Raw genomic sequence first — 57397 nt, 5'->3', positions numbered from 1 at the left:
CTCCTGGACCGACTGCTTGCCGAGCTCCCGCTCGCCCATGATCGGCCGGGCGGCGCCGTGGGGCATCAGGTGGCGCAGCATCCACAGCACGTCGGAGCACTGCCGCAGCTCCGGCTGGGCGGTCATGTCCAGCAGGGCCCGCCGCACACCGCGCTGCTGCAGCTTGAGCTGCAGCGGGGCGAGGCGGTCGTGCACGTCCCGGGCCAGGGGTGGCAGCGCGTCGTAGCCGACCTGACCGATCCGGTCGCCGCCCATCAGGATCTCGACGAGGCGGCGGACATCGCGCCTGCCCGGCACGGTCTCCTTCTCGATGCAGGTGACCGCCGCGTCCTGGAAGTCGTACGGGGTGGGCCTGGCCCGGTCCCGCATACCGGCCAGCAGGATCGACGTCTCGAACACCGCGATCGCGTCCGCGGTGGAGGCGAGGTAGCCGTTGCTGCGGGCGGAGCGCACGATCTCCACCGACCAGCCGAGGAGCTCGGCCTCGTCCAGCCGGTCCAGGGCGGGCGGGCTCTGCAGGAAGCCCGAGAGCTTGTCCGTGGGCGCCTCCGGAGCCACGGGGACGGCTGCCGCGGCGGTCTTCCTCGGCTTCGCCGCCTTCCTGGCACCCGCCTGGCCGGTGAGCCGGAACGGCTGCACCCGGGTGCGCTTGAGGTTCTTCGCCCACTGGGTGGCGGCGATCGACACGGACCCGGCGGCGAGGCCGAACTGTGCCTCGATCGCCGCGTGGCTGGACGGGATCAGGCCGTGCTGCCAGGTGCTGTCGCTCGGCGGAGTGATCTCGAAGGTGCCGCTGCCGTGGACACCGAACTCCTCGACCCGGCTGGACGCGTGGAACGCACCGCAGACGTAGAGACAGTCCTCGGGATCGGTACCGGACGCGGCGAGGTGCTCGCGCATCCGGGTCCACATGTAGCGCTCGCGGTCCTCATCCACCCGGACCCGGTCCTGGTCCCCGGGGGCCAGACGGCGGAACAGGCTGCCGATGAGGAGCATGACCTGGCGGTAGGTGTCGTGGTCGCTGTCTCCGAGCGGCAGTTCGACGTACTGGTGCCACCACTCCGACCAGTGCCGCACACGGCCGTGGTGGAGCAGGTGCTCCTCCAGCTCGGCGAAGCGGGGCCGCAGGTCACCGATCTCCACCCCCACGGCGTCGCCGTGCAGCGCCGCCTCCTCGTCGGCGGGCGGCGCGTCGGAGCCGGTGGGCTCCGTCGCGCCGGCCTGCCACTGGAAGACGTGGTCCGAGGAGCGGTCGACGAGGACCAGCTCGACGCCCGGGGTGTCCAGTGCGTAGGCGATGGCCTGGTACTCGGCCGACGCCTCGGTGATCGGAGCGACGACCGACAGCGGCGCCCACTCGGCGGGGAAGCCCTTGACCTCACTGGCGAAGGCCTGGACGGCCACCGGCAGCCGGCAGTTGCGCAGCTCCGGCAGGAGGGGGGCCATGTCCTCGCACAACTCCAGATAGACCACCTTCGGCTGCTTCTCCCGCAGCCTCCGTGCCATCGCGACCGCTGACGCGGGCGAGTGGTGGCAGACGGGGAAGATCTCCAGCGGCTCGCGCACGGCGCGGTCCACGTCGTCGACGATGCCGAGGAGGATTCCCTGCAGCGCATCCGGCCCGTCGGCGAACTCCGTGGCGGCATCCTGCAGTTGTCCCCGCAGCGCCGCGAACCGCGTCTCCTCGCTCGGCATACTCATGACAGGGTGGCGATCGCGTCGCGGCCGCCCTCCAGGAACTCCGGCCAGGAGCCGCCCTCCTCCTTGCTGCGCGGCTCGACGACACCGTGCAGGTACTTGTTGAGGATGGCCAGGTCCTCCGGCTCGCGCCGCGCCAGCGACCCGACGAGCGAGGAGGCGAGTGTGCGGGCGGTCAGCGCGCGCTCGCCGAAGAAGTTGCTGTGCAGGATCGCGTCCTCCAGCACACCGATCTGCTCGGCGCTCGACAGCGCGGACTCCAGCTTCTCGTCGTCACTGCCGGCAGCGGCGGCGGAGGCCCTCAGGTCGGCGAAGCTCTGCAGCAGCACGTCGAGCAGGGTCGGCGGAACGTCCAGTTCGATCTGATGGCGGCGCAGCAGTTCCTCGGTGCGGAAGCGGACGATCTCCGCCTCGCTCTTCTTGTTCGTCACCACCGGGATGCGGACGAAGTTGAAGCGGCGCTTGAGCGCGGAGGACAGGTCGTTGACGCCGCGGTCGCGGCTGTTGGCCGTGGCGATGACGGAGAAGCCCGGCTTGGCGAAGACGATGTTGTCGCTGTCCATCTCCGGGACCGAGATGTACTTCTCCGACAGGATCGAGATCAGCGCGTCCTGGACGTCGCTGGTGGAGCGGGTGAGCTCCTCGAAACGGCCGATCGCCCCCGTCTCCATCGCGGTCATGATCGGTGAGGGGATCATCGACTCCCGCGACTGGCCCTTGGAGATCACCATGGACACGTTCCAGGAGTACTTGATGTGGTCCTCGGTGGTGCCGGCCGTGCCCTGCACCACGAGGGTGGAGTTGCGGGAGATCGCGGCGGACAGCAGCTCGGCCAGCCAGCTCTTGCCCGTGCCCGGGTCGCCGATGAGCAGCAGTCCCCGGTCGGAGGCGAGCGTGACGATCGAGCGCTCGACGAAGCTGCGGTCGCCGTACCACTTCTGGGAGATCTCGCGGTCGAGGCCGTCGGAGCGCTCGGAGCCCAGGATGAACAGGCGGACCATCTTCGGCGACAGTCGCCAGGAGAACGGCTTGGGGCCGTCGTCGACCGACTCCAGCCAGTCGAGCTCTTCGGCGTACTTGATCTCGGCAGGGGCGCGCAACAGGTCGGACATGTCTGTGAGCCTTTCTGGAATTTCGGGTTCGACTGCACCGGGCCGTCGGGCCTCAGGGCCCTCGGGCCTCAGGTGAGGAAGGTCTTGAGCTCGTGGACGAGCTTGCGGATGTGGCCGGAGAGCACGGGCGTCCCCTGGTCCTTGAAGCGCTCCCGGAACCACGGGTTGACGCTGGCACGGCCGGAACTGGTCACGGAGCCGACCGGGATGAACTTGGCACCGGAGCGGTGGATGGCGGCCATGCTTTCGAACAGCGGCTCCGTCTGCCATTCGTAGAAGTCCGAGATCCACACCACGACCGTGTTGCGGGGCTCGGCGATCTTCGGCTGGGCGAGTGCCATGGCGACCGTACCGTCGGTGCCTCCCCCGAGGTTGGTGCGCAGCAGGGTCTCGAAGGGGTCGTGCACCCACGGGGTGAGGTCGAGCGCCTGGGTGTCGTACGCGATGAGGTGGACGTCCACCTTGGGCAGACCGGCGAAGATCGAGGCCAGGATGGTGCAGTTGACCATCGAGTCCACCATCGAGCCCGACTGGTCGACGACGACGATCAGCCGCTGGGGCGTCGTCTTGCGCGCGGTGTGGCGGTAGAAGAGGCGGTCGACGTAGAGCCGCTCCTCCTCGGGGCTCCAGTTGGTGAGGTTCTTCCAGATCGTGCGGTCGAGGTCCAGGTTGCGGAAGACCCGCTTGGGCGGGACCGAACGGTCCAGGGCGCCGACGGTGGACTTCTCCACCTGTGTGCGCAACACCTCGGCGACCTCGTCGACGAAGCGGCGGATGAGGGCCTTGGCGTTGGCCAGAGCCACACCGGACAGATTGTCCTTGTCGCGCAGCAGCTGCTCGATCAGCGACATGCTCGGCGTCAGCTGCCCGGCGAGATGGGGGTCGGCGAGCACTTCGCGCAGTCGCATCCGCTTGACGAGCCCGGCCTCGATGGAGCCCAGCTCCGGGCCGATCTCCGGGATCAGCCGACCGAGGTCGGGGGTCCTGCCACCGCCACCCGTGCCGGCCGGACCGGCGCCCGTCCCTCCGGCACGACCGCCGCGCAGCTCGCCGGGCCCGCAGCCGAGCGCGCGCTCGAGCCAGCCCGCGTCGGACTGCCACCGGGAGAGCTGACCTGCGGTGACGGTGCCGGGCGGGGAGTGGAAGACGTTCAGCAGGACCTTCGACACGAGCGCGGCACGCCGCACCTCGGCGGCCCGGTCGCGGGCGTCGTCAGCTGCTCCTTCTCCCCCTCCGGCATCGGCTTCGGCTTCGGCTTCGGCTTCGGCTTCGGTGTCAGCCTCCGCCTCCTGCACCATCAGGCCCTCGAACTCGGCGGCCAGCCCGGGATGGCGCTGCACCACGGAGTCGACCGACGTCTGCGGGTCCAGCAGCGTTGCCGGAAGTCCGATGTCCTCCACCACGGCGAGGCTCGCCGATTCCAGGGCCGCCTGCTCCTCGTGGTCGAAGAGCCGGGCGAGGAGGCGCCAGTACATGACCTGTCGGCGGTTGTCGTGCGAGGTCTCCCCGGTCACCTCGGGACTCTGCTGTCCGGTCACTTTCGCAGCAGCCTTCCCGCGCGCTCGCTCAGCACCTTCGCGGCGTCGGTGGCGGCCTTCTCCGCCCTGACCCCCGCCTTGTCCGCCGTCCCTCCGGCCCACGCCCCCGCGTGCACCGAGGCCACCTTCTTCCGCACCGTGGTCTCGACGGCGAGCGGCTGCACCCCGAACGTCCCGGCGTCCCAGCGGATCAGGGCGATGCACGCACCGGACCTGGCCACGGCTTCTGGAGTGAGCGGCCCGGCCGCCGGGATGCGGTCCGTGTCGACGACGAGGTCGAACCCCGCGACGGTGAAGGTCAGTACACCGTCGTCGTCCGTGCGAGCGGTGTAGCCCTCCAGGAAGACGGGTACGGCGATGCGCGCCGGATGCCGGTCCAGGGGTGCGGTCACCGGGGCTGCCGCGGTGGGCAGTGCCACACGGGCGGTGGTGAACGCCTCGGCGGGTGTACCGGGGCGGGCGTGCTCGTCGCTCCAGATCAGGTCGCCCTCGGCGGTGACCGGCATACCGGTGAGGTCCATCGAGCGGCCCTCGCCGGCAGCCGCGAGCAGCGACATGTGCGGGCGCAGCAGCTGCCAGATGCCGGCTCCTACGACCGTGTCCGGCTTCGGCACCGACACGCTGGCGCGCACGAGGCGGGGCGCCGACCCGTCCGCGGGCTCGAACACCGCGTGCACCTGCGCCTGTGCGGCGGTCGCGTGCTCCTGTACGTCGATACCGAGGGGCAGCAGGCGTCCGTCGGCGGTCCCGGTGACGGGCGTACCCGCCGCGCCGGGCACCGTCAGCAGCATCCCGCGTGACCAGAGGTCGGCCCAGCGGCGTACCGGGAAGCGCTCCATCGACGCGCCGGGGCAGGACGCGGCGAGTTCGGCGGCGAATCCGTCGAGGAGGGTCGCGAGGCGGCGCAGGGACGGGTCGGGAAGCATGACGGAGACGACCTCCGCCGCTCCGGACACCACCTCGTGGTCGAGGCCCTGCCATCCGCCGCGCGCCAGGTCGGAGAGCCAGGCGCGGGCGGCCGTCAGCAGGTTCGCCGCCGGCTGCCCACCGGCCGGCGGTGCGGGCTCCGCACCGCGCGAACGGCCCGTCGCCTCCTCGACGCGGTTCAGCAGCGCGTCGTGGACGGAGCCGAGCAAAGCGGTCCGCGCGGCGGCCAGGGCCACGAAGTGGTCCTCGTCCGCCGCTCCGGCCGCCGCCTTGGCGGCGGCCTCGGCGACCCTCGCGGCCAGCGGCGTCCCCGCCACGGCGTCGGCGAGCGGCGTCGGGCCGGTGTCCTCGGCGGGCTGGGGGCGGAGCAGGCCGGCGACGAGGGCCCGGTCGAAGGCGTCGACGGCCGCCAGGGCTTCGTCCAGTCCCTCTACGGGTTCGGCGAGGAGGCCGGCGCGCATCAGGCCACCGCCCTGGTCGGCGGGAAGAACTGCATCTCGGGCAACGGTGCGGTGACCGGGGCGTGTTCGAGGTAGGCCAGGTGACGCAGGAACCGGCTGAAGACGGAGGCGGCGGCCTTGGTCTCGTCCATCGGCGGGCGGGTGCTCCTCATCGCGGACGCCAGCCCGGCCCCGTCCACATCGCCCTCCGGGACCTCGGCCTTCAGGTACCGGACGACGCGCTCGGCGCCGTACTGCAGGACCGCCTCGTTGATCAGGGCGCCGATGTGGTTGCAGAAGTATCCGCGTGCGCCCCCGCACGGCCGGTTGTTGTTGGTGCTGCAGGCGAACGCGTAGGTCCCCGTGGCGACTGACGACACATAGACCCTGCCGATGTCCGAGCCGCTGGACACCACGCCCTGCAGACGTCCGTCGGCCAGCTCGACGAACGGAACCTTGGCGAGCTTGCGCGGCCTCGCGGGCGGTATCACCCGCGCCGTGCTCGACCTCTCCCAATCCGACAACGCGCCATCTCCAATGCACAGCTAAGGGGTCGTCTCCGCCGGACCGGCGGAACACGACTGAACCTACTGGCGCCCACTGACAACGGAGCCGGGAGAGGCCTCAGGTGAGCCCGGTGACCCGCATGGTGATGTTCAGCCGTCCCGAACTCAGGCCGGTGGCCGGGTCGCCGGTGCCCTCGTAGACCTTGGGAACGCCGTGGAAGGCGAAGCGCGAGGGGCCGCCGAGGACGAACAGGTCGCCCGAGGAGAGTTCGATGTCGGTGTACGGCTTGGAGCGGGTCTCGGTGTTGCCCACGCGGAAGACGCAGGTGTCGCCGATGGAAAGCGAGACGACGGGGGCGGAGGACCGTTCGTCCTTGTCCTGGTGCATGCCCATCCTGGCCTGCCCGTCGTAGAAGTTGATGAGCGCGGTGTCCGGGGTGTGGTCCCGTGCGGCGTGCTCGTCGCCGTACGCCTCCAGGTGGGCGCGCCGGCCCAGCCGGACCATCCAGTCCGGGAATTCGGCGACCCGGCGGCCGTTGACGTCATCCGCGGTGCGGGTGTACCTGTACGGCTGCCAGTGCCAGCCGACGCACACGGTCTGTACCGACATGACACCGCCGCGCGGCAGTCGGGTGTGCCGGATGGGCACGGGGCCGGTCGCCCAGGCACGGCACGCGGTCACCAGCTCGCGCTGCTGCGCGAGGGTGAGCCAGCCGGGGACGTGCCAGGCGCCCGGGGCGACCTCCATGGCGGGGCGCGGGATCAGGGCGCTCATGACGCCCCCCGCCCCGACGGGCAGGAGGAGGCGCGCCGGCGGTGGCGGGCCTCCCGGGTGCCACCGTCCGCCGAGGCGCCCCGCAGGCCGTGCACGGTGCGCGCGGCGCCGCGCAGGCCGTGCACGGTCCCGGCGCCGTCGGCGAGACGGTCCCTCACGGGTGCGGCCAGGTGAAGGGTGTGATCGTTCATCGGTGCGCCTCCCTCGCATTCCCCGAGGACACTCGCATTCCCCGAGGACACTCGCGTGCGTCGAGGACGGGGCCGTCAGGCCGCCCGGTGGGGGTTCTCCAGCTCCAGGAGCCGCCGCTTGCGATCGAGGCCGCCCGAGTAGCCGGTCAGGGCGCCGCTCGCGCCGATCACGCGGTGGCAGGGGCGTACGACCAGCAGGGGGTTGGCGCCGATCGCCGTGCCGACCGAGCGCACGGCCGCGCGCGGCGCGCCGATCCGGGCGGCGATCTCGCCGTAGCTGAGCGTGGTGCCGTACGGGATGGCCTCCAGTGCCTCCCACACCCGCCTCTGGAAGTCGGTGCCACGGCTGACGGCGTACTCGATGCCGAAGCCGGTCCGGCTGCCGTCGAAGTAGGCGCGCAGTTCGGCGACGATCACGGCGAAGGCCTCCGGCTTCTCCGTCCAGCCTTCCTGGACCGTCTCGCCACCCTTCTGACCGGGCACGGAGAGCGAGGCGAGGGCGGTGCCGCCCTGTGCGGTGGCCGACTCCTCACCCACCAGCAGCAGCTCGCCGAGCGGGCTGTCGATCGTGGTGTAGAGCGTCATGGTCGGGGTCCTTCCGGGTTCATCGGTCGTACGGGTCAACTGTGCGGGGTCCGGTGCGGCCGGCGGAATCCGGACGTCACGCTGCCGGGAGCCGGCGCCGGTCGGCGGCCGCGTTCCAGAAGTGGTGCATCGCGTAGGTGCGCCAGGGGCGCCAGGCCTCGGAGTCCACCGCCTCGGCTCCCACGCGCCGCATCCCGGCCCGCGCGGCCACGTCGCCGGTCAGCAGCACGTCCGGATCGCCGAGGGCCCGCATGCGGATGCGGCCGGCGGTCCGGGGCCCGACTCCTCGCAGACCCAGGAGTTCCTTCTCGGCCCGGTCCCGGTCGGCGCCGGGGCCGAGCCCGATCCGCCCGTCCGCCAGGGCGGCGGCGACGGCCCGCAGGGTGGCGCGCCGTGAGGCGGGCATGCCCAGCTCCTCCAGGCCGGCTCCGGCGAGGTCCCCGGCGTCGGGGAAGGTACGGGTGAGGGAGCCACTGGGCACCTGGAGCGGCGCGCCGTAGGCCCTCACCAGCGCGTTACCGAGTCGGCGTCCGGCGGCTGGGGAGACCTGCCGGCCGAGGACCGCCCGGATGGCCACTTCGTGGCCGTCGGCGGCACCGGGAGCCCGCAGCCCCGGTGTACGGGCGACGAGCGGAGCCAGCGCGGGGACGGCGCCGAGGCGTTCGGCGACCGCGTGGGGGTCGGCGTCGAGGTCGAAGAGGCGGCGCATCCGCTGGGTGGCGGTCGTCAGGTCGCGCAGGTCACCGAGGTGCAGCCGGCAGTCCAGCCAGCCGTCGCCCGTCCTCTCGCGGACCTCGGCGATGCCGGTCCCGTGCGGCAGGCGCAGGGTGCGCCGGTAGGTCCGGTCACCCGGCTCGCCGGCCATCTCCTCGATGCCGGAGAGGGCGCGGACCGCGAGGTGGTCGAAGATCCCGGCGGCGGCGTACGGTCCCCGGTGGGCGAGCCGCAGCGGCACTCCCCCGGCTCCGTCGGCGGTGCCGACGGAGCCGAAGCGCGAGGAGCGGCCGGGCCGGGCGGTGCGCAGCTCGCCGGGGGTGAGCGCGTAGATCTCACGGATCGTGTCGTTGAACTGCCGCACGCTGGCGAAGCCGGAGGCGAACGCGATCTCGGCGGCCCGCAGGGTGGTGGTCTGCAGCAGGACCCTAGCGGTGTGGGCCCGCTGGGCGCGGGCGAGCGCGATGGGACCCGCTCCCACCTCGGCGTTCAGCTGGCGCTGCACCTGGCGGGCGCTGTAGCCGAGGCGTGCGGCCAGACCGGCCACGCCCTCACGGTCGACGATCCCGTCGCCGATCAGCCGCATCGCCCGGCCCACCAGGTCGGCGCGCGCGTTCCAGTCCGCGGAGCCGGGCACGGCGTCCGGGCGGCAGCGACGGCAGGCGCGGAAGCCACCGATCTGGGCGGCGGCGGCGGTGGGGAAGAACGTGACGTTGGGGCGCTTGGGCGTGGTGGCCGGACAGCTCGGGCGGCAGTAGATCCCGGTCGTGGACACGGCGAAGAAGAACTCGCCGTCGAAGCGGGCGTCCCGGCTGGTCACCGCCTCGTACCTGCTGTCGTCACTGGTCATGCTCCAAGGGTGCGGCATCACGCACCTCGGTGCTGGCGGAAATCGGACGTCGCGTCCGTGGGGCGCCGCGGGGCCGCTCCCCGGGCCACGGGGCCACGCGGGGTCAGAGCCGGATTCGTTCTTTTATTGGAATCATTCCAGAAAAGTGGTTCACTGCGTAGGTGATCGAAACCGAGGCCAGGACCCTCCTGCGCGGAGCGTCATTGCGAGTGACCCGCCCCAGGGTCGCCGTGCTCTCGGCGGTCCACGAGGCCCCGCACTCCGATGTCAGTACCCTCCTCACCCTGGTACGCACACGCATCGGCGCGGTCTCGACCCAAGCCGTCTACGACGTGCTCAAGACGCTCGTCGACGCCGGACTGGCGCGGCGGATCGACCTGCCGAACTCTCCGGCACGGTACGAGGGACAGTCCTGGGACAACCATCAGCACGTGGTCTGCCGTTCGTGCGGCACGATCGCCGACGTCGATGTCCCGCACGGCTCTCCGCGCCTCGAGGCGCCCCTGGATCACGGGTTCACCATCGACCACGTAGAGGTCACGTACTGGGGCGTGTGCCCTGGTTGCCGGGCCGGGCTCGGTCGACGGGAACCGGAGTCGGTGCTTGCAAGTTTCCACACGGAGGAGCAGGAAAATTTCTGACAACACGAAGCCGCTGACCACTGCCGCCGGCGCGCCGGTCGCGAACAACGAGAACGCCGTCACCGCGGGTCCGCGCGGCCCGATGCTGCTCCAGGACGTCTGGTTCCTGGAGAAACTGGCGCACTTCAGCCGTGAGGTCATCCCGGAGCGCCGCATGCACGCCAAGGGATCGGGCGCCTTCGGCACCTTCACGGTGACGCAGGACATCACCCGGTTCTCCAGGGCGGCGCTCTTCTCCGAGGTCGGCAAGCAGACGGAGCTCTTCGCCCGGTTCTCGACCGTCGCCGGTGAGCGCGGCGCGGCGGACGCGGAGCGCGACATCCGCGGTTTCGCCCTCCGCTTCTACACCGAGGAGGGCAACTGGGACGTCGTCGGCAACAACACGCCGGTCTTCTTCCACCGCGACCCCCACCACTTCCCGGACCTCAACCGCGCCGTGAAGCGCGACCCGCGCACCAACCTTCGCTCGCCGGAGAACAACTGGGACTTCTGGACCAACCTTCCCGAGGCCCTGCACCAGGTCACCATCGTGATGTCGGACCGCGGCATCCCCGACGGCTACCGCCACATGCACGGCTTCGGTTCCCACACCTACTCGTTCATCAACGAGAGCAACGAGCGCTTCTGGGTGAAGTTCCACTTCCGTACGCAGCAGGGCATCAAGAACCTGACCGACGCGGAGGCCGCCGCGATCGTCGCCGACGACCGCGAGTCCTCGCAGGCGGATCTGTTCGACGCCATCGAGCGCGGCGACCACCCGAAGTGGACCTTCTACATCCAGGTCATGCCGGAGGCGGACGCCGCGACGTACCGCTACCACCCGTTCGACCTCACCAAGGTCTGGTCCAAGAAGGACTACCCGCTCATCGAGGTCGGCGAGCTCGAGCTCAACCGCAACCCGGAGAACTACTTCGCCGACGTGGAGCAGGCCGCCTTCACCCCGGCCAACCTCGTGCCCGGCGTGGGCGCCTCGCCCGACCGCATGCTGCAGGGCCGGCTGTTCTCGTACGGTGACGCCGCCCGTTACCGCGTCGGCGTCAACCACCACCAGATACCGGTGAACCAGCCCCGCGGCGCGAAGAACGTCAACACCTACCACCGCGACGGCCAGCTGCGCGTGGACGGCAACCAGGGCGCCGTGCCCGGCTACACCCCGAACAGCTACGGCCGCTGGGCGGAGCAGCCGCAGTTCGCCGAGCCGGGTCTGGCGCTCGACGGCGCCGCGGCCGACCGGTTCGACTACCGCGAGGACGACGACAACTACTTCGAGCAGCCGGGGAACCTGTTCCGGCAGATGACCCCGGACGAGCAGGACGCCCTGTTCGGCAACACCGCCCGGGCCATCGACGGTGCCTCGCAGGCCACCGTCGAGCGTCACATCCACCACTGCACGCAGGCCGACCCGGCCTACGGCGAGGGTGTCCGCAAGGCCATCGAGGCGCTGCAGGCCGCCAAGTAGCGCGACTCGGCCACCGAACGCGAGGGCCTCGGGCGACACGGTCGCCCGAGGCCCTTCGTGCGGCTCCGGCCAGTGGTGCTTCGTCAGGTTCTGCGTCTGGTTCGGTTGCGGGGCAGGGATCGGTTGCAGGTGGTGCAGGTGCCGGTCCAGCCCTTCAGCAGGTCCTGGAGGAGGTCCAACACCTGATAGAGGGTCAGGCCGGCGTGTGGGCCACTCGACCAGGTCGGTAGAAGGGGGCAGGACACCGTCCCACTGGTTGCGTCCGCCGCCTGCCGCTCGGGCGGCGGCCAGTGACTGCTTGCCCGCCGTCCGAACCGTCAGGACCGCGAACCGTGAGGTCATCGCCCTTTGCTGCCCTGCCGCCAAGCCACCTCGGTGAAGTGGCCGGCGGCAGCGGCCTCGGCCGCATGGAGGGAGAGAGCTCGCGGCGCCGTCCGGTAGCGCGCCAGCGTCGGCGGGCCCAGTCCTCCGTAATCCGGCTGGTAGGGCTCGATGCTCAGCTCGTGTGCGACTTCCTTCCCGGTCAGTGCCAGCACATACGACAGGCCCCGCGCCTCCAGACCGTGGCGGAAGGGCGTGCTGACGCCGTAACCCGCATCGGCGACCACGACCGGGGCTCTCAGCCCTCGTTCGCTCACGTTGTCCAGCAGTCCGAGCGCGAGGCGCCATTTCTCCTGATGGACGGTGCCGTCCGGGATGCCGGCCCGGCGGCAGCGGCCCGGCTCGTCTCACCCCGGAGCCGCTCGACATCCCCCCAGCTTCACACCCCAAAGACGCCCACCACCAGGCAAGATCACTCAAGGTAACGAAGCACTACTAGGTGACTGGCAGCGCCACCACGATCTCCTCGTCCTCGAAGTCCCCAGTCGGCTGGAAGCCGAACGAGGTGTAGAGGTGGCCGGCGGGAGCATTGTCCGGGTGGTACGAGAGCCGGATCTCCCGGCACTCCGGCAGCGCCGACAGGCGCTCGATCACGGTGCCCAGAGTGGCGTGGCCCACTCCCTTGCCCTGCTCGCCCGCGCTCACTACCATGCCGCCGATCCAGTGGGTGCCGTCCTCGTCGTCGTACGCCCACATGACGTGGCCCACGATGTCGTCACCGGCGCGGACACCGAGGGACGTCCATACCTCGCCACGCTGGGAGAGCAGGAGATAGCGCGCCGCGAGGGCGGCCACGTACCGGCGCTGCTCGTCGGCGGGCGCCACGTCGGCGACATCACGCCAGTTGTCCTCCGTGATCTCCTCGAGCACCACGGCCCGGCCCTGGCGGTCGGTGAACTGCTGCGTCATGCGCTCCCCATATCAGTGCTCGTCAGAGGAAGGTGAGAGTAGTCAGTCACGCACGGGCCCGGGTAGCGGTTTCCCGGTGTCTCCTGGGCCGCCCGAATGTCGAGGGCCAATAGCCGGACCGGCTGGGCGGGTTCGGCTCGGATTGGCTTGTCGGGCGAGGGGGTCCGGGGCTCAGGTGGCCGTACCGTGATCGTCCGGACAGCTCCTAGCCGAGCAGAGCGGTCTTCCCGAACATCTCCGCGGCGGCCCGCGCGCTCGGGGTCCCCGCGTCGAGGTCGGCGCCCGCGGCGATCAGCGCTCCCACGATCGCGTCCTCACCCTTGAACAGGGCTCCCGCGACCGGTGACTGGTCCCGGCCGTTGCGCAGGTCGACGTCGGCGCCGCGCCCGATGAGCGCGCGCACCGTCCCCGTGTGTCCGTGGTACGCGGCGAGCATGAGGGGCGTGTTGCCCCCGGCGTCCTGGACGTCGACCGGCAGCCCGTGGTCGAAGAACTCCACGAGCTCTTCCGTGCGCCCCTGCCTGGCCAGGTCCGTCACCATCGCGACGAGCTGATCGGTCTGTTCCCCGGAAAGCGGTTCCATACCTCTACTTTAGGCGGGCCCCCTCGAGGCCGCCCGGACAGGGCGACGCGGATCACAACGTCCGGCCTGTCTGAACTTCACGAGAACTCCAGCGAAATGGCACGTGTGTGGATATCGTGCACCGAGCGAGGGCGCATCCGTCAGTCCATGAGATCGACGGATGCGCCCCGTTTGTGGGGATGCAACTGTGGCTGGGGGGTTCATGGGGCATGTCGAAATACCTGAATCGGATATATCCGGGCCTGTCGGGCTGGCGGGGGCACCACGACCGCGTACCGCCGCTTCCCGGAACCGCATGGCTCCGGAGCAATTGTGGAGAGCCCCGACGACTGTCGAGCGCGACCACGCGGAGAGACCGCGGGCGAGGAAGAGGCCCGATCCGCGTGTGCCCTTCCTCGTCCTGACCGACCTGCTCGGCCTGGGGGCACCGGCCTGGTTCGTGCTGCGGGCCGGCGAACAGCCGGGAGCGCTGACCGCCGCGGTGCCGGCCGCGCTCCTGTGGACGGGAGTACGCGCGGTCCGCGGCCGGTATGCGCGGCGGCTGCCGGGGGAGAGCGCCGGAGGGCCGTACGGTCCCCTGGGCGACTGGCTGGCGCTCATCGGCGTACTGGCCGTACTGCTGGCCGTGACGGGCGGGGGCCCCGACCCGGCCACCGCCGTCGCGGCGCTGGTGCCCGGCCTGGCGCTGGCGGTCCTCGCCGGGGTCGCGGGCCGGCTGCGGCGGGAGACGCGCCGGGTCCTGGTGGTCGGCGAGGCGGCGGGCCTGGACCGGGCGGTGAATCTGCTCAACTCCCGCAAGGGGCACCCGTACACGGCGGTGGCCGTGGTCCCGGTGGGGCCGGACGCGCCGGACTGCGGGACGCCGGTGCCGGGGCGGCTGGCGCCCGAACCCGCCGACGACGACGTGTCCACGGTGCTGGGCGGCGCCTTCGCCCATGACGCGGACCTGGTGCTCGTCGCGCCCGGTCCCCAACTCGAGGACGACCGGCTTCGCCGGCTCGCGTGGGGCCTCCACGACGGCGGGCTGGCCCTCTGTGTGCTCTCGGACCTGTCGGGGGTCGCCGCGGCACGGGTGCGGCCGGCCTCGGCCGCCGGGCTGACGCTGCTCCATGTCGCAGCGCCGCTGCGGCGTGGCCCCCAGGCCCTGCTCAAGACCGTCGTGGACCGGGCCGGTGCCGCGCTCGGGCTGCTGGTGCTCGCTCCGCTGCTCTTCGGGGTGGCCCTGGCGGTGCGGGTGTCCTCACCCGGCCCGGTGTTCCACCGCCAGACCCGTCACGGCCGCCACAACAGGCCGTTCACCATGTGGAAGTTCCGCACGATGGTGGCGGACGCGGAGTCCCGCAGGGAGCAGCTCTCGGCAGCGAACGAGAGCGAGGGACCGATGTTCAAGATGCGCCGCGATCCCCGGGTGACCAGGATCGGCCACGCCCTGCGGCGGACGTCCGTGGACGAGCTGCCGCAGCTCCTCAACGTGTTACGGGGTGACATGTCCCTGGTAGGTCCTCGCCCTCCGCTGCCGGAGGAGGTGTCGCGCTACGACGAACGTGAGCTGCGGCGGCTGGCGGTGCGGCCTGGCCTGACCGGCCTGTGGCAGGTCAGCGGGCGGTCGGACCTCTCCTGGCAGGAGACGGTCTCGCTGGACCTCTGGTACGTCGACAACTGGTCGGTGGCCACGGACATGGGGCTCCTCGCCCGTACGGTGCGCGCCGTCACCGACGGCCGCGGGGCGTACTGAGACGCGGTGGGCGGACACGAGAGGGCCCGCGTGCACCGGATCAGGACGCACCGCGGCCGCCCGGCCGGACGGTCAGCCCCTCGGGGCCTGGCTGCCGAGCCACCACGCGTAGGTGCGGGCGATGCCGTCCCGCAGGGGGATCTGCTGCTTGAAGCCGAGGGAGGAGAGCCGGGACACGTCGAGGAGTTTGCGCGGGGTGCCGTCGGGCTTCGAGGTGTCCCAGACGACTCGTCCCCGGTACTCCGTCACGTCACGGACCGTTTCGGCCAGTTCGCGGATGGTCAGGTCCTCGCCGCAGCCGACGTTGACGGGCTCCGCACCGTCGTACACCTCCAGCAGCCGCACACAGGCGGCTGCCAGGTCGTCGACGTGGAGGAACTCGCGGCGGGGACTGCCGGATCCCCACAGGGTGACCTCGTCCGCACCGTCCCGCTTCGCCTCGTGGAAGCGGCGGATCAGGGCGGGGAGCACGTGCGAGGTCTCGAGGTCGAAGTTGTCGCCGGGGCCGTAGAGATTGGTGGGCATGGCGCTGATGTACGAGGCGCCGTACTGCCGGCGGTAGGACTGGACCTGCACGATCCCGGCGATCTTGGCCAGCGCGTACGCCTCGTTGGTCGGTTCGAGCGGGCCCGTGAGCAGCGCGTCCTCGGGGATCGGCTGCGGGGCGTGCTTGGGGTAGATGCACGACGAGCCGAGGAAGAGCAGCCGCTGGATCCCGGCCGCGTGCGCGCCCGCGATCACGGCGAGCTGGATCCGGAGGTTGTCCTCCAGGAACTGCACCGGACGGGTGCTGTTGGCCATGATCCCGCCCACCTTGGCGGCGGCCAGCACGACCGCCTCCGGGCGGGTGTCACGCAGGAACGCCTCGGTCGCCTCGGCCTCGCGCAGGTCGAGTTCGTCCCTGCCGCGGGTGATCACCTCATGGCCGTCGGAGGTGAGGCGGCGCACCAGCGCCGAGCCGACGAGGCCGCGGTGGCCCGCGACGAATATGCGGGCGCCCGGGCGCAGCAGGGGGCGGACGGATTCCTGGGAGGGTCCGGGGAGATCAGTCGTCATGGCTCGGATTCTGCCAGCAGCGCGCCGCCCCGGTGACCCTTTGCCGCATTCCGCTCAGATCCAGAAATTTCGGAGAAGCAAAACGCCCACAGGGTGACCACAGAGAACAGAGGGGGAGTCATGGCAAAGACCGCACTCATCACGGGAGTGACCGGTCAGGACGGTTCGTACCTGTCGGAGCTGTTGCTCGAGAAGGGGTACACGGTCCACGGCCTGATACGGCGTTCGTCGAGCTTCAACACGGAGCGGATCGATCACATCTATCAGGGGCCCGAGGAAGCGAATCGCTCCTTCGTGCTCCATCACGCCGATCTCTCCGACGGCGTCGCGCTGGTGAACCTGCTGCGGGACATACAGCCCGACGAGGTCTACAACCTCGGCGCCCAGTCCCACGTCCGGGTGTCCTTCGACGCTCCGCTGTACACCGGGGACGTCACGGGGCTCGGCACGGTGCGCTTGCTGGAGGCGGTCCGGGCCAGCGGTATCGACACCCGGGTCTACCAGGCCTCGTCGTCCGAGATGTTCGGCGCCAGCCCGCCCCCGCAGAACGAGAAGACCCCGTTCCACCCGCGCAGCCCGTACAGCGTGGCCAAGGTCTACTCCTACTGGGCGACGGTCAACTACCGTGAGGCGTACGGCATGTTCGCCACCAACGGGATCCTGTTCAACCACGAGTCACCGCGCCGTGGCGAGACCTTCGTGACCCGCAAGATCACTCGCGGGGTGGCCAGGATCAAGGCCGGCCTGCAGGACAGGCTGCATCTGGGGAACCTCGACGCCGTACGCGACTGGGGGTACGCCCCCGAGTACGTGGAGGCGATGTGGCGGATGCTCCAGTGCGACACCCCCGACGACTACGTGGTGGCCACCGGTGAGGGGGTCAGTGTCCGGCAGTTCCTCGAGTACGCCTTCGAACACGCGGGCCTCGACTGGGCGGAGCACGTCCGCTACGACCCGAAGTACGAGCGTCCCAGCGAGGTCGACGCGCTGATCGGTGACGCCTCCAAGGCCGAGGAACTCCTCGGCTGGAAACCGGAGGTGAAGTCGCGCGAGCTGGCGCAGATCATGGTGGACGCGGACATCCGGCAGCTCAGCGACCAGCTGGCGGGGTCCGCGGTCCGGGTGGACCGGTGAGCGGGAACGTACGTCCTGGACGTCTCAGACGTGCGAGGGGCGGCGTCCTCGCGCCGGTCCTCGCTCTCGCCGCCGGCACGCTGGGCGCCGCCTCGGTCTCCGCTCCCCCGGCCGCCGCGCTCACCCCGCCCGTCGGCTTCACCGCCGACGCCCTGTCCACGTACCAGACCAACGGCATCGTCTGGACGCTGGCCGAAGCGGGCGGGGTGGTCTACGCGGGAGGCACCTTCTCGGGCATCCGGCCGGCGGGATCCCCGGCCGGGAGCAACACGACGCCCGCGGTGAACTTCGCCGCGTTCGACGCGGCGACCGGGGCGCCCACCGGCTGCTCGCTCTCCTTCACCCGCGCCGGCGGCACTGCGACGGTCCGGGCGCTCGCCGTCTCCCCCGACAAGTCCACGCTGTACGCGGGCGGTTACTTCAACGCCGTGAACGGCACGGCCGTCAACGGGCTGACCGCGATCGACACCGCCACCTGCCGGCCGCGGGCGGGGTTCGCCCCGCAGTTCGGCGCGACGGTCCGCGCCCTCGACGTCGCGTCGGACGGCACCGTCTACGCGGGCGGCGACTTCCAGACCGTCAACGGCACGGCCCGGCGCTTCTTCGGCGCGGTGACCGCCGCAGGAGCCCTGACCGGATGGAACCCGGACGCCGACGAGCCGGGCCGCACCCTGAGGGTGACCCCGGACGGGGACAGCGTCCTCATCGGCGGTGACTTCTTCACCGTCGGCTCCGCCGCCTCGCACGCGCTCGCGGTGACGAGCGCCTCCACGGGCGCCGTCACCCACGCCTACGGCGCCTCCTTCATCCCCCGGTCCGCCGTCATCAAGGACATCGTCACGGACGCGGAGTCGGACGGCTGGTACGCGGCCGGGGAGGGCGCGGGCGGTGCGTCGTTCGACGGGCGGCTCGCCATGGAGCTCGACGGCTTCGATCAGCGGTGGCGTGACACGTGCCAGGGTGCGACGCAGGCGCTCCGGGTGTACCAGGGGGTGCTGTACGCGGGCAGCCATGTGCACGACTGCTCCACCATGGGTGGTTTCCCCAACCAGACCCGCAAGCATCTGACCGCCCAGTCCGTCGACGACCCGGATCTGCTGGGCTGGCTCCCCGACACCAATGACGGCATCGGTGAGCCCGTCGGCCCCCGCGCGCTGACCGTGTCCTCGCGAGGCGGACGGGACTTCCTCTGGGTCGGCGGCGAGTTCACCACGGTCAACGGGGCCGGCCAGCAGGCGCTGACCCGGTTCGCGAACACCCCGGACACCGGGGCCCCCGCCGCGCCGGCGGTGAGCGTGTCCGCGCCGCGGGCCGGCGAGGTCAAGGTCAGCTGGCGCAGCAGCCTCGACCTGGACGACAGTCTGCTGACGTACCGCGTGTACCGCGACGGCGGCTCGGCGCCGGTGCACACGACGACGGGCTCCTCACTGTTCTTCAGCAGGCCGCAGCTGACCTTCACCGACAGGAACGTGGTGGCGGGCCGGACGTACAGCTACCGGATCACGGCGAGCGACGGCACGAACACGGGCGCGCTCTCGGCCGCCGCCTCGGTGACCGCCGCGTCCTCGGCGTCCCCCTACCAGGAGCAGGTCCTGGCGGACGGAGCCGATCTCTACTGGCGTTACGACGAGACCGGTGGCGCCTTCGCCGCCGACGCGTCGGCCAGCGGCAACGGCGGGGTCTACATGAACGCGCCGTCCTACCGGTCCACGCCGTCCGCGGTGGCCGGATCCGCCGCGCTCTCCCTCAACGGCACGAACGAGTACGTCTACACCGACCGGCTGCACCACTACACCTCACCCACGTCCTACTCGGTCGAGACGTGGTTCCGCACGACATCCACGAGCGGCGGGCGGATCGTCGGCCACGGCAACAACATCGGTACGGAGCGCGGCCACACGAGCAGCATCTCCGACAAGCTCGTCTACCTCACGAACGACGGCCGGCTGGCGTTCGGCGTGCAGAGCGGCAGCACCCGCCCCACCATCACCTCGGCCGGGTCCTACAACGACGGCGCCTGGCACCACGCCGTCGCCACGCAGGGACCGTCGGGCATGGTGCTGTACGTCGACGGGGAGGCGGTCGGCGCGAATCCGGCGACCGGCAGCCGCTCGTACAACGGGTTCTGGCGGGTGGGCGGGGACGCCATGAACAACGCCTGGCCCGACCGCCCCACGAGCGACTACTTCGCCGGGCAGGTCGACGAGACCGCGGTCTACCCGTCGGCGCTGACCGCCGCGCAGGTGGCCGAGCACCACGAGCTGGCGGGCGCCCCGCCCGGCCCCGGCGACAACACCGTCACGCTCACCCCGGAGCAGGACGCGTACGTCAACAGCGTGGCGGCGAACACGAACTACAACGACAACCAGCTCGCCTCACGGGGCAGCACGGCCTATCTGAGCTATCTCCGCTTCACCCTGCCGTCCGCTCCGGCCGGCCAGGTGCTCAAGAGCGCGCGGCTCACCTTCCGTACCTCGTCGGACTCGACGGCGGGGTCGGCCGACAGCCACAGCATCGTGCCGGTCACCGGCGCGTGGACCGAATCGGCGGTCACCTACAACACCCGGCCGGCGCTCTCCACGTCCGTGCTGGGGACCATCACCGGCGCGGCCTCGGTCTCCACCGACCACTCGGCGGAGCTGGACGCGTCCGCACTGGACGGGGCCCTGGGCTCCGTCTCCTCACTCGCCCTGACCAGCAGCGGGACGGACAGTCTCCGCATCTGGTCGAGCGAGGCAACCGCGGCCTACCGGCCGCAGCTCGTCCTCACCTTCGGAGTTGAATGATGAACGGAAGCACGGGGCGGAGACTCGGGGGAAGCGGCCGTGTGCGGGCCGCGTCCGCCGCGCTCTGCCTGTTCGCCGGAGCCCTGACCGCGACAGCGGCCGGGGCCTCCCCGGCGGCGGCGCTGACACCTCCGGTGTCCATCACCGCGGACGACCTCACCACCTGGCAGACCAACGGCATCGTCTGGTCGATGGCCGCGACGGACGGGGTCGTCTACGCCGGCGGCACCTTCTCCACCATCCGGCCGCCGGAGGCGGCGGCGGGCACCTCGGAGGAGCCCGCCGTCAACTTCGCGGCGTTCGACGCCGCGACGGGCGCACCGACGGGGTGCAGCCTGTCGTTCACCCAGTCCTCGGGGACCGCGACGGTAAGGGCGCTGGCCCTCTCTCCCGACGGTGGGACCCTGTACGCGGGCGGTCAGTTCGGCGCGGTGAACGGGGTGGGGGTCAGCAACATCGCGGCTGTCGACACCGCCACGTGCACACCCCGCCAGGACTTCAAGATCTCCGTCTCGGCGACGGTCCGGGCCCTGGACGTCACCGCGGAGACCGTCTACCTGGCCGGCGACTTCAACAGCGTGGGCGGTCAGACGAGGAACAAGTTCGCCGCGGTCACCACGGGCGCCGACCTCCTTCCGTGGAGGGCCGACGCCGACGAGGTGGCGCGGGCCGTCCAGGTGACACCCGACGGGCGGCACGTGGCGCTCGGCGGTGACTTCTTCACCGTCAACGGCACCACCTCGCACGCCCTGGCCGTCGTCGACGCCACCACGGGCGCGCTCGTCAGGAGCTACCCGGGTTTCATCCCGAACACGTCGACGGTGCAGGACCTCACGACGGACGCGACCGGGCTGTACACCGCCAACGAGGGAACCGGCGGCGGGGTGTTCGACGGCCGGATCGCCATCGACCTCGACGACTACCAGCAGCGCTGGCGGGACACCTGCCTGGGCGCCACCCAGGCCGTCCTGGTCCACTCGGGTGTGCTGTACAGCGGGAGCCACGCCCACGACTGCGCCAGCATGGGCGGCTTCGCCGACCAGCCCCGCAAGCACCTGCTGGCCCAGTCCGTCGACGACCCGACGCTCCTGCCCTGGTTCCCCGACACGAACGACGGCATCGGTGAACCCGTCGGGCCCCGGGTGATGGCGCAGACCGACAAGGGCGGACACCACTACCTGTGGGTCGGCGGTGAGTTCACCACCGTCAACGGCGCCGGCCAGCAGGGGCTGACCCGGTTCGCCGACGGGCCGGACACGGGGTCGCCCTGGGTGCCCAACGTCAGTCTCTCGACGGTCACACCCGGACGTATCGACGTCAACTGGCAGACCAGCTTCGACACCGACGACGGGGAGCTGACCTACCGGATCTACAAGGACGGCGCGAGCACCCCCGTGCACACGGTCACGGGGTACTCGCTCTTCTGGGACCGCCCGCAGCAGACGTGGACCGACACCGACGTGGCGGTGGGCGAGACGCACTCGTACCGCATCACCGCGAGCGACGGCACCAACACCAGCGCCAAGTCACCGCCGCAGTCGGCGACCGTCGCCGCGTCGACCCAGGGGTACCCGGCACGGGTGCTGTCGGACGGCGCCTCCCTGTACTGGCGCTACGACGAGGGCACGTCCACCTTCGCGGCGGACACCACCGGAGGCCTGAACAACGGCTTCCTGCGTAACGCGCCCGCCTACCAGCAGACCCCGGCGGCGATCGCGGGCGACTCGACCGCCATCGGCTTCGACGGGGCGAGCGAGTACGCGTACAGCAACAAGCGCCACCCGCAGCCCATCCGCTTCTCCGTGGAGACCTGGATCAAGACCACCACCACGCGCGGCGGCAAGATCATCGGGTTCGGCAACCTGTCCATGCAGAACAGCACCCGCTTCGACAAACACGTGTACATGGCCAACGACGGGAGGCTGGTCTTCGGTGTCTACAGCGGCGGCCGCCGCACGGTGACCACGGCCGGGGCCTTCAACGACGGCAACTGGCACCATGTCGTCGCCACCCAGGGAACGGGCGGCATGAGGCTGTACGTCGACGGGCAGCTGCGCGCGTCGAATCTCCTCTACTCCGGCAACGAGAACTACCCGGGCTACTGGCGGGTCGGCGGGGACAACCTGACCAACTGGGCCAACCGCCCGACCAGCAACTTCTTCGCCGGTCAGATCGACGAGACCGCCGTCTACCCGACCGCGCTCAGCGCTTCCCAGGTCAGCGCCCACTACGCCTTGAGGACGGGTGAATGAGACATCCATTCCTGACCAGCACCGCCGTCGCCCTCGCGACGGCGGTGCTGGCCGCCTGCGGCGGCTCGTCCGACGGGTCCGGCGACGGGGGCGGGAAGCCGGCGGCGGGCGGCACGCCGTCCGCGGTGGCCCCCCCAGCTCCCTCCGTCGCCGGGCCGGCGGCCTCCCCGGCCGGCACCCGGGCCACGAAACCCGGCGCCACACCGAAGGCGCCCGCCGGGGACGTCACCCCGGCCACGGGGTCCTTCACGAAGAAGCAGAAGGAGTATCTGACCGACCGCGTGCCCAAGGGCATGGATCCGGCCGCGGTGCTCCAGACGGGACAGGAGACCTGCGACCGGCTCCGCTACCTGGTCAAGGCCGACCGGAACATCGCCGTCGGGGCGATCGTCTCGGGTGAGGTCGCGGACGCGGAACCGGCCGTGGCCCACCTCTGCCCCCAGCACCAGGACCTCGTGGACGAAGCGGCTCTCGGGTACGCCGACGGCACACACGAGGGCGCCACGATCCGGCCGGGCGGGTACCGGGCCCCCTCCCCCACCAAGGCCTGCAGCTGGCAGCTGACCGGGGCGGACGGCAAGGAGCTGGAATCGGGTTCCTCCGACACCGGTGAGCAGGTGGAGATCACCGTCCCGCAGTCCGCCCGCACCTTCACCTCCACAGGCTGCTACGCCTGGCTGCCACAAGGAGACGACCGTTGAACAAGCTGCCCATCGCCGTGGCGATTCCCACGAAGAACGAGGGCCTGAACATCGCCGAGGCGGTGAAGTCGGTCCTGGGCCACTTCGAGGCCGTCGTCGTGGTGGACTCCCACAGCACCGACGACACGGCGAAGATCGCCGAGGAGTGCGGGGCCGAGGTGGTCACCTACACCTGGGACGGAGGGCATCCGCGCAAGAAGCAGTGGTGCCTGGAGAACGTCCGGACGGATCTGGACTGGATCCTGCTGCTGGACGGTGACGAGCGGCTCAGCCCAGGGCTGCTCGCCGAGCTGCGGAGGATCTTCGCCGACCCCGGCAGCCCGAAGCCGGCGGCGTACGACATCCCGCTCGGCTACTGGTTCTCCGGCAAACGGCTCCGGCACGGTTACACCATCCGCAAGCGCTCCCTGACGGACCGGACCCGGTGCCACTACCCGGAGGTCGGCGACCTCGCCGCGCCCGGCATCGGAGAGGTCGAGGGCCACTACCAGCCGGTCGCGGCGACGGCGGAGGCTCTGAGCAATCCGATCGAGCACCAGGACCTGGACCCCGTCACCGCCTGGTTCGAGCGGCACAACCGCTACTCGGACTGGGAGGCGTGGCTGGAGCACCATCCCGATGTGAAGGAACAGGTCCGGAAGGTGAAGTCCCGCCAGGGACAGCTCTTCCACAAGGCGCCGTTCAAGCCGCTGGTGTCCTTCGCCTACATGTACGTCTACCGGCGGGGATTCCTGGACGGACGCGCCGGCCTGGACTTCGCGCTCGCGATGAGCTTCTACCGCTGGCAGATCGCCCTCAAGTCACGGGAGGGAAGGACGGGTTGACGCTCACGCCCTCCGGCGGACCACGTCCTCGTAGGTCTGCCGGAGGGTCCGTGTGACGGTCTCGATGGTGAACCGGCCGTTGACCAGCTCCCATGCGGCCTTCCCCGCACGGTCGTTGGCCTCGGGCTCCAGCAGTTCCAGGACCGCTTCAGCGACCTTGCGGGCGTTCTCGGAGTCCTCCCCGACCCTGCTGTCGATCACCCGGCCCGCCCCCGCCCCCGCCACGTCGGGGCCGAGTCCGCAGGTCCGGGTGATGACGACGGGCGTACCGACGGACATGGCCTCCAGAACCGAGACGCCGAGCGGCTCCTCGATCGACGGCAGGACGTACACGTCGGCCCGCCGCCCGGCGGCGAGCACCTCCTCGTGCCCGAGGGGCCCCACGTGGTCCAGCGCGTCCATGACGCCGAGCCGGCGGGCGAGCGCGAGGGTGCCGGGGAGTGCCCCGGTGTCCGGCCCCGCCAGCACGAAACGGGCGTCGGGATGCCTGGCCAGGACCGCGGGCATCGCGGCGACGAAGTCCTCGGGCCGCTTGCGCTCCTGGATGCGGGCCAGGAAGAGCACGGTCGGCGGCCGGCCCGGCTCGCGGGCGGGCTTGCGCTCCTGCGGCCGTACGCCGTTGACGAGCCTGACGGTGTTGGTGAGGGCGACCGGCGCGGCGACCGCGTTCACGTCGAGGCGCTCGGCCTCGGTGAGATGGAGTACGGCGTCGGCGCGGCGCAGCACCGTGCGGACGCCCAGGAGGTCGGTGAGCTGGGCGACCCGTTTCTCGGTCGGGTCGACCATGCCGTGCGTCTGGACGACGAGCGGGGTGCGGGTGGCCAGGGCGAGCAGCGCGGCCGGCAGGGTCACCAGGTCACGCATCAGGTGGACGTGGACGAGGTCGGCGCCGCGCATCATGCGGCGCGCGGTGCGCAACAGGGCTGCGGAGGTGATGCCGCTGACCTCGAACATCGGGAGCAGGTGCCGGGCCTGGAAGAGGTGCACGGGCACTCCTTCGACCCGGCCCGGCAGTCCGCCCTCGAAGCCGTCTCCCAGCGCCATGATGCGGGCGTCGTCCCCGTGCGCGCGCTGGACCCTGGACAGGTTGAGCGCGACCCGGGTCGGGCCGCCGAACGCGTGGTCCGGAGTGTGCAGCGTGACGATGTGCAGGACCTTCACCAGGGTTCCCCTCAACCTCGGCCGACTGTTCACAGACTAGCCATCGCACCCCCTCAAGTGGGCGCGTTCGTTAGAGTGTTCGTGGGCCAGGAGGCCGGCGAGCGGGCCTTCGGGGCCGGTGATCGGGGGATCATGACGTCCGTGGACGAGTCGGTGGGGACCGTTGCCGTCCAAGTGAGCGCTCCGCGCCCGCCGACCGAGCCCCCGGCGAGGCCCCTGACCTGGGCGATGCTTTCGCGCGCGGTCTCCGTGCCGCTCATCCTGGGCCTGGTCTGCTTCCTGCCGGCCGTGATCGCCGCCCAGCCCGGCTCGGGGGTCAGGGACACCGCCTACTGGCTGCAGCTCGTCCTGACCTGCTACTCCGGTGCCCGGCTCTCCACGATGATCCTCTCCACCCGGCGGCGGCTGCTCCAGGGTGTCTTCTGGATGTTCGTGTACATCGCCATGGGTGTCGCACCCTTCGCCCAGGTGGTGATCGGGCAGACGCCGACGCCGATGGTGGGCCCTCGCTCGGACCTGGTGACGGCGATCGCGATGATCCTGGTGGGGTGCGCGGCCTTCGACCTGGGCGCGCTGCTGGCCTCGCGCCGGCCGCTCCGACGGCGCGCCCCCTCGCGCGGCACGGGCGGACCCCCGGTGGCGCACCCGGTCAGGCTGCGGCTGCTGGTGCTGCTCGCGCTGCTCGCGAGCGGCTACTACGTGCTGAAGCTCGGCGGGCCTGCCGTCTTCTTCTCCAGCCGCCAGGAGATCAGCGACACGGTGGCGCAGAGCGGGGTGGCCTCGGCGGAGTCGAACGTCGGATCCGCCTTCCTCAAGGGCTTCGGCACCGTCCCGGCGCTGCTGGCCTTCCTCTTCTACACCCGTCGCCTGGTGACCTCGCGCCGGGCGCGGCGCTCCCCTTCGACCGTCCTGGTGTGGGTGGCGCTCGCGGCGGTCAACCTGGTGGTGAACAACCCGATCTCCAACGCGCGTTACTGGTTCCTGACGGTGCTGGTGTCCCTGCTGTTCACCGCGTTCCCGAGCAGCGCCGCGATGTACCGATCCGTTCTGGCCATGGGCGTGGTGGGCGCGCTGGTGCTGTTCCCGTACGCCGACCGCTTCCGTTACGACGACGAGGGTTACCGGCCCGTGCAGTCGGCCTCCGTCTTCGAGCCGCTGGCCACCAAGGACTACGACCAGACGGTGATGTTCGCCAACACCATCTCCTGGGTGGACACCCGGGGCCACACCTATGGCCGCCAGCTCGCCGGCTCGGCACTCTTCTTCGTCCCCAGGGCGGTGTGGAGCGGGAAGCCGGAGGACACCGGGGTCCGGGTCGGCGAGTGGATGGGGATGAACATGACGAACCTGTCGGCACCGCTGTGGACCGAGTTCTGGGTCGACTTCGGCGCGTCCGGCATGATCGGCGGCCTGGCGCTGATCGGCTACGGGGCGGCCCGCGCCGACCGCAGGTACGCGCTGGCCGTCACCCGGGCGGGGCCCGGCCCGGGAAGTGTTCTGGCGATCGCGGCACCGCTGATCGCCGGGTACACGTTCATCCTGTTGCGCGGCCCGCTCCTCCAGGCGGCGGGGAAACTGGCGATCGGCGCCCTGTGCCTCGTGCTGATCACGACGTTCAGGGAGCAGAGGGCAGCGCGTCGGCGCTGACGGTCTTCCCCGCCGGGCCACGGCGGCGCAGCCGGGCGACCCGGGTCCAGGTGGCGGCGGCCTTGCAGAGCGAACCGAGGCACAGCCCCCAGGCGGCCCCGGGGATGCCTCCGAGGGCGTAACCCCCGGCCATGAGGGCCACCGCGGTGAGCGAGAAGACCACCTGGATGCTCAGCGTCGTACGCGGGTCGAGCATGCGCAGGGCGAGCAGCCCGCAGGTACCCACGGCCATCGCGGCGTACTGACTGCCGGTCGCCGGGAGCAGGGCGGCGGCGGTCGGCCAGGTGTCGCCGAGGAGTTCGCGTCCCGCACGCTCGGGCAGCAGGGCGAGGGCGGTGGCCCAGAGGGCGGCGGTGGCGGCGAGGACGGCGGCGAGCCCCGCGGTGGCCCGGACCCGCCGCCGCTCGTCACCGATGCGGCCGAGCAGTGGCGGGCCGAAGGACGTGGCGGAGGTGAACAGCACGTTGAGCGGTCCGAACAGCGTGGTGGCCCCGCGCAGGGCGCCGACCAGGAGCGGGTTTCCGACGGCCCCGAGTCCGAGTACGGAGAGCTGGCCGGTCGCGTTGCCGACGCCGAACTCGACGGCGAAGCGCTGCCCCAGGTGGCCGCGCCTCAGCATCGGACGCAGCAGCAGCGGGGCAGCCCCATGGGTCGCGCGGTGCAGCAGCACGCCGGACAGCAGAAGGGCGGGCAGGGCGGACAGCCCCCAGACCAGGATGAGCCGAGCGGGGGTGGCGCCGTACTCCTGGACGGACAGGGCGCCCAGTACACACGTCAGCCTGAGCAGGTCGGCGAGGAGGGCGAGATGCGGCCGCTGGAGGGTGGAGAAGGCGTAGCGGAGGGCGTCCTGACCCAGCACCACCGGCAGGACGACGCCGAGCACCACGAGGGCGCGCGCGGTGTCCCCAGGAACCAGCAGACAGACCGCGGCCAGGGGAGCACCGAGTGCGGCCGAGGCCCCGACGGTGAACACGACGGCCGACCGGCAGGCACCCCGGGTGTCCGCTCCCCCGCCGCGCCGGAGGACCAGAGGCTGCCCGGTGTACGCACCGGAGGCGCCCAGCAGCACCGTGAAGACGAGGTAGACCGCGGAGAAGCGGGCGAAGTCGGCCACGGTGGAGAGCCGTGCGGCGGCCACGAGCACCAGGATGTTGGTGAGCGCCGCCACGCCCTGGTCCGCGACCGAACAGAGCACCGCGGTGCGGGCTCTCACCGGCGCGCCCCCGGCAGGGTGACGGAGCGCAGGCCCATGGTCTCGTCGGGGTTCCCCGTGATCTCCGGCGCGTCCGCTTCGGCGACCGGGCCGCCCGGCCCTCCGCCGGTGCGGCGCCGGCCGGAACCTGGCCGGCGCTCCGCGCGGCGCAGCCGGCCCCTGCCGGGGTGGAGGAGGGCGCCGAGCACCGAGCCGCCGGAGGCACCGATGATCTCGCGGATGCGTTCGAGGTCGCTGCGGTGCACCTCGCGCGGGTCGCAGACGATCATGACTCCCTCGACCCGGTCGACGAGGGCCACCGCGTCGGCGTAGGACAGCACCGGCGGGGCGAGGACGATGACCACGGTGCCTGGGCGGTCCGCCTCGGCGACGATCCTGCCGACGGACGCGGAGGTCAGGGCGCGCGGCACGTTGTCCGCGGTGGTCCCGGCCACCAGGGCGAACGCCCCTGAACCGGGCACGTCCACGTTGGAACGGCCCCCTGCCGGCCAGCTGCGGTCGCCCTCCTCGGCGGCCCAGCGGGGCGGCCGGACCTCGTGGGCGGCCGGTCCCAGGTCACGGGCGAGGGACGGGGTACGCAGGTCGGCTTCCACGAGCAGGACGTCGCGGCCCATCTCGGCGAAGGCGGCGGCCAGGTTGACCACGGCGGCGGCGGCCGCCGCGTTGTCCCCGCGCGGGGCGGTGACCAGGAGCCGGCGCCGCTCCGCGAACGACGGGTCGTAGGCGAGCCGGAAGGCGACCGCCCGGTATTCCTCGGCGAGCCGCGAACCGCTGCGGCCGATGGCGAGGAGGGTGCCGGCGGCCGCGCGTTCCCTGGGGAGGGTACCGAGCAGCGGTGCCCCGAGGGAGCGGACGAGCTCGCGGGGGGAGCGCACGGCGGGGTCGAAGACGAGACGCACCCAGGACAGCAGAAGTCCCAGGGCGAGGCCGACGACCGCGCCGAGCCCCAGGAGCAGCGGCAGACCCGCGCCGGCGGGCTCGGTGGGAGCGACGGGCTTCTTGTTGAGATAGCCGGGGGTGGTGTCGAGCGCCTTGAGCTCGGAGATCTTCCGACTCAGCTCGGAGATGGAGACGATGATGTTGGCGCGGGCGCTGCTGACGTCGTCCGCGGCATCGACTCCGGTCCGCTCCTCCAGCAGGTCGCGCTTCTCCTCCAGCGGTTCGAGCTGGGCACGGTAGCCGTTCGCCATGTTGTCGATGCTCTCCTCGGTGCGCGCCTTGCGGTGCGCGAGGTAGCCGTTGGCGAGCGCTTCGGCGCGGGACCGGGCCTGCTCGGGGGTGGACCCGGTGTAGGAGAAGCGGAGGGTGAGGGTGTTGGGCGGGTTGGTGACCTGGAGGCCGGCGAGCAGCTTCCGGGCGGTGACGTCGTCGCCCTTCTTGAGCAGTGTCCCGGCGGCGAGCTCGCCCACGGTGTCGCTCACCGCGGTCTGCCGTTCGGAGCCGATGTTGATGCCCTTGTCGGCGGACGCTCCGGTGGCGAAGGGATCGGCGGTCGCGGAGCGCACCTGCACCTCCCCGGTGGCCGTGTACGTGTCGTCGCCGCTCAGGGCGAGGAAACCCCCGCCGAGGAGACCTACGGCGACACCACCGGCGAGCAGCGCCCGGTAGCGCAGGAGCTGGCGGAACTGATCGCGCAGCAGCGCCGGTTCGTCCTGGTCGTCCAGGGGACGGATCTGATGTGTCATCGGCGTGCTCCCCCTCGGGTGTCCCCGGTTCGCGCGGCCCGCGGTGCGCACCCGAGTGCCTCGGTGAGCAGGGCGTCGAAGCGGGCGAGGCCCGCCTCCCGGCTCAGGTGCTGGGCGACGTAACGCGGACCCCGCGCTCCCAGCGCGTCCGCCGCCGCCGGATCGGCGGCCAGCCGCCGTACGGCGGCGAGCAGCGCGGCCGGGTCCTCGGGGGCCACGAGGACTCCCGCGCCCGAACGGCGCACCTCGTCCGCCGTGCCGCCCTCGTCGGCCACGGAGGCGACGACGGGGCGTCCGGAGACGAAGTACGAGGTGAGCTTGGACGGCACGCTCATGTCGAGCACGGAGGCCCGCTGGGTCACCGCGAGCACGTCGGCGGCGGCGAGCACATCGGTGAAGTCGTCGGCATCCGCCGGCGGGAGGAAGTCGAGGTTGGGGAGCCCCTCGGCCCGCTCGCGCAGTCCGTCGCGCTGGTTGCCGTCACCCATCAGGACGACCCGGATGTCCGGCGCCAGCCGCGCCAGGCCGATCAGGACGTCGAGCCCCTGCTTGAGGCCCATGTTCCCGGAGTGCAGCAGTACCGGGGTGCCCTCGGCCCAGCCGAGCCGGGCCCGGGTGGCGGAACGGTCGGCCGAAGGACTCCGTACGTGGGTCCAGTTGGGGACCACACGGATGCGTCCGGGGTCCACTCCGAGGGCGGTGACACCCTCCACGAAGCTCTCGTGGATCACGCCGACGAGGGCCGCGCCGCGCAGCGCGTAACGCTCGGCCTTCGCCGCGACGGCCGCCGCCCTGCCTCCCCCGCGGATACCGCTCTGCGCGGCGGCTGCTCCCATCAGGTCCTGGACGACGGGTATGTGGGGTACGCGGTGGCGGCGCGCGAGCCGGGCGCCGATCACGCCGCCCGCGAGACTCGGCATCTGGGAGATCACCGCATCGGGGCGGCCCGGCGGCGGCGCGAGGATCCCGTGGACGAGCACGGACGCCTCGAACGCGCCTCTGCGCAGAGCCGTCTGACGGGGCGGCACATAATGCCGCCGCCTGTGTACGTGCACCCCGCCACGGTTCTCACGGCTCCGCCACACTCCCCGGTACCGCTCGTCCACGCGCCAGGCGGGGTAGTGCGGCATGCCGGTCAGGACGTCGGTCCTGGCCCCGGACACCGCCCAGTGCTCGGCGAGCTGCGTGGCGTACGGGCCGATGCCCGTCAGCTCGGGGGCGTAGTTGGTGGAGACCACAAGAAGTCTGCGGTTCTCGAACGGCCTCTGATGCTCAGCAGCGGACAACGGATGATCGCCTTCCCCCCGGAACAGCCTGTTCTTCGAGCTTATCCGTTCACGGGATGCACAAGTGTTCTTCACAGTAAGGTCGTTGAACCAGTTCCACCGTGGGGGGAGAGAACGGATGGTGCAGCACAGAGTCGGTTACGCGCCGGGGGTGTACGACCTGTTCCACGTCGGCCACCTGAACATCCTGCGCCACGCCCGCAGCCAGTGCGACTACCTGGTGGCCGGGGTCGTCTCCGACGAGATGGCCGCGCTGGCCAAGGGCCACAGACCGGTGATCCCGCTGCCCGAGCGGCTGGAGATCGTCCGCAGTGTGCGCTACGTGGACGCGGCGTTCGTGGAGACCGTGCCGGACAAGGTCGAGACCTGGCAGCAGGTCCGCTTCGACGTCATCTTCAAGGGCGACGACTGGCGGGGCACCGAGAAGGGTGAGCGTCTGGAACGGGACTTCGCCGAGGTCGGGGTGGAGGTCGTCTACTTCCCGTACACGGTGCACACGTCCAGCACCCAGCTGCGCCGGGCACTGGACGTGCTCGTCAGCCGGCCCGGAGCGCTTTCAGCTCCCTGAACCACTTCACCAGGAACGCCACGAGGAACAAGGCGTGCACGGCCGCGAGGACGGCGTACCCGGCCCGGAAGGCCCCGGGTGCGCCCACCAGCAGGAAGACCAGGCAGAAGACCCCGTAGTCCGCGGGCAGCAGAGCCACGGCCCGGACCCGGGAAACCGGGGCGGCGGCGCCGTCGGCAGCCGGTGCCGCGCGGGCCGCCGCCTTGCCGAGCTGCTCCCTCAGCAGTCCCGCGCAGAAGGTGAGCACCGCGACGAACAGGAAGCCGAGCGGCAGCAGGAGCCAGCCCTCGCCGGGCAGGCCGTCGAAGCGGTGGAACGAGATCAGTACCGCGCTGTGGACGAGGATCATCTTCGCGCAGTCCACGACGTGGTCCAGCCATTCGCCGTCCGGCCCGCCCCGCCCGGTCAGCCGCGCGAGCTGCCCGTCGGCCGAGTCGAAGGCGAAACCGATGGCGAGACCCCCGTAGACGGCGGCCCCGAGCCACCAGGACGGCTCCAGGAGCGCTACGGCCGCGATGGCGGTGAATGTGAACGCTGCGCTGATCAGCGTTACCTGGTTGGGCGTCAGTCCCATCTGATACGCGCCCGCAGCGAGCAGGCGGCCGGCCGGCCGGTTCACGTACCGCGAGTAGAGCGAGACGCCCTTGGACGACTTCTGTGCGCCGCGCAATTCGCGCAGCGCCGTACCCGTGCTTCCCATACGCCCCCCAGCGCCCGGTTGTTCCCCGCCGCATCATCGCAGAATCAGGGTGACCGGCGTGGGGATACGGGGAGGCGTCGCATTCGACGGCTGCACGACTTCCGTGATCCGCGCACCGTCCGTGCGACCAAGCCGCGATCGCCCCCGGTGGCCGCGCGGGCACGGGTGCACGGGTACGTCACCGGCCGGCCCGGGGCCCCCGCACCACGATCGGCGAGCTGCGTGACCGGCCCCTCGAAAGGTGAGGACGCTCAGCTCCGCCCGGACCCCGCGTCCTGTTCCGGCCCCGCACCAGGTTCCTGTCCCGGCTGGGTGAGCTGCGCGTCCAGATCGTCGAAGAGCAGCTCACCGCCCTCGATCTGCCCCGTCCGGTACGCCGACCTCGCCACCAGGTGGGCTGCCACCGGCCCTGTCATCAGCTGGAAGAAGCCGATGAGGGCAAGCGTCGCCAGGTCCATGCCGCTGCGCAGTCTCAGCGCGACCCCGGCCAGGACGAGCAGCAGCCCCAGGGTCTGCGGCTTGGTCGCCGCGTGACTGCGCGACAGCACGTCAGGCAGCTTCACCATGCCGACCACCCCGAGCAGGCAGATCGCGGCTCCGAGGAACACGAGAACCGCCCCGGCCGTGTCCGTGATCTGAAGCCAGGCACTCATGTCCGATCCTCCTTGCCGCCGGGCTTCCCACGAGACAGAGGCTTGTCGCGTACGGCGATGAAACGGGCGATGCCCACCGATCCGGTGAAGCCCAGGAAAGCGAGCACCAGCATGATCGGGAAGTAGAACGAGTCCCGGGCGAAGGCGGACTTGGCGCCCAGCCCCGCGATGACCACGGCCGCGAAGACGTCGAGCGCGATGGCCCGGTCCAGCATGGACGGCCCGCGGCTGATCCGGAAGAGCAGCAGCGCGCCCGAGAGGACGACGAACACGACCGCGGCGCTGATCAGCACCCGGTCGACGGTCTCGGGACCGCTCATGATTCTTCCTCTCCTACGTCGGACCCGGGGAGCGGTGGCGGGGGCTCGGAGACCCGGCCGATCTCCTCGCGGGTGCCGAAAGCCCGTACCGTCAGCTCCTCCAGCTTCCAGACCTGGGCGCGGGCCGCCTCCAGCTGCTCCGGCCGGTCCGCGTCCAGGACGTGGAGGAAGAGCGTGGCCGTGGCCCGGCGCACCTCGACGACGGAGCCGCCCGGCACGTTCGAGACGCTGACCGCGGTCGCGGCGAGCATCAGGTCGCTGCGGCAGCGCAGGGGTACGCCGATGACGGCGGGCCGGTGCGGGCGGTCGGCGAAGATCTGCCGGGTGACCTTCACGCCCGAGGTGTACATGTCGTAGAGCAGATAGGCGGCGAGCCGGATGATGCCCCAGGGGTGCAGTCGCAGCCCCAGATCGACCTGCGGCAGCGGGAACGCCAGGCAGAGGGTCACCGCGACGACCACGCCGGTGACGACGTTGGCCCAGGTCAGGGTGGACCACAGCAGGACCCAGATCAGGGTGAGCCAGGCGATCAGCGGAAGATCCAGTACGCGGCGTCTGCGGCCGGCGAACTCGACGCTGAACGGAGGCAGGTCGGGGTTCCGGTACGACAGCGTGATCAGGCGCCTCAACGGCCGAGCACCTCCTCCACATAGGGCCGCCGCTCCATGAGTTCGGCTGCCGCTCGGTCGGTGTAGGCCGTCAGGGGACCGGCCAGGAGCGTGAAGGCGAGGCCGAGCACGACGGCGCCGGCGGTGGCGGCCGTCATGGCCGCGGGCGGACGGATCGTGGTGGTGACGGCCTGGCCCTGCAAGGTCGCGGCCACCGGCCTGCCGGCCGGCGCCGGGGCCGGTCCCACCCCTTCGTCGCCCGTGCCGGGGATGCGGTCGGGCCCGGTGTCGGCATCGCCGCTGTCGCTGTCGTCGGCCGTCTCGAGGACGGTGCCGTAGGCGGTCTGCCCCGGTGGCTCGGTGCGCCAGAAGGCCAGGTTCCAGATCTTGGCCATCACGTACAGGGTGAGCAGGCTCGTCACCGTGGCGCCGGCGACGAGGATCCAGGCCCACACGCTGCCGTCGGCGACGCCGGCCCGCATGAGTCCGAGCTTCCCGATGAAACCGGAGAGCGGGGGGATCCCGGCGAAGTTCATCGCGGGGAGGAAGAAGAGGACCGCGAGCAGCGGGGCCGACCTGGCCAGTCCGCCGAGCCGGGTGAGCTCGTTGGTGCCGCCCCGGCGTTCGATGAGCCCCGCTACGAGGAAGAGGGTGGTCTGGACGGTGATGTGGTGGGCCACGTAGAAGATCGCGCCGCCGTACGCCTCACGGGTGGCGAGGCCGATTCCGAAGACCATGTAGCCGATGTGGCTGATGAGGGTGAAGGAGAACAGCCGTTTCAGGTCGGTCTGGGCGACCGCCCCGAGGATGCCCACGATCATCGACGCGAGGGCGACGGCCATCAGCAGGTCGCCCAGCCTGTTGCCGGGGAAGAGCAGGGTCTCGATCCGCAGCATGCAGTAGATGCCGACTTTCGTCAGCAGACCCGCGAAGACGGCGGTGACCGGCGCGGGCGCGGTCGGGTAGGAGTCGGGGAGCCAGGCCGCCAGGGGGAAGACGGCGGCCTTGATGGCGAAGACGGTGAGCAGCATGGCCTGGACCAGGGTCTGCACGCCGAGGGGCAGATCGGGCAGCCTGACGGCCAGCTGGGCGAAGTTGGCCGTGCCGGCGGCGGCGTAGGTCATGGCGATCGCCGTCAGGAACAGCATCGAGGAGAACAGCGAGATGATCACGTAGGTGGAGCCGGACCGGATCCGTGGGCCGGTCCCGCCGAGGGTGAGCAGGACGAAACTGGCGACCAGCATGATCTCGAAACCGACGTAGAGGTTGACGAGGTCGCCCGCGATGAAGGTGAGGGAGACCCCGGCCACCAGGATGAGATAGGCGGGGTGGAATACGGCGACGGGCGTCTCCTTGTCCCGGTCCGCCATGCCCTGGCCGAGTGAGTAGACCAGGACGGAGAGGGTGACCGCCGAGGAGACCGTCAGCATCAGCCCGGACAGCCGGTCGGCGACCAGCGTGATGCCGAGCGGCGGGGCGAAGTCGCCGAGATGGACGGAGAGGGGCCCCTGCCGGTCGACGGCGATCATCAGGATCACCGAGAGGCAGAGGACGGCGCTGAGGACGGCGACGCTGATGAAGCGCTGGAAGCGCGCGAGCCTGGTGCCGAAGGCGAGGCTCAGCCCGGTGGCGCAGAGCGGCAGCAGGACCGGCAGCGGAACGAGAGCGTTCATCCGGCGGCTCCTCGGTCGTCGTCCTTGTCGTTCACGTAGTCCTCCGGGTCGGCTCCCAGCACGTCGTGCCACAGATCGCCGCCTGCGTCGCGGCCCCGGGCCTGAAGGGCACGGTCGGCTCGGAGCCGGGCCCGCAGCCGCCGGTGTTCCTGGCGGTAGCGGGCGCGGTCCTTCCTGCTTCGGCCGGGCTCCGCCCGGTACTCCTCCCGGAGTTCCGCCCGCTCCCCCAGCACCTCGGCGCGCAGGAAGATGCGCCGGTCCTCCAGGTCGTCGTGGACCTCGTCCGTGCCGGTCAGCTGGTAACTGCGATAGGCCATGGCGAGCAGGAAGGCCGTGGTGGCGAGAGTGATGACGATGGCGGTGAGGGCGATGGCCTGGGGCAGCGGGTCGGTGATCCGCCGCAGCGGCACACCGTAGAGAAGGGGTGCCGCCCCTGCCGAGCCGGTCGACGAGAGGACCAGCAGGTTGATCCCGTTGCCCGCGATCACCGCGCCGAGCAGGATGCGGGTCAGCGGCCGGGAGAGCATCAGGATGCCGCCGACCGCGCAGAGGACGACGGCCGTGGCGAGGAGCGAGAGGCTCATGGTCATCGGTTCGGCTCCCCCGTCCCGGAGTCCGTCGCGGGGGCGAGCGCGCCTGCCGCCCGTTCGATCTGCCGGTCGACCTTGGCGCCCAGCGCCCGCACGATGTCCAGGACCACGCCGAGAACAAGCAGATAGACACCGAAGTCGAAGAGGACCGAGGTGCTCAGGTGGTAGTCACCGAACACGGGCAGATGCCCGTGGTAGGTCCAGGCGTGCAGCACCGTCCCCTCCGCGAGGCCGCCCAGGGCGACGCCGGTGGAGACGAACAGTCCGAGGCCGGTGAAGAGCCCGGGCTGCAGCGGCGCCGCCTCCGCGAGCTCGAACCGGCCGCCCGCAAGGTAGCGGGTGATGAGACCCAGCCCCGCCACGAGCCCGGCGACGAAGCCGCCTCCCGGCATGTTCTCCGCGCAGAACAGCAGGTACAGGGAGAGCACCAGGATGGGATGGAAGAGCAGCCGGGCCACCACCTCGAAGACGATGGAGCGGTGCTCGGGCGCGAGCGTGGATCCGGCGGCCAGCCAGCTGCGTTCGGGCGCCGTGTCGTCGCCGTGCGGGAGACCGGTGAGCCGTCGGCCCGACATGGCCCAGGCGGTCTCCCCCCGCAGCTCCTCCCTGTTCATGGACGTCTCGCCACGGCGGTGCAGATAGATGAGGCTGGTCACCCCGATCGCCGCCGCCGCCAGGACGGCGGACTCCCCCATCGTGTCCCACGCCCTCAGGTCGACGAGGATGGTGGCCACGACGTCCTTGAGACCGTGATGGGCGACCTCCTCGACCATCGCCGCGCCCGCGGGCTCGGCGACGCGAGCGGCGCCCGCCACCCAGACGGCCACGCCGACCGTCGCCGCGGCGACCAGCGCCACCGGGATGCGCAGGGCCCGCCGCCATGTGCCGATGGACTCCTCGAAGCGCACCGGCAGCCGGCGCAGGACCAGGACGAACACGATCATCGAGACGGTCTCGACGCAGAACTGGGTGAGCGCCAGGTCGGGTGCGCCCTGCACGACGAAGAGCAACGCCGCCCCGTATCCGGTGAGCCCGGCCAGGACGACGGCCTTCATCCGGCGGCTGACGGTCAGACAGGAGAGCGCGGCCGCACAGGTCAGCACGGCCACCGCGCCCTGGAGCGGGGCGTCCCACACCCGGGGGGCGACCGCTCCCTCCCAGGGCCGGTCCGTGGCGAGGACCGCCAGCTGCCCGGCGAGCATCACCGCCATGGTGATGGCCAGGTAACCGGAGAGGGAGCCGCGCTGGACGAATCCGGTGATCTGCAGGGCGACCCTTTCCAGGCCGAGCAGGAGGTGTCCGAAGACGTTGTCCGCGGTCGGCCAGGCGACGCGCCGGGAGATCCGGATGACCGCCGTACGGCCGGCGAAGAGCACGGTGCCACCCGCCCACGTCAGCGCGGACAACAGCAGGACCAGGCCGAAGCCGTGCCACAGCGCGAGGTGGTAGGGGTGGGCGGGGGCGGGGAAGACATCGGCGTAGGCGGCGAACAGACGGTCCGTCCATCCGACACCGGGGCCGAGCACGAGCCCGGCGACGGCCAGCACGGCGGGCGGCGCCAGGAGAGCGGCGCCCACACGTCGGACCACCGGGGTGTCGGCCAGGCCGGGCTTGCGGGCGAACGCCCCCCATACGAAGCGGAGGGTGTACGCCACGGTCAGCACCGAGCCGACGACGGTGACGGCCAGAACCCAGCGGTCGGCCGCGTCGCCGTGCAGCAGCGCGTCGAAGGCGGCCTCCTTGGCTGCGAATCCGAGGAACGGTGGCAGGGCGGCCATGGAAGCGGCGGCGAGCACCGCGACCGTACAGACGTACGGCATGGTGCGGCCGAGGCCGGAGAGTCTGCGCAGATCACGCGTACCGGCCGCGTGGTCCACGATGCCGATGACGAGGAACAGCGCGGCCTTGAACAGGGCGTGCCCCAGGATCAGTGCGGCGGCGGCGAGCGCGGCGTTCCGGTTGCCCGCCCCGGCCAGCACGGTGAGGAAGCCCAGCTGGCTGACGGTGCCGTAGGCGAGGACGAGCTTCAGGTCGTTCAGGCGCAGGGCTCGCCAGCCGCCGAGGAGCATGGTCGCTCCCCCCAGCACCAGGACGACCGGCCGCCAGACGGGGACGTCGGCGAAGGCGGGAGCCAGTCGCGCCACCAGGTAGACACCGGCCTTGACCATGGCCGCGGCGTGCAGGTAGGCGCTGACCGGGGTGGGGGCGGCCATGGCGTTCGGCAGCCAGAGGCTGAACGGCCAGATCGCCGACTTGGACAGGGCACCGCACAGCACGAGGACGACGGCGACCGATACGGCGGTGGTCGGTTCCGGTGGATCGGCGACGATCGCGGAGATCCGGTAGGTGCCCGCCGCCTCGCCGAGGATCAGGAAGCCGACCAGCATGGCGAGGCCGCCCAGTGTGGTGACCGTGAGCGCCTGGAGCGCGGAGCGCCGGTTCTTCTTGCGCTCGCTGCCGTGCCCGATGAGCAGGTAGGAGAAGACGGTGGTCAGTTCCCAGAACACGTAGAGCGTGATCAGGTCGTCCGCGAGGACGAGGGCGAGCATGGCACCGGCGAAGGCGAGCAGGTTCCCGGCGAACGGGGCCAGTTGTGGCGAGTCGTCGGTGAAGTAGGACGCGCAGTACAGCAGGACGAGCATGCCCACCCCTGCCGCGAGCAGCGCCATCAGCTCGGCGAGCGCGTCCAGGCGCAGGGCGATCGACACGTCGTACGTACCGATCCATTCCCAGGACCAGGTGACCGCCCGGCCCGCCTCCGCGCCGCTCCACTCGGTGACCGCCCACACCGTGGTGGCCGCGGGGGGCAGTGCGAGCACGACGAAGGCGTACCTGCCGAACCGTCGCACCAGCGGCGCCGCGCACGCGGCGAGTGCGAAATGGCAGAGGATGAGGACGATCACGACGGGCGGTCCGGATCAAAGGGCACCGAATACAGATATATCCCCCGGCCCGGTTCACCCGTCCGGCGCGCCGCGCGTCGGCCGGTCCGCTGGTTCCGGTCCGCGTCGGTGATGGACGGCTCCTGTCCCGCTGTGGTCACAGAACGGCGTCTGCCCTGTTCGCCCTCGGCCACACGGCATGACGTGGGGCTTTTCCGGGGCGGCCACCTCGGCTTCCCGTCCCCTCCGGAGCACCCGGTCCGCGCCCAGGGACAGATGGAGCGGTTCGTCCGGCACCTCGTCGGCCATTCCGCGGACGTGCCCGGCGACGTCTCCGGTGACGCGCAGAGGGCCGTGCGCGTCGGGACACACCGTGAAGCCGTCGCCCTCGGGGGACCTCTTCACGGGGTGCGGAGGCAGCGCGCCCTGCATCTCCGTCGCCTCCTCGCGTGCCACGGAACCCGGGTCCACGCCTTCAGCCTCACTCGGGAGCGCGGCCGCCGCTACCTGGGCACGAACGTATTCGACCAGTCACCGGTCTGGATCATCGTCCAGGAGAAGCCCCTGCGCACGCGCGCGTCACGGCGGACCCGGCACCCATGTCGTTGCGGACGGCCCTTCTCGTACCGGCGACAGTCCCCGGAGTCGCACTGGCAGCCCTGTGGGCCGTCACCAGTGGCCGGACCCTCCTGGACTTCCGACGCCAGGCAGCCCAGGAACTCTGGCCGAACAAGCGGGCCACCCGTCCGGCATCGTGACTACAACCTTCCGTGTCACCCTCCGTTCCCAGGGCTCCTGACCGCAGCTCCGTACGCGGGACCGGGGCTGCCGGGAACCGCCGCCGGGTGACTGGCCGGACGCCGCTCGTCGGAGGTGTCCGGGCCGCCTTACCATCGCCCGGAGCCCGGTTCGTCCAGAAAGTCCCTGGCCGGCCTGTGGAATCGGGGTGACCCCGGGGTGCGGGACCCCGCAGGATGAGGCATGACCTGGACCTTCACCGATGACGTCGACGCCTTCCTGGACGCCGCCGGCGCGTCCTTGGCCGCCCGGCCCGCCGAGAACACCCTGCTGCTGACCGTCGCCGGGACCCTGCGGGAGAGCGGGCCGCACGCATTCGGGGCGGAGCCACCGGTGCTGGGCTGGTGGCGCGGGGCTGACGGTGAGGTCGCGGGAGCGCTCGTGCGCACACCGCCGTTCGTGCCGATCCTGGGCACGGCCGCGCCCGACGCGGTATCCGCGCCGGCGGACGCCCTGCCGCTGCCCGGCATCAACGCCGACCGCGACACCGCTGAGGTCCTGGCCTCCCGCTGGCCACGCCACCGCGTCGACGAGGAGCACCGGCTGTACAGGCTGGGAACGCCGGTACCGCCCTCCCCTGCCCCCGCCGGCGGGCCCCGGACCGCGACCCCGGCCGACCGGGCACTGCTCGTCGCATGGCTCACGGCGTTCGGCGAGCAGACCCGCCTCTCCGGCGACCAGGCGGAACGGATCGTGGACGAACGTGTGGCCTACGGCGGATGGACCCTCTGGGAGGCGGGCGGAGAGCCTGTGGCGATGGCAGGCGTCTCACGCAGGATCGCGGGCACGGTGCGGGTGACGGCCGTCTACACGCCACCGGAGCACCGGGGCCGGGGTTACGCGGCGGCGGTGACGGCGGAGGTCAGCCGCACGGCACGGGAGGCGGGCGCCCGGGAGGTGCTGCTCTTCACGGACCTCGCGAATCCGACGAGCAACGGCGTGTACCTGCGCATCGGATACGAAGCCGTCTCCGACCGTCTGCTGATCACCGCGGAGCCGCAGTGACGGCCCCGGCAGGCGGGACACCGGCCGGGCAGGCGTGGCTGACAGCCGCGAACGTGGTGCGATGGCGGCGCTACGGGGAGGGCGGCCAGGAGCTGCGGCCCGGCACCAAGTCCCACCGGGGCGGCTCCAAGGTGTACGTGATCGGTACCTACGCGGGGGTGGCCCACGAACAGCTGACCACGATCGGGCGCGGGCGCCATACCGGCACGTACATCACCACCGACATGTCGACCCGCAATCTGCACACCTTCCGGGCCGTGCCGGTACACAGTCCGACCGTGCTGAGGCTGTGCGAGGAGGCGGGCGCGGGCGGCTGCTGGATGAGCCGTCAGGACGCCGAGGAGCTCGCGGCCCTCCTCGGCCGGCTGTCGGTCGGGTACCGCACCACCTCGTGGGCCGGACCGCATCCCACGCCGTGCCGCTGCCACGAGTGTCTGACGCTCAGCCCGGCGTGAGCGCGGGAGCCGGTGCGGCCGTCCGGAGGGGCGGCGGGCTTCGATGCCCTCGCCCGTCCGTGACCTCCGTCACCAGCTCGCGGCGGAGCGGCGTCGCCACTGTGGCGAAGGTCCCTTTTGTGCCGGTCGACCGGCTCTATGTCTGCGGCGTCGCGCTTCGTATGGTTGAGCGCAGGAAGTCCTGGTACAGAACCCGTTCCCTCCGGCGACGGAGGGCGCGGCCCCGGACGCGACCGCCCGGGACGAAGGTCCCCTGCCGGAAGTCCCGCTCCCGAACGGAAACCCCCCTCCTTGCCACCCGACGTCCCCGAGCCCCCGCCCTCCTCCTGGCGCATGGCCCTGCCGCACTCCACGGCCGCCGTGCCGATCGCCCGCGCCCTCATCCGTACGGCGCTGGCCGAGCTCGACGCGCCCGCGGACAGCGACACCGCCGAGCTGCTGACCGCCGAACTGGTCGCCAACGCGGTGGAGCACACCGACGGCTCGGGGCCCATCGAGCTGGTGGTCGAGCTTCTGGCGACCGGCTGCCAGGTGGAGGTCCACGACCACGACCCGGGTCCCCCCGGGGACCTCTCCCGTCTGCTGCCCGGCAGTGCGCCGGACCCCTGGCAGGAACACGGCCGGGGGCTGCTCCTGATCCGCGCCCTGAGCTCCGCCTGCGGTCACCGCCCCACCGAGCACGGCAAGGCGGTCTGGTTCACCCTCCGGTCGGGCCCGGTGCCGCCCGGTCCTGCGGCGCCCCGGGGCTGACGAGCCGGGACCGGCTGCGGCTGTATCCCGCGTACACCAGGGCACCCACCACCAGGAACACCGAGAACTGCACCCAGGTCGTCCACCCCGTCCCGTACATCAGGTACAGACAGAACCCGACCCCCAGAACCGGGCTGACCGGGTAGAGCGGCACCCGGAAGGAACGCTTCAGTTCCGGGTTGCGGCGACGCAGCGCGATGACGGCGACGTTGACCACCGCCATGGTGGCGAGCGTGCCGATGGTCGTCAGGTTCACGACGACGTCGAGGGACGAGAACGCGGCCGGGACGGCGAAGACGAGGGCCACGATCCACGTGTTGGCGACCGGCGTGTGCGTCTTGGGTGACACCCGTTCGAAGACCCGGGGGATCAGCCCGTCGCGGGACATCGACATCAGGATCCGGGTCTGGCCGTACATCACCGCGAGGACGACGGACGCGATGGCGACGACCGCGCCGAAGGCGATGATCCCTCCGCCCACGCTCGATTCGGTGACCTTGTCGACGACCAGCGAGAGCGCGGCCGGCTTGTCACCCACGGCGTCCGCGCCCAGCGCCCCGATGGCACCGAGGGCGACCGCGCAGTAGAGCAGCGTGACCACGCCGATGCAGATCATGATCGCGATCGGGATGTTCCGGCGGGGGTTCTTGACCTCTTCGCCCGCGGTGGTGATGGCATCGAAACCGATGTACGAGAAGAACGCCACCGACGCACCGGCGGTGACACCCGCCATGCCGTGAGGGGCGAAGGGCGACAGGTGTCCGTCCTCGAACGCGGTGAAGGCGATCGCACAGAACGCGATGAGGATGCCGATCTTCAGCACCGCCATCGCCGCCGTGGCTCCCGCACTCTCCCTGATGCCACGCACCAGCAGGGTGGCCGCCATCATGACCACGACGACCGCCGGCAGATTGATCACGCCGCCGTCGCCGGGCCCGGAGGAGAGCGCTGCCGGCAGATCCCAGCCGATGAGGCTGTTCAGCAGTTCGTTGACGTACTGGCTCCACCCCACCGCGACGGCCGAGACCGAGACGCCGTACTCCAGCAGCAGGCACCAGCCGACGAGGAACGCGACCCGCTCCCCGAGCGTGGCGTAGGCGAAGGAGTACGAGCTGCCGGAGACCGGGATGGCCCCTCCCAGCTCGGCGAAGGAGAAGGCGGTGAAGATGCAGGTGACGGCCGCGAGCACGAACGAGACCACCACGGCGGGACCCGCCTCGGCAACGCTGTCGGACAGCCCGACGAAGATCCCGGTGCCGACGATCGCCCCCACCCCGAAGCACACGAGCTGGAACAGCCCCATGGTGCGCCGCAGACCGTGCCCTTCCAGGTCGGCTCCGGACTCGGCGAGCAGCAGGGCGGGGCTCTTGATGCGCGCCCGGGTGCTGCGCGAGGGGCTTGGTGAGGTGGGGGAGGCGGAACTCATGGGGGGCGGGGTCTCTTCTCTGGTGGTGCGGAGGACTGAGCCTGTGGGGAGACTCGCACCTGGGCATGCGCTCCGGACCACGACGGGCCGCTTCGGACGGCTCCGGGCCGCTTCGGACCACTGCGGGCCACTGCGGACCGCTCCGGACCACTGCGGACCGCTCCGGGCCGGGCACATGAAAAGGGGTCCGGACGTGCGAGCCCGAACCCCACCAAGTGGCACCATCGTAGCCACTTGTACGCATGTTCACCCAATCGGGTGCATGTTCATGCGCTCTGCGCGCCGCCCGCCAGCGTGGCGACGAGCACCGCCTTGATCGTGTGCATCCGGTTCTCGGCCTCGTCGAAGACCACCGAGTGCCGGGATGCGAAGACCTCGTCGGTGACCTCCAGCTCCGAGAGGCCGTGCCGCTCGTGGATCTCCCTGCCCACCTTCGTGCCGAGGTCGTGGAAGGCGGGGAGGCAGTGGAGGAACTTCACGTCGTCGTTGCCCGTGGCGCGCAGGACGTCCATGGTCACGGCGTACGGCGCGAGAGCGGAGATGCGTTCGTCCCAGATCTCCTTGGGCTCACCCATGGAGACCCACACGTCGGTGACGACGAAGTCGGCGCCGCGGACACCCTCGCCGACGTCCTCGGTGAGGGTGATGCGCGCCCCACTGGACGCCGCCAGCTCGTGAGCTCGGTCCACGACCTCCTGTACCGGCCAGTAGGCGGCGGGAGCGACGATCCGGACGTCCATGCCGAGCAGGGCTCCGGTGATCAGGTAGGAGTTGCCCATGTTGAAGCGGGCGTCGCCCAGGTAGGCGAAGGTGATCTCCTCCAGCGGCTTGTCCGTGTGCTCGGTCATCGTGAGCACGTCGGCGAGCATCTGGGTGGGGTGCCAGTCATCCGTGAGCCCGTTGTAGACGGGCACACCTCCGTACGCGGCCAGCTCCTCGACGGCCTGCTGACTGTCACCGCGGTACTCGATCGCATCGAACATCCGGCCGAGCACCCGGGCGGTGTCCTTGACCGACTCCTTGTGTCCGATCTGGGAGCCGGAGGGGTCGAGGTACGTCGTGGACGCGCCCTGGTCGGCGGCGGCCACCTCGAAGGCGCAGCGGGTACGCGTCGAGGTCTTCTCGAAGATCAGCGCGATGTTCCTGCCATGCAGCCTCCGCACCTCCCCGCCCGCCTTCTTGGCGGCCTTGAGCTCGGCGGACAGGGCGATCAGGCCGCGGAACTCCTCGGCCGTGAAGTCCAGCTCCTTGAGGAAATGGCGGCCTGTGAGGTCTATGGCCATGGTGACTGCTCCTGGGTCGGACGGAGGACGGGGCAAGCGTCCTGGAAGTCTATACGAGGCACTGTATTGCTATACAGGGGTCTGTCCTCAGCACGCCCGGTGCCTCCCGCCCCGCGTCTCCTCCTCCCGTCCGCGGCCCGGGCACCCCCTGTGAGAGCCGCCTCACACGGGATCGCGTACCACGGGGCAGCTCATGCAGCGCGGACCGCCGCGGCCCCGTCCGAGCTCGCTGCCCCGGATCTCGATGACCTCGATGCCCTCCTTGCGCAGATAGGTGTTGGTGGTGGCGTTGCGCTCGTACGCGACGACGACCCCGGGCTCCACGGCCAGCACGTTGCAGCCGTCGTCCCACTGCTCCCGCTCGGCGGCGTGCACGTCCTGGGTGGCGGTGAGCACCCGGATCGTCTCCAGGCCGAGCGCGGAGGCGATGGCCCGGTGCATGTGCTCGGGCGGATGGTCGGTGACCTTCAGCTCACGCGGGCCGATGCCGGGCTCGATCGTGTAGGAGCGGAGCATTCCGAGTCCGGCGTACTTGGTGAACGTGTCCCCGTCGATCATCGTCATCACCGTGTCGAGGTGCATGAACGCCCGGCGCTTGGGCATGTCGAGCGCCACGATCGTCCGGGCCGACCCCGCGTCGAAGAGCCCTCTGGCCAGCATCTCCACGGCCTGGGGGGTGGTGCGCTCACTCATGCCGATCAGAACGGCCCCCCGGCCGATCACGAGGACGTCGCCGCCCTCGATGGTGGACGGATAGTCGTCCTGGCCCTCCGACCAGTGGTGGAAGACACCCGCCTCGGGGCCGGTGAAGAGGGGGTGGTGCCGGTAGATCGCCTCGAAGTGCACGGTCTCGCGCTGCCTGGCCGGCCAGCGCATCGCGTTGATGGACACCCCGTCGTAGATCCAGGCGGAGGTGTCGCGGGTGAAGATGTGGTTGGGCAGGGGGCTGAGCAGGAAGTCGTCCAGATCCATGACGTGGAAACGGACGGAGGTCGGTTCGGCGTGCCGTTCCAGGAACTCCCGCTTCGTCATCCCGCCGACGAGCGCCTCGGTCAGCTCCGCCGCGGACAACTCCTCGAAGGCGGCGCGCAGATGCTCGGTGGCGAGGGGGCCGTACTCCTTCTCCTCGAACACCCGGTCGAGAACGAGCCGCCTCGCCACCGGGATGTCGAGGGACTCCCGGAGCAGTTCCCCGAAGAGGTGCACCTCCACACCCCGGTCTCGCAGCACGTCCGCGAAACCGTCGTGCTCCTCCCTGGCGCGGCGCACCCACAGCACGTCGTCGAACAGGAGCGCGTCCTTGTTGCTGGGTGTGAGCCGCTTCAGCTCCAGATCGGGGCGGTGCAGGATGACGCGGCGCAGCCGCCCGGCCTCGGAATCGACATGGAATCCCATGTCCTCATCCTCACCGCGCGGAGCGCCGTTCACCCTGCGAACCGCCACCCGATTCCGGCGGGCCGGCCTACAGCCGGGGATCGACGGGCTCCGACTCCAGGGCCAGGACGGCGAAGACCGCCTCGTGGACCCGCCACAGCGGCTCTCCGTCGGCCAGCCGGTCGAGCGCCTCGAGACCGAGGGCGTACTCCCGCAGGGCCAGTGACCGCTTGTGGCCGAGGAACCGGGAACGCAGCCGCTCCAGATTGTCCGGCCGCGTGTACTCGGGACCGTAGATGATCCGCAGGTACTCCCGGCCGCGCACCTTGATGCCCGGCTGGACGAGCCTGCCCTTGGCGTCCCGCTCCAGGGCGCCGAGCGGCTTCACGACCATGCCCTCGCCGCCGCGTCCGGTCATCTCCAGCCACCAGTCGATGCCGGAACGCACGGAGGCCTCGTCACCCGTGTCCACGACCAGGCGCCGGGTGACCTGGAGCAGACCGCTCGGGTCGTGCTCGACGAGACGGTCCAGCCACGCCAGCTGCTCGTCGTGCGGCACGGCGGCGAGCGAGCGGCCCTGCACCGCGAGGATCTGGAACGGCGCGAGCCGGACGCCGTCCAGCCCTTCGGTGCTCCAGCAGTAGCGGCGGTACGCCTCCGTGAAGGCGGCGGCGTCCAGGGCACGCCCCCGCTGACGGGCGGCGAGGCCGCCGACGTCGACACCACGGGCGGCCGCCGCTGCCAGAGCGCCCTCGGCCACGGGCAGGACCGCACCGGCGGCCGCGCCCACCGCCGCGTACTGCGAACGCAGCAGCCCGGCGGCCTTGAGGGACCAGGGCATCAACTCGGCGTCGAGCACCACCCAGTCGGTGTCCCACTCCTCCCAGAGCCCGGCGGCGGTGACGGCCGCGCGCAGCCGGCCGAGGACGACCTCGGTGAGGGCCGTGTCGTCCAGGAACGGCCGCCCGGTGCGGGTGTAGAGGGCACCGGTGGGGCCTCCCCCACCACCGGCGTGGGAGGCGTCCCCAGCACCGAAGCGCTCACGGGCGGTGCCGGCGTCGCGGCAGACCAGCGCCACGGCACGCGATCCCATGTGCTTCTCCTCGCACACGACCTTGGCGACGCCGTCCTCGCGGTACTGCGCGAAGGCCTCGGCCGGATGCTCCAGGAACCCCTCCTCACGGGACGTGGCGGTCGGCGCCATGGTCGGCGGGAGGTAGGCCAGCAGCCTGGGGTCGACGGCGAACCGGCTCATGACCTCGAGCGCGGCCGCCGCGTTCTCCTCGCGCACCGCGATGCGGCCCATGTGCCGGGTCTCCACGATGCGGCGGCCCTGCACATCGGCGAGGTCGAGCGGCCGGCCCTCCCTGCCTCCGGGGGCCTCGGTGGTCAGCGGCTTGACCGGCTCGTACCAGACGCGCTCGGCCGGTACGTCGACGAGCTCGCGCTCCGGCCAGCGCAGTGCGGTCATCTTCCCTCCGAAGACCGCCCCGGTGTCCAGGCACAGGGTGTTGTTCACCCAGGACGCGGTGGGTACCGGTGTGTGGCCGTAGACCACCGCTGCACTGCCCCGGTAGTCCTCGGCCCACGGGTAGCGCACGGGCAGGCCGAACTCGTCGGTCTCGCCGGTCGTGTCCCCGTACAGCGCGTGCGAACGGACCCGTCCGGAGGTACGCCCGTGGTACTTCTCGGGCAGCCCGGCGTGGCAGACGACCAGCTTTCCCCCGTCGAGGACGTAGTGGCTCACCAGTCCGTCGATGAACTCCGCCACCTGCTCACGGAACTCGGGGTGCTCGGCGTCCTCCCGCTCCAGCTGCTCCACGGTTTCCGCGAGCCCGTGGCTGTGCTGGACCTTGCGGCCCTTGAGGTAGCGGCCGAGCTTGTTCTCGTGGTTGCCGGGGACGCACAGCGCGTCGCCCGAGGCCACCATGGACATGACCCGGCGCAGGACACCGGGGCTGTCGGGGCCGCGGTCGACGAGGTCGCCCACGAACACGGCGGTACGGCCCTCGGGGTGCGTGCCGTCCTTGTAGCCCAGCTTGCCGAGCAGGGTGTCCAGCTCGGAGCTGCAGCCGTGGATGTCACCGATGATGTCGAACGGGCCGGTGAGGTGCCGGAGGTCGTTGTAACGGCGCTCCAGGACGACTTCGGCGGCGTCGGCCTCCTCCTCGGTGCGCAGGACGTGCACCTTGCGGAAGCCTTCGCGCTCCAGACCGCGCAACGAGCGCCGCAGTTCACGGCGGTGGCGCTGTACGACGTGGCGGGGCATGCCGGCACGGTCCGGCCGGGTGGCGTTGCGCGCCTGGCAGAGCTCTTCCGGCATGTCCAGGACGATGGCGACGGGCAGCACGTCGTACTGCCGGGCCAGCTGCACGAGCTGTCTGCGGCTCTCCGGCTGCACGTTGGTGGCGTCGACGACAGTGATCCGGCCTGCGGCGAGACGCTTGCCCGCGATGTAGTGCAGCACGTCGAAGGCGTCACGGCTGGCGCTCTGGTCGTTCTCGTCGTCGGCGACGAGACCTCGGCAGAAGTCCGAGGAGACGATCTCGGTCGGCTTGAAGTGCTTGCGGGCGAAGGTCGACTTGCCCGATCCGCTGGCGCCGATGAGGACGACGAGGGACAGGTCGGTCACCGGCAGCGTGCGAGGGGTGGTGGTCATGCGGCCTTCGCCTCCTTCGTCGTCTCCTGGGCCGTGGTCATCGTGAACACGGCCATCTGTGTGGGAGGCCCCACCTCGGGGTCCTCCGGCCCCACGGGCGCGAACTCCACCGCGTAGCCGTGGCGTCCGGCCACCTGCCCCGCCCAGTCCCGGAATTCCTCCCTGGTCCACTCGAAGCGGTGGTCGCCGTGGCGGACGTGCCCGGCGGGAAGTGTCTCCCAGCGGACGTTGTACTCGACGTTGGGCGTGGTCACCAGCACGGTCCGCGGTCGCGCGGATCCGAACACCGCGTACTCGAGGGCGGGGAGCCGCGGCAGGTCGAGGTGCTCGATCACCTCGCTCAGCACAGCGGCGTCGTAGCCCTTCAGCCGCTTGTCGGTGTAGGTGAGCGCGCCCTGCCGGAGGGTGATTCGCCCGGCCTGCCGCTCGCCCATCCGGTCCAGCTTCAGCCGGCGTGCGGCGACGGTCAGGGCGCGCATCGACACGTCGACCCCGACGATCTCCGTGAAACGCACGTCCTTGAGCAGCGCCTGCACCAACTGGCCCTGGCCGCAGCCCAGATCGAGTACCCGGCTCGCCCCGGCCGCGCGGAGGGCTTCCAGGATCGCCGCGCGGCGCTGCTCGGCGAGCGGTACCGGCCTCTCCTCCGTGTCGGTGTTCTCGTCCACCGCGTTGTCGACGCTCTCCACCTCGAGGTCGTCCGACTCCGCCAGCCGCACCAGCTCCAGCCGCTCCGTCGCCTGCCGCGTCAGCCCCCGGCGACGGGAGAGATAACGGCTGGTGATCAGAGTCTGCTCGGGGTGACCCGCCAGCCAGCCCTCGCCGGCCCGGAGGAGCTTGTCCACCTCGTCGGGTGCGACCCAGTAGTGCTTGGCGTCGTCGAGCACCGGCAGCAGCACGTACAACTGGCGCAAGGCGTCCGCGAGCCGCAACTCCCCCTCCAGCACCAGCCCCACGTAGCGCGAGTCACCCCACTCCGGGAACCGCTCGTCCAGCGGGACGGCCACGGCGTCCACGCGTGTCCAGCCGAGCGGCGCGAAGAGCTTGTGCACCAGCTCCGCCCCACCGCGTGCGGGCAGCGCGGGAACCTCGATCCGCAGCGGCAGCGGCTCCAGGGCCCGGTCGGGCATCGCCCGGCACGCCCCGTTCAGCGCGGACTTGAACACCGTCGTCATCGCGACCGACAACAGGGACGACGCCGCGTACGGACGGTCGTTGACGTACTGAGCGAGGGCCGCGTCGGGTGCTCCGCCCCGGCCCTTGCCCTTGCCGCGCCTCACCAGAGCCACCGGATCCACCTCCAGCAGCAGCGCGGCCGTACAGCGCTCCGCCGACGCCTCGGGGTAGAAGACGTGGGCGGTGCCGTGCGAGGTCGAGAACGTCTGCGCCTTGTCGGGATGCTTGTGCAGCAGAAAGCCGAGATCGGTGGCGGGACGCTCAGGGGTGCCGGTGGTGCTGATAGTCAGGAACACGTGTCCGAGTATGATCCGGTGTCCTGTCTCCCACCAGGCATTTTCAGGCTCCTGGCGACTTCAGCCGCTCAGCCAGCGCCGCGATCTCGGACGGGCCCACCCGGCAGCAGCCGCCGACCAGCCGCGCCCCCGCCCGTTGCCAGTCCCGCACCCTGTCCGGTTCGAAGGTGTCTCTCCCGGTCCACTCCCGGCCGTCGGCGTCCCACTCCTCCCCACTGTTCGGGTACACGACGACGGGCTTGCCGGTGGCCGCGGACGCCACCTCCACCGCGCGGTCGGCGTCGTCGGGGTCGCAGCAGTTGACCCCGACGGCCACCACCTGGTCGATGCCGGCGACGAGCCCGAAGGCCTCTGCCAGAGGCTGCCCCGCCCTGGTCCGGTCGCCCGCCACGCTGTAGGAGAGCCAGACCGGCACCTCGAACTCCTGGACCACCCGCAGCAGGGCCTCGGCCTCGTCGATGTCCGGCACCGTCTCCAGCGCCAGCACATCGGGTGCCGCCTCGGCCAGCGTCTCCACCCTTGGCCGGTGGAAACGCGCCAGCTCCCGGACGGTCAGTCCGTACCGCCCCCGGTACTCGCTGCCGTCCGCGAGCATCGCGCCGTACGGTCCGACCGAGGCGGCGACCCAGAGTTCCCTCCCCGTCACCGCGCCCGCACGGCGTGCCGACTTCACGCTGTCGGCCAACAGCTCCGCTGCCCGCGCCCGTCCGGTCCCGCGCCGCGCGAACCCTTCGAAGGTCGCCTGATAGCTGGCGGTGATGAGCACCTGCGCACCTGCCCGCGCGTAGGCCGCGTGGGCGGCCTCGATCTGCTGGGGCGCATCACTCAGCAGCCGGGCCGACCACAGGGCGTCGGACAGGTCGCAGCCCTGCGCCTCCAACTGGTTGGAGAGGCCCCCGTCCAGCAGAACGGTCCCCTCGGCGAGCGCCTCGCCGAGCGTACGGCCGGGCGGGACATCCGGTGTCCGGGCGGTGTGCACATCTGCTCCTTGCTGTCGGCAGGCTGCGGTCGGTCCCGCGGCCGCGGTCCGATCCGTGAGCTGGTTCCTCTCGGTCACGCGGACCGTTCCGCCACCGGGCCGGACGGGCGGTGCCGTCCTGCCGACGGGACGGGCCGTTTATCCCGTCCTGCCGGCTGTTCCCCCGTCCGGTGGGGAGGTCGGCGGGCGCGGCCGTTCGGCCGGGCGGCCCCGTCAGCCCAGCTGCGACTGGACCTGCGACGAGATCAGGTCCAGGTGATCCAGGTCGTGCAGGTCCAGGACCTGGAGGTAGATCCGGGACGAGCCGATGGCGGCGTACCGGCCGATCTTGTCGACCACCTCGTCGGGTGAGCCCGCCAGCCCGTTCGCCTTGATCTCCTCGACCTCGCGCCCGATGGCGGACGCGCGCCGCGCCACCTCCGCGTCGTTCTTCCCGACACACACCACCAGAGCGTTCGAATACACCAGGTCGTCGGGGGCCCGGCCGACCGCCACGGCCGCGTCCCTGACCCGGCCGAACTGCTTCTCGCTGTCCTCGATCGACGCGAAGGGGATGTTGAACTCGTCGGCGTACCGCGCGGCCAGCCTCGGCGTACGGACCGCGCCGTGACCGCCGATCAGGACCGGGACCTTGTCCTGGGCGGGCTTCGGGAGCGCCGGCGAGTCGGTGAGCTGGTAGTACGTCCCGTCGTAGCTGAACGTCTTGCCGGTCTCGGTCTCCCACAGTCCCGTGATGATGGCCAGCTGCTCCTCCAGCCGGCCGAACTTCTCCTTCGGGAAGGGGATGCCGTACGCCTTGTGCTCCTCCTCGAACCAGCCGGCACCCAGGCCCAGCTCGACCCGGCCACCGGACATCTGGTCGACCTGGGCGACCTGGATGGCCAGCACGCCGGGCAGCCGGAAGGTGCCCGCCGTCATCAGGGTGCCGAGGCGGATCCGCTTGGTCTCACGGGCCAGACCGGCCAGGGTGATCCAGGCGTCGGTCGGGCCGGGCAAGCCGTCTCCCGAACCCATGCGCAGGTAGTGGTCGGACCGGTAGAAGGCGTCGAAGCCGAGGTCCTCGGTGGCCTTGGCGACGGTCAGCAGGGTGTCGTAGCTCGCCCCTTGCTGGGGCTCGGTGAAGATTCGAAGATCCATGCCTCCATCCTGCACCTTGGAGAGCCCGCGCCCTGTCCTCCCCTGCCCTCCTCCCCCGAGGTGGGTGGTGGGCGCTCCCCTCCACCCGGCTCACGACTGCCCGGCGACGAAACCCGCCGGCCCGCGGATCCCTCCGAACGGGCCGTCGTTCTCCTGGTCCGGCTCCTGCTCGTGCTCCCGCTCATGCTCGGCAAGCCGTCTCAGCATGCCGTGGACCCGGTCGACCGACTCGTCGACGGCGTCTATCGCCTCGATGCACTGCCAGTAGAGCCCCTCCTCCTCCGTACCGCAGGCCACGCCCACCAGCGCGATGCCCGCCTCGCCGAGCAGCAGCACGAGAGCCGCCAAGGCTTGGGGTACGTGCGCCACCTCGGTGAGCTGCGACGCCCGCACCCCTCCGGCCGGGACCATCGGGTGGTCGAGCACGGCGTTGCCCAGCGCGCAGGTCTCGCTGAGGGCACGCGCCTCCGTCCGTAACTCCACGGGCCCTCGACTCGCCAGCTGCCCCCCGACCGCGCGGGCGAGTGCCTGGGCCTGCCATGCCTCCGCCATGACGGCCGGCACTCCCCGGCTCCCCGCCAGCGCGCTCCTGCCCGCCGCGATCAGTCGCTCCGCTTCCATGCGATTCCCCCGTCGCCGAGACCACCCGTGAAAGAACCCGCTCACCTCTTCATTACCCACAGTGAGGTGTGCGGCACACGAAAGCCAGAGGAAATCGGAAATCTGTGGACAGGAAATCGATTGTGCACAAGTCGATCACTCCGAAGAGTGACGACCTGTCGGCTCGCCACGGTCCGGCGCGGGGAAGCGCTGCTCATTCCGGTCGATCTTGGCCGCCAGCGCCGCCAGCACGTCGATGCCCAGAACCTCGCAGAACTGCAGCAGGTAGGCGAGGACGTCCGCGACCTCGTCCGTGACGCGGAACGCCGTCTCGGGGTCCTCCATGACCCTCGCCGACTGTTCCGGCGTCAGCCACTGGAAGATCTCGAGGAGTTCGGACGCCTCCACGCTCAGTGCGGCGCAGAGGTTCTTGGGGGTGTGGTACGGCTCCCAGGCACGGGAAGCCGCGAATTCGGCCAGTCGCCGCTGCAGTTGCGCTACATCCGGTTCGGTCACGGTGCCAGGTCTACCACCGTCGTACCGGCCGTCCCCCGGGCGGCTGCCGCGGCCGCCTCACCGACCGTCCCCAGCAGGCGCATGTGCCCGTCCGCGCAGATCGCGGCCGCCAGCGCGAGCAACTCCCCGGCCTGCCGGACGTCCAGGTCCCGGTCGAGCCCGTCGGCCAGGACTGTGAGCGCCTGCATGGCGGACGGCACCTCCGCCGCCGGGTCCACCACCAGGACGTGGGGTCCGGTCAGCAGGACGAGCGCATGGGCGAGGTAACGGAGTTCGCCGTCCCCGAGGCGTCCGATGGGTGTGCTGCGGCCCGCGCCCCGGCCCGCGAGGGCCTGGACGGTCCCGTCCTCCAGGCGCTCGACGGTCAGTCCCGTCACCGGTCCCGCACACCCGGTGTCCGCGCTGGCGACCAGCCTGGCGTGCCGCTGGGCGCACTGGCTGTGCGTGCGGTACAGGACCTCGGCGAGGTTGTCACAGCACGAGGTCAGCCGCCCCTCCCCCACCGGGACGGCCGCACGCATCCGCCGGGGCTGAGGATCACAGACGAAGGCGGAGCGCAGTGCCACCACCACCTGTTCGGCGGCGGCCAGCACCCTGAGCTGACCGTCCGTCGTCCCCGCGACCCGCAACGGCAGGAGCGCCGTGCCGAGACGGTCGTCGGGGAAGGGCGCACGGGTCACCGGGACCACCCCGGCGGTGTGCCAGGCGGCCTGGACGGAGGAGCGCCGGGGGTCCCGCAGCGCTGTGCTCAGCAGGGTCTCGCCGAGGTCCGTCAGCCGCTCGCCGACGATGCGGAGAGAGGGCTCGGCCTGCACGGCGAGATCCAGTCTCACCGGGCCGGCCGGGCCCTCCACCGTGCAGCCGAGCCTGAACCCCCGCCGCCCCTGCGCGTCGGCGCCGACGCCTTCGGGAACCCAGGCCCCCGGGTCGGGGAAGACGTCCTCGAGGGTGTCACCGGCGGCCAGCCGCGCGAGCGCCTCGTACCCGCGGAGGGCGGTCGACTTCCCGCTGCCGCTGCCTCCGGTGAGCAGCGTGAGCGGCCCGAGCGGGATGACGGTCCGGCGGTGCGAGGCGAAGGCGTCGAGCCGGAGTTCACCGACGAAAGGGCGGGCGGGGCGGGCCGCGCCGGCCGGCGGCGGAGCCGTCCGCCCCGAGGAGATCGAGGAGATCACAGTCATGAGCGGACCGTACGCACGTCGGTGACCGGCGAACCGTTCCGCCCGCGCGACCTTCCTACGATTGAGGTACGCCCGCCGCGGTGACTCCCTCGACCTCCATGCCGACCGGTGCGAGCAGGAAGACGTTGCGGTCCACCCTGTGCATCCCGCTGCCGAGTCCGAAGACCACCCCGCTGCTGAAGTCCAGGATCCGCTTGGCCACGTCGTTCTCGGCTCCGGTGAGGTCCAGCAGCACGGGAATCTGCGCCACCAGGTACTCCGCCACCTCGCGCGCGTCCGCGAACACCTGGACCCTCAGAACGACCAGGCGCCGCTGCTCCGCCGACTCGTGCTGGTCGGGGACCGTACTGTGGTCGATCCGGGAGGGCCATTCGTTACGGCCCCTCAGGGGTACGACCTGGGCGAGCCCTTCCCACTGTTCGTCGGTGGCGTCGTACCTGTCGTACCTGTCGTACCTGCTCACAGAACCACCCCGTCCATATGCCGGTTGGCTGTGCGCCGGCTGCGCTCGCTGTTCATCGGGCAATTCTCTCGCCCCTCACCCGTTCGGCGTACCACCGACACGGGCCGGAACATGATCGGCGACCTCCGGTGCGCCCGCGCCGTCCGTTTCGTGGAGGGTGTCGAGCGGTGTGAAACGGACCGGGATGTGGGCCGGGGCGCGGTGGAAGGGGCCCGGCCTCCAGACCAGCGCACCCGGTTCGACCGCCAGTTCCAGGTCGCAGAGCTGACTGGTGAGCTGTTCGATCGCGGTCGTCGCCATCAGCAGAGCGGGCTGTCTGGCCGGGCAGCGGTGCGGCCCGGTCGACCACGCCAGGTGCGCCCCGTCGCCGGATCGCACCGCGGGATCCGGGACGGAGGGCGGTGACTGCGTGTTGGCGGCGGCGAAGGAGACCAGCACCAGCTGCCCGGAACGCAGCGGGACCCCGTGGAACTCGGTGTCGTGGCGTGGGAAGTGCGCCCCCATGTTCGCCAGCGGCGGGTCCCGCCAGAGCACGTCGTCGACGGCCTCACGCGCGGTCATGGCACCGCCGTGCAGGGAGCCCCCGTACCGGGTGTCGCTGAGCATCCGCAGCAGCGCGTTGCCGATCAGATTGGTCGTGGGGTCGTGGCCCGCGCTCATGATGAGCGTGATCTGGCGCACGGCCTCGTCGTCGTCGAGACCCGCCGGATGGGCGAGCAGGTACGTGGTGAGGTCACGGCCCGGTCTGCGCCGCCGTTCGGCGACCAGCGTGGAGACGACGCCGACGAGGTCGTCGTAGGCCGCTGTCGCGTCCTCCGCCGAGTCCATCATCCCGGCCGTCCCGCGGACCACGCGCTCGGTGTCCTCCGGGGCCACTCCGAAGGACGCGGTGAAGACGTGCAGGGGGAGCCTGCGGGCGTACTGGGCGATGAGGTCACCGGTGCCGGTGGCCGAGAACGCGGCGATGAGCCGCTGCGCGACCCGGGCGACCTCCGCACGCAGCAGGTGGGGTTCGATCAGGGCGAGGGTGTCGTTGATCGCGTCGCGGTAGCGGGCGTGCACGGCGCCGTCGGTGAAGAGTGCGGTGGGCCGGTGTCCGAGCACGGGCAGGACCGGCGAGTCGGCCGGCACACCCGCCTGCCAGGCACGCGGGTCCTTGGTGAAGGTCTCGGTGTCCCGCAACAGGTCGAGGGCCGCGTGGTAGTCGGTGACCAGCAGCGCCTCGACGTCCGGGGCGATACGCACCCTGGCCAGCGGCCCCTGGGCGCGCAGCCTCCGGTAGTGGCCGTGCGGATCGGCGGCGAAGCCCGCGCCGTACAGCGCGAGCGGTTCGAGGGGCGAGGGAGCGGTGCCGGCCGAGGTGCCGGTCGCGGGAGGGGTCATGACGATTCCTGGGACGCGGGCAGACGGGTCAGGGCGTGTTCGGCGAGGGCGATCAGGGCATCGATGCTGCCCCGCCTTTCGCGGGCGTCGCACTGCACCAGCGGGGTGCGCGGGTCGAGGTCGAGGTGCTTGCGCAGGACCTCGTCCGCATGGGCGGGGGCGTCGGGGAAACGGTTCACCGCGACGGCGTACGGGAGTCCCTGCTCCTCCACCATGTCCATGACTGCGAAGGAGGCCTCGAGCCGCCGGGTGTCGACCATGACGAGGGCTCCGAGTGCGCCCCGGGCGATGTCCTCCCACAGGGGGAGGAAGCGCTCCTGGCCGGGGGTGCCGAACATGTAGAGCACCAGGTCGTCCTGGACGGTCAGCCGTCCGAAGTCGACGGCGACCGTGGTCGTGGTCTTGTCCGGAAGTCCGGCGGTGTCGTCGAGTCCCGCGCCGGACTGCGTCATCGCCTCTTCCGTGTGCAGGGTCGGGATCTCCGACAGCGTACGGATCAGGGTCGTCTTGCCCACGCCGAAGGGACCCGTGACGACGAGTTTCATCAGGGTCTCGGCGGCACTCGGCAGATAGCCGATGCCGCCCCGGTCAGTGGAGGGAGCGGAGTCCAACGAGCAGCCTCTCGACGAGCGACCGGTCGAGCTCACCGGCGCTGGGGATCGGTGGTCGAGCGTGCAGATGTCCTGCGGCCACGAGGTCCGTGGCCAGGAAGACCGTGGCGCTGACCGGCAGGTCCAGATGGGCGGCGCATTCGACGACGGTGAGGGCTCCCGGTTCCAGGAGTTCACACAGTCTGCGCTGCTCCGAACCCGTGCCCCGCGGCAGGGCCGCGTCGGTACGGACGAGCACGGCCAGCCGGTCGAGCGCGGGGCCGGTGGGCGTGGAGCGGCCACCGGTGACCAGGTAGGCGGGAATCAGGCGGCGCCCTGGGCCGGGGGTCATGGCCGGGCGGCAGCGTCCGGTTGGCGGGCGGGGGCGTGCATGGCCCGGGTCAGCGCGGTGACCTGCACCTGCATCTGGTACGCGATGTTCCCCAGGTGTGCGTCGGGGGCCGCGAACAGGGCCAGAGTGGTGTTCCTGCCGGCCGGTACGACTACGGCGAATCCCAGATCGGACTCCACGACCGTCTGGGCCAG

General features: G+C 71.3%; 51 protein-coding genes and 1 pseudogene (2 of these 52 only partly in view). 13 read left to right on the top strand and 39 right to left on the bottom strand.

Features of this window, described 5'->3' with window-relative positions:
* The 9 genes from OO67_RS19605 to OO67_RS19565 form a co-directional block, all read right to left on the bottom strand.
* On the bottom strand, window positions 1–1701 hold the 5' portion of the coding sequence (locus OO67_RS19605) for a DUF5682 family protein (protein ID WP_033302096.1). Its footprint begins 1098 nt before the window's first position; the window shows 1701 of its 2799 coding nt (coding positions 1–1701); it begins with the start codon at window positions 1699–1701; its stop codon lies beyond the left edge, outside the window.
* On the bottom strand, window positions 1698–2810 hold the full coding sequence (locus tag OO67_RS19600) for an ATP-binding protein (protein WP_033302095.1): 1113 nt from the start codon (window positions 2808–2810) through the stop codon (window positions 1698–1700). The genes OO67_RS19605 and OO67_RS19600 overlap by 4 nt, the downstream gene beginning before the upstream one ends.
* 68 nt (window positions 2811–2878) lie before the next feature.
* The gene (locus OO67_RS19595; protein WP_382056781.1) at window positions 2879–4285 is read right to left on the bottom strand and encodes a vWA domain-containing protein; all 1407 of its coding nucleotides are present in this window, start codon (window positions 4283–4285) and stop codon (window positions 2879–2881) included.
* Window positions 4286–4344: 59 nt separating this feature from the next.
* Window positions 4345–5736: a hypothetical protein gene (locus OO67_RS19590; RefSeq protein WP_033302092.1), complete on the bottom strand. Its 1392-nt coding sequence runs from the start codon at window positions 5734–5736 to the stop codon at window positions 4345–4347.
* Window positions 5736–6239 (bottom strand): hypothetical protein, encoded by a 504-nt coding sequence (locus OO67_RS19585; RefSeq protein WP_078598109.1) that lies wholly within the window; start codon window positions 6237–6239, stop codon window positions 5736–5738. Before OO67_RS19585 ends, OO67_RS19590 begins: the two co-directional genes overlap by 1 nt.
* A 100-nt stretch (window positions 6240–6339) precedes the next feature.
* A complete protein-coding gene (locus OO67_RS19580; protein ID WP_033302087.1) occupies window positions 6340–6996 on the bottom strand; it encodes an alpha-ketoglutarate-dependent dioxygenase AlkB family protein in 657 nt (218 codons plus the stop codon).
* A complete protein-coding gene (locus OO67_RS19575; RefSeq protein WP_033302085.1) occupies window positions 6993–7187 on the bottom strand; it encodes a hypothetical protein in 195 nt (64 codons plus the stop codon). Before OO67_RS19575 ends, OO67_RS19580 begins: the two co-directional genes overlap by 4 nt.
* Before the next feature lie 75 nt (window positions 7188–7262).
* Window positions 7263–7772: a methylated-DNA--[protein]-cysteine S-methyltransferase gene (locus tag OO67_RS19570; protein ID WP_033302084.1), complete on the bottom strand. Its 510-nt coding sequence runs from the start codon at window positions 7770–7772 to the stop codon at window positions 7263–7265.
* A 76-nt stretch (window positions 7773–7848) separates the two neighbouring features.
* A complete protein-coding gene (locus OO67_RS19565; RefSeq protein ID WP_033302082.1) occupies window positions 7849–9336 on the bottom strand; it encodes an AlkA N-terminal domain-containing protein in 1488 nt (495 codons plus the stop codon).
* Between the two features lie 161 nt (window positions 9337–9497).
* On the opposite strand from OO67_RS19565, the gene OO67_RS19560 reads away from it, so the two are divergent.
* Together OO67_RS19560 and OO67_RS19555 are read left to right on the top strand one after the other, a co-directional pair.
* Window positions 9498–9977, top strand: coding sequence for a Fur family transcriptional regulator (locus OO67_RS19560; protein ID WP_033302081.1), 480 nt, complete (start codon window positions 9498–9500; stop codon window positions 9975–9977).
* Window positions 9970–11436, top strand: coding sequence for a catalase (locus tag OO67_RS19555; protein WP_033302255.1), 1467 nt, complete (start codon window positions 9970–9972; stop codon window positions 11434–11436). The genes OO67_RS19560 and OO67_RS19555 overlap by 8 nt, the downstream gene beginning before the upstream one ends.
* 189 nt (window positions 11437–11625) lie before the next feature.
* On the opposite strand, the pseudogene OO67_RS19550 reads toward OO67_RS19555, so the two are convergent.
* From OO67_RS19550 to OO67_RS19540, 3 genes and pseudogenes are all read right to left on the bottom strand, one after another.
* Window positions 11626–12164: pseudogene (locus OO67_RS19550) on the bottom strand (transposase); the annotation flags it as partial.
* Window positions 12165–12252: 88 nt separating this feature from the next.
* Window positions 12253–12726 carry a GNAT family N-acetyltransferase gene (locus OO67_RS19545; protein ID WP_033302079.1) on the bottom strand — a complete coding sequence of 158 codons (474 nt, stop codon included), beginning with the start codon at window positions 12724–12726 and terminating at the stop codon, window positions 12253–12255.
* 205 nt (window positions 12727–12931) lie between these two features.
* Window positions 12932–13309: an ankyrin repeat domain-containing protein gene (locus OO67_RS19540; RefSeq protein ID WP_033302078.1), complete on the bottom strand. Its 378-nt coding sequence runs from the start codon at window positions 13307–13309 to the stop codon at window positions 12932–12934.
* Between the two features lie 295 nt (window positions 13310–13604).
* Between OO67_RS19540 and OO67_RS19535 the strand changes: the two genes are divergently transcribed.
* Complete coding sequence (locus OO67_RS19535; RefSeq protein WP_078598108.1) at window positions 13605–15044, top strand: sugar transferase; 1440 nt, start codon at window positions 13605–13607, stop codon at window positions 15042–15044.
* Window positions 15045–15116: 72 nt separating this feature from the next.
* Here OO67_RS19535 and OO67_RS19530 read toward each other — a convergent pair whose 3' ends face one another.
* A complete protein-coding gene (locus tag OO67_RS19530) occupies window positions 15117–16100 on the bottom strand; it encodes a GDP-L-fucose synthase family protein (RefSeq protein ID WP_033302077.1) in 984 nt (327 codons plus the stop codon).
* Between the two features lie 120 nt (window positions 16101–16220).
* Here OO67_RS19530 and gmd point away from each other — a divergent pair, with 120 nt between their 5' ends.
* The 5 genes from gmd to OO67_RS19505 are packed head-to-tail and all read left to right on the top strand — an operon-like array spanning window position 16221 to window position 23797.
* Complete coding sequence (gmd, locus tag OO67_RS19525) at window positions 16221–17234, top strand: GDP-mannose 4,6-dehydratase (protein ID WP_033302076.1); 1014 nt, start codon at window positions 16221–16223, stop codon at window positions 17232–17234.
* A complete protein-coding gene (locus OO67_RS19520; RefSeq protein WP_244300265.1) occupies window positions 17231–20020 on the top strand; it encodes a LamG-like jellyroll fold domain-containing protein in 2790 nt (929 codons plus the stop codon). Before gmd ends, OO67_RS19520 begins: the two co-directional genes overlap by 4 nt.
* Window positions 20017–22272, top strand: a complete 2256-nt coding sequence (locus OO67_RS19515) for a LamG domain-containing protein (RefSeq protein WP_051709568.1) — start codon at window positions 20017–20019, stop codon at window positions 22270–22272. The genes OO67_RS19520 and OO67_RS19515 overlap by 4 nt, the downstream gene beginning before the upstream one ends.
* Window positions 22269–22973, top strand: a complete 705-nt coding sequence (locus OO67_RS19510; protein WP_033302073.1) for an Rv1352/Rv1906c domain-containing protein — start codon at window positions 22269–22271, stop codon at window positions 22971–22973. The genes OO67_RS19515 and OO67_RS19510 overlap by 4 nt, the downstream gene beginning before the upstream one ends.
* Entirely contained in the window at window positions 22970–23797 is an 828-nt protein-coding gene (locus tag OO67_RS19505; protein WP_033302070.1) for a glycosyltransferase family 2 protein, read from the top strand. Before OO67_RS19510 ends, OO67_RS19505 begins: the two co-directional genes overlap by 4 nt.
* 3 nt (window positions 23798–23800) lie before the next feature.
* On the opposite strand, the gene OO67_RS19500 is transcribed toward OO67_RS19505, so the two are convergent.
* Complete coding sequence (locus OO67_RS19500) at window positions 23801–24958, bottom strand: glycosyltransferase (protein WP_033302068.1); 1158 nt, start codon at window positions 24956–24958, stop codon at window positions 23801–23803.
* 132 nt (window positions 24959–25090) lie between these two features.
* On the opposite strand from OO67_RS19500, the gene OO67_RS19495 reads away from it, so the two are divergent.
* The gene (locus OO67_RS19495; RefSeq protein ID WP_033302250.1) at window positions 25091–26605 is read left to right on the top strand and encodes a hypothetical protein; all 1515 of its coding nucleotides are present in this window, start codon (window positions 25091–25093) and stop codon (window positions 26603–26605) included.
* Here the strand turns inward: OO67_RS19495 and OO67_RS19490 are convergent.
* From OO67_RS19490 to OO67_RS19480, 3 genes are read right to left on the bottom strand one after another with little or no spacing between them, the layout of a single operon-like run.
* Window positions 26574–27818, bottom strand: coding sequence for an MATE family efflux transporter (locus OO67_RS19490; protein WP_033302066.1), 1245 nt, complete (start codon window positions 27816–27818; stop codon window positions 26574–26576). The two genes, OO67_RS19495 and OO67_RS19490, sit on opposite strands and share 32 nt — an antisense overlap.
* Window positions 27815–29503, bottom strand: coding sequence for a hypothetical protein (locus OO67_RS19485; protein ID WP_033302247.1), 1689 nt, complete (start codon window positions 29501–29503; stop codon window positions 27815–27817). The genes OO67_RS19490 and OO67_RS19485 overlap by 4 nt, the downstream gene beginning before the upstream one ends.
* Window positions 29500–30789, bottom strand: a complete 1290-nt coding sequence (locus OO67_RS19480; protein WP_167748659.1) for a glycosyltransferase — start codon at window positions 30787–30789, stop codon at window positions 29500–29502. The genes OO67_RS19485 and OO67_RS19480 overlap by 4 nt, the downstream gene beginning before the upstream one ends.
* Before the next feature lie 118 nt (window positions 30790–30907).
* On the opposite strand from OO67_RS19480, the gene OO67_RS19475 reads away from it, so the two are divergent.
* A complete protein-coding gene (locus OO67_RS19475) occupies window positions 30908–31357 on the top strand; it encodes an FAD synthase family protein (protein WP_033302061.1) in 450 nt (149 codons plus the stop codon).
* On the opposite strand, the gene OO67_RS19470 is transcribed toward OO67_RS19475, so the two are convergent.
* From OO67_RS19470 to OO67_RS19440, 7 genes are all read right to left on the bottom strand, one after another.
* Complete coding sequence (locus tag OO67_RS19470; RefSeq protein ID WP_033302060.1) at window positions 31326–32057, bottom strand: CDP-alcohol phosphatidyltransferase family protein; 732 nt, start codon at window positions 32055–32057, stop codon at window positions 31326–31328. The two genes, OO67_RS19475 and OO67_RS19470, sit on opposite strands and share 32 nt — an antisense overlap.
* 251 nt (window positions 32058–32308) lie before the next feature.
* Window positions 32309–32710 carry a monovalent cation/H(+) antiporter subunit G gene (gene mnhG, locus OO67_RS19465; protein ID WP_033302057.1) on the bottom strand — a complete coding sequence of 134 codons (402 nt, stop codon included), beginning with the start codon at window positions 32708–32710 and terminating at the stop codon, window positions 32309–32311.
* On the bottom strand, window positions 32707–33030 hold the full coding sequence (locus OO67_RS19460; protein ID WP_033302054.1) for an MrpF/PhaF family protein: 324 nt from the start codon (window positions 33028–33030) through the stop codon (window positions 32707–32709). The genes mnhG and OO67_RS19460 overlap by 4 nt, the downstream gene beginning before the upstream one ends.
* The gene (locus OO67_RS19455; RefSeq protein ID WP_033302053.1) at window positions 33027–33659 is read right to left on the bottom strand and encodes a Na+/H+ antiporter subunit E; all 633 of its coding nucleotides are present in this window, start codon (window positions 33657–33659) and stop codon (window positions 33027–33029) included. The genes OO67_RS19460 and OO67_RS19455 overlap by 4 nt, the downstream gene beginning before the upstream one ends.
* On the bottom strand, window positions 33656–35311 hold the full coding sequence (locus tag OO67_RS19450) for a Na+/H+ antiporter subunit D (protein ID WP_033302052.1): 1656 nt from the start codon (window positions 35309–35311) through the stop codon (window positions 33656–33658). Before OO67_RS19450 ends, OO67_RS19455 begins: the two co-directional genes overlap by 4 nt.
* Entirely contained in the window at window positions 35308–35901 is a 594-nt protein-coding gene (locus tag OO67_RS19445) for a Na(+)/H(+) antiporter subunit C (RefSeq protein WP_033302050.1), read from the bottom strand. Before OO67_RS19445 ends, OO67_RS19450 begins: the two co-directional genes overlap by 4 nt.
* On the bottom strand, window positions 35898–38804 hold the full coding sequence (locus tag OO67_RS19440; RefSeq protein ID WP_033302048.1) for a Na+/H+ antiporter subunit A: 2907 nt from the start codon (window positions 38802–38804) through the stop codon (window positions 35898–35900). Before OO67_RS19440 ends, OO67_RS19445 begins: the two co-directional genes overlap by 4 nt.
* Before the next feature lie 960 nt (window positions 38805–39764).
* On the opposite strand from OO67_RS19440, the gene OO67_RS19430 reads away from it, so the two are divergent.
* The 3 genes from OO67_RS19430 to OO67_RS19420 all read left to right on the top strand — a co-directional run bounded on the left by OO67_RS19430 (window position 39765) and on the right by OO67_RS19420 (window position 41791).
* Window positions 39765–40586, top strand: coding sequence for a GNAT family N-acetyltransferase (locus OO67_RS19430; RefSeq protein ID WP_033302044.1), 822 nt, complete (start codon window positions 39765–39767; stop codon window positions 40584–40586).
* On the top strand, window positions 40583–41041 hold the full coding sequence (locus OO67_RS19425) for a hypothetical protein (protein WP_051709566.1): 459 nt from the start codon (window positions 40583–40585) through the stop codon (window positions 41039–41041). The genes OO67_RS19430 and OO67_RS19425 overlap by 4 nt, the downstream gene beginning before the upstream one ends.
* A 291-nt stretch (window positions 41042–41332) precedes the next feature.
* Window positions 41333–41791: an ATP-binding protein gene (locus tag OO67_RS19420; protein ID WP_033302041.1), complete on the top strand. Its 459-nt coding sequence runs from the start codon at window positions 41333–41335 to the stop codon at window positions 41789–41791.
* Here the strand turns inward: OO67_RS19420 and OO67_RS19415 are convergent.
* From OO67_RS19415 to OO67_RS19345, 15 genes are all read right to left on the bottom strand, one after another.
* Window positions 41739–43217, bottom strand: a complete 1479-nt coding sequence (locus tag OO67_RS19415) for an amino acid permease (RefSeq protein ID WP_033302038.1) — start codon at window positions 43215–43217, stop codon at window positions 41739–41741. The two genes, OO67_RS19420 and OO67_RS19415, sit on opposite strands and share 53 nt — an antisense overlap.
* 266 nt (window positions 43218–43483) lie before the next feature.
* The gene (gene argF, locus OO67_RS19410) at window positions 43484–44500 is read right to left on the bottom strand and encodes an ornithine carbamoyltransferase (RefSeq protein ID WP_033302036.1); all 1017 of its coding nucleotides are present in this window, start codon (window positions 44498–44500) and stop codon (window positions 43484–43486) included.
* 162 nt (window positions 44501–44662) lie between these two features.
* On the bottom strand, window positions 44663–45895 hold the full coding sequence (locus tag OO67_RS19405; RefSeq protein ID WP_033302034.1) for an arginine deiminase: 1233 nt from the start codon (window positions 45893–45895) through the stop codon (window positions 44663–44665).
* Window positions 45896–45962: 67 nt separating this feature from the next.
* Window positions 45963–48533 carry a polynucleotide kinase-phosphatase gene (locus tag OO67_RS19400; RefSeq protein ID WP_033302032.1) on the bottom strand — a complete coding sequence of 857 codons (2571 nt, stop codon included), beginning with the start codon at window positions 48531–48533 and terminating at the stop codon, window positions 45963–45965.
* A complete protein-coding gene (locus tag OO67_RS19395) occupies window positions 48530–50005 on the bottom strand; it encodes a 3' terminal RNA ribose 2'-O-methyltransferase Hen1 (RefSeq protein WP_033302030.1) in 1476 nt (491 codons plus the stop codon). The genes OO67_RS19400 and OO67_RS19395 overlap by 4 nt, the downstream gene beginning before the upstream one ends.
* 43 nt (window positions 50006–50048) lie before the next feature.
* Window positions 50049–50984: a homocysteine S-methyltransferase gene (gene mmuM / locus OO67_RS19390; RefSeq protein WP_033302028.1), complete on the bottom strand. Its 936-nt coding sequence runs from the start codon at window positions 50982–50984 to the stop codon at window positions 50049–50051.
* Window positions 50985–51197: 213 nt separating this feature from the next.
* Entirely contained in the window at window positions 51198–52121 is a 924-nt protein-coding gene (locus OO67_RS19385) for an LLM class F420-dependent oxidoreductase (protein WP_033302027.1), read from the bottom strand.
* Window positions 52122–52211: 90 nt separating this feature from the next.
* A complete protein-coding gene (locus OO67_RS19380) occupies window positions 52212–52742 on the bottom strand; it encodes a DUF6099 family protein (RefSeq protein WP_033302026.1) in 531 nt (176 codons plus the stop codon).
* 135 nt (window positions 52743–52877) lie between these two features.
* Window positions 52878–53237 (bottom strand): nucleotide pyrophosphohydrolase, encoded by a 360-nt coding sequence (locus tag OO67_RS19375; RefSeq protein ID WP_033302025.1) that lies wholly within the window; start codon window positions 53235–53237, stop codon window positions 52878–52880.
* On the bottom strand, window positions 53234–54415 hold the full coding sequence (locus OO67_RS19370; RefSeq protein ID WP_051709564.1) for an AAA family ATPase: 1182 nt from the start codon (window positions 54413–54415) through the stop codon (window positions 53234–53236). Before OO67_RS19370 ends, OO67_RS19375 begins: the two co-directional genes overlap by 4 nt.
* A 55-nt stretch (window positions 54416–54470) precedes the next feature.
* Window positions 54471–54878, bottom strand: a complete 408-nt coding sequence (locus tag OO67_RS19365; RefSeq protein ID WP_033302024.1) for a cell division protein SepF — start codon at window positions 54876–54878, stop codon at window positions 54471–54473.
* A 75-nt stretch (window positions 54879–54953) separates the two neighbouring features.
* On the bottom strand, window positions 54954–56261 hold the full coding sequence (locus tag OO67_RS19360; RefSeq protein ID WP_051709562.1) for a cytochrome P450 family protein: 1308 nt from the start codon (window positions 56259–56261) through the stop codon (window positions 54954–54956).
* Window positions 56258–56872: a GTP-binding protein gene (locus OO67_RS19355; protein WP_033302021.1), complete on the bottom strand. Its 615-nt coding sequence runs from the start codon at window positions 56870–56872 to the stop codon at window positions 56258–56260. The genes OO67_RS19360 and OO67_RS19355 overlap by 4 nt, the downstream gene beginning before the upstream one ends.
* Complete coding sequence (locus OO67_RS19350; protein ID WP_033302018.1) at window positions 56850–57203, bottom strand: DUF742 domain-containing protein; 354 nt, start codon at window positions 57201–57203, stop codon at window positions 56850–56852. The genes OO67_RS19355 and OO67_RS19350 overlap by 23 nt, the downstream gene beginning before the upstream one ends.
* Window positions 57200–57397, bottom strand: the 3' end of a protein-coding gene (locus OO67_RS19345; RefSeq protein ID WP_033302017.1) for a roadblock/LC7 domain-containing protein. Its footprint extends 225 nt past the window's final position; the window shows 198 of its 423 coding nt (coding positions 226–423); the start codon falls outside the window, past its right edge; the stop codon is at window positions 57200–57202. Before OO67_RS19345 ends, OO67_RS19350 begins: the two co-directional genes overlap by 4 nt.

Source organism: Streptomyces atroolivaceus (assembly GCF_000717025.1).
In the GTDB taxonomy this organism is placed as follows: Bacteria; Actinomycetota; Actinomycetes; order Streptomycetales; family Streptomycetaceae; genus Streptomyces; species Streptomyces atroolivaceus.
The sequence above is the reverse complement of the archived record's forward strand: the minus strand, read 5'-3'. Positions and strand labels throughout refer to the sequence as shown.

Coding starts and splice junctions, on each gene's coding strand:
- OO67_RS19535 (WP_078598108.1), top strand. CDS start 13,605: ATGGCTCCGGAGCAATTGTGGAGAGCCCCGACGACTGTCGAGCGCGAC.
- OO67_RS19400 (WP_033302032.1), bottom strand. CDS start 48,533: ATGACCACCACCCCTCGCACGCTGCCGGTGACCGACCTGTCCCTCGTC.
- OO67_RS19360 (WP_051709562.1), bottom strand. CDS start 56,261: ATGACCCCTCCCGCGACCGGCACCTCGGCCGGCACCGCTCCCTCGCCC.
- OO67_RS19405 (WP_033302034.1), bottom strand. CDS start 45,895: ATGGGATTCCATGTCGATTCCGAGGCCGGGCGGCTGCGCCGCGTCATC.
- OO67_RS19595 (WP_382056781.1), bottom strand. CDS start 4,285: ATGTACTGGCGCCTCCTCGCCCGGCTCTTCGACCACGAGGAGCAGGCG.
- OO67_RS19545 (WP_033302079.1), bottom strand. CDS start 12,726: ATGACGCAGCAGTTCACCGACCGCCAGGGCCGGGCCGTGGTGCTCGAG.
- OO67_RS19575 (WP_033302085.1), bottom strand. CDS start 7,187: ATGAACGATCACACCCTTCACCTGGCCGCACCCGTGAGGGACCGTCTC.
- OO67_RS19430 (WP_033302044.1), top strand. CDS start 39,765: ATGACCTGGACCTTCACCGATGACGTCGACGCCTTCCTGGACGCCGCC.
- mnhG (WP_033302057.1), bottom strand. CDS start 32,710: ATGAGTGCCTGGCTTCAGATCACGGACACGGCCGGGGCGGTTCTCGTG.
- OO67_RS19385 (WP_033302027.1), bottom strand. CDS start 52,121: ATGGATCTTCGAATCTTCACCGAGCCCCAGCAAGGGGCGAGCTACGAC.
- OO67_RS19415 (WP_033302038.1), bottom strand. CDS start 43,217: ATGAGTTCCGCCTCCCCCACCTCACCAAGCCCCTCGCGCAGCACCCGG.
- OO67_RS19380 (WP_033302026.1), bottom strand. CDS start 52,742: ATGGAAGCGGAGCGACTGATCGCGGCGGGCAGGAGCGCGCTGGCGGGG.
- OO67_RS19515 (WP_051709568.1), top strand. CDS start 20,017: ATGATGAACGGAAGCACGGGGCGGAGACTCGGGGGAAGCGGCCGTGTG.
- OO67_RS19590 (WP_033302092.1), bottom strand. CDS start 5,736: ATGCGCGCCGGCCTCCTCGCCGAACCCGTAGAGGGACTGGACGAAGCC.
- gmd (WP_033302076.1), top strand. CDS start 16,221: ATGGCAAAGACCGCACTCATCACGGGAGTGACCGGTCAGGACGGTTCG.
- argF (WP_033302036.1), bottom strand. CDS start 44,500: ATGGCCATAGACCTCACAGGCCGCCATTTCCTCAAGGAGCTGGACTTC.
- OO67_RS19540 (WP_033302078.1), bottom strand. CDS start 13,309: ATGGAACCGCTTTCCGGGGAACAGACCGATCAGCTCGTCGCGATGGTG.
- OO67_RS19565 (WP_033302082.1), bottom strand. CDS start 9,336: ATGACCAGTGACGACAGCAGGTACGAGGCGGTGACCAGCCGGGACGCC.
- OO67_RS19350 (WP_033302018.1), bottom strand. CDS start 57,203: ATGACCCCCGGCCCAGGGCGCCGCCTGATTCCCGCCTACCTGGTCACC.
- OO67_RS19450 (WP_033302052.1), bottom strand. CDS start 35,311: ATGAACGCTCTCGTTCCGCTGCCGGTCCTGCTGCCGCTCTGCGCCACC.
- OO67_RS19530 (WP_033302077.1), bottom strand. CDS start 16,100: ATGACGACTGATCTCCCCGGACCCTCCCAGGAATCCGTCCGCCCCCTG.
- OO67_RS19510 (WP_033302073.1), top strand. CDS start 22,269: ATGAGACATCCATTCCTGACCAGCACCGCCGTCGCCCTCGCGACGGCG.
- OO67_RS19570 (WP_033302084.1), bottom strand. CDS start 7,772: ATGACGCTCTACACCACGATCGACAGCCCGCTCGGCGAGCTGCTGCTG.
- OO67_RS19460 (WP_033302054.1), bottom strand. CDS start 33,030: ATGAGCGGTCCCGAGACCGTCGACCGGGTGCTGATCAGCGCCGCGGTC.
- OO67_RS19470 (WP_033302060.1), bottom strand. CDS start 32,057: ATGGGAAGCACGGGTACGGCGCTGCGCGAATTGCGCGGCGCACAGAAG.
- OO67_RS19445 (WP_033302050.1), bottom strand. CDS start 35,901: ATGACCATGAGCCTCTCGCTCCTCGCCACGGCCGTCGTCCTCTGCGCG.
- OO67_RS19495 (WP_033302250.1), top strand. CDS start 25,091: ATGACGTCCGTGGACGAGTCGGTGGGGACCGTTGCCGTCCAAGTGAGC.
- OO67_RS19580 (WP_033302087.1), bottom strand. CDS start 6,996: ATGAGCGCCCTGATCCCGCGCCCCGCCATGGAGGTCGCCCCGGGCGCC.
- OO67_RS19370 (WP_051709564.1), bottom strand. CDS start 54,415: ATGACTGTGATCTCCTCGATCTCCTCGGGGCGGACGGCTCCGCCGCCG.
- OO67_RS19485 (WP_033302247.1), bottom strand. CDS start 29,503: ATGACACATCAGATCCGTCCCCTGGACGACCAGGACGAACCGGCGCTG.
- OO67_RS19600 (WP_033302095.1), bottom strand. CDS start 2,810: ATGTCCGACCTGTTGCGCGCCCCTGCCGAGATCAAGTACGCCGAAGAG.
- OO67_RS19475 (WP_033302061.1), top strand. CDS start 30,908: ATGGTGCAGCACAGAGTCGGTTACGCGCCGGGGGTGTACGACCTGTTC.